Origin of the sequence: Ornithinimicrobium sp., from assembly GCF_035267225.1 — a bacterium.
GTDB lineage: Bacteria > Actinomycetota > Actinomycetes > Actinomycetales > Dermatophilaceae > Ornithinicoccus.
Genome location: NZ_DATFMA010000045.1, coordinates 1 through 42,721, shown reverse-complemented (window position 1 = coordinate 42,721; position 42,721 = coordinate 1). Strand labels below are relative to the sequence as shown.

Annotated in this window: 39 protein-coding genes and 4 tRNA genes; 35 read left to right on the top strand and 8 right to left on the bottom strand. The window is 70.0% G+C overall.

The genetic code is table 11. The annotated features are described in order from the left end of the window. The 5 genes from VJ976_RS03000 to VJ976_RS02980 form a co-directional block, all read left to right on the top strand. A partial coding sequence (locus tag VJ976_RS03000; RefSeq protein WP_324098623.1) for an FGGY-family carbohydrate kinase occupies window positions 1-1,175 on the top strand: 1,175 nt, incomplete at its 5' end. Continuing rightward, window positions 1,153-1,992 (top strand): class II fructose-bisphosphate aldolase, encoded by an 840-nt coding sequence (locus tag VJ976_RS02995; RefSeq protein ID WP_324098622.1) that lies wholly within the window; start codon window positions 1,153-1,155, stop codon window positions 1,990-1,992. The genes VJ976_RS03000 and VJ976_RS02995, both read left to right, overlap by 23 nt. Continuing rightward, window positions 1,989-2,957, top strand: coding sequence for a 1-phosphofructokinase family hexose kinase (locus VJ976_RS02990; RefSeq protein ID WP_324098621.1), 969 nt, complete (start codon window positions 1,989-1,991; stop codon window positions 2,955-2,957). Before VJ976_RS02995 ends, VJ976_RS02990 begins: the two co-directional genes overlap by 4 nt. Next, window positions 2,954-3,976, top strand: a complete 1,023-nt coding sequence (locus VJ976_RS02985) for a zinc-dependent alcohol dehydrogenase (protein WP_324098620.1) — start codon at window positions 2,954-2,956, stop codon at window positions 3,974-3,976. Before VJ976_RS02990 ends, VJ976_RS02985 begins: the two co-directional genes overlap by 4 nt. Next, complete coding sequence (locus VJ976_RS02980; RefSeq protein WP_324098619.1) at window positions 3,973-4,770, top strand: DeoR/GlpR family DNA-binding transcription regulator; 798 nt, start codon at window positions 3,973-3,975, stop codon at window positions 4,768-4,770. Before VJ976_RS02985 ends, VJ976_RS02980 begins: the two co-directional genes overlap by 4 nt. Here VJ976_RS02980 and VJ976_RS02975 read toward each other — a convergent pair. Together VJ976_RS02975 and VJ976_RS02970 are read right to left on the bottom strand one after the other, a co-directional pair. Further along, a complete protein-coding gene (locus VJ976_RS02975; RefSeq protein ID WP_324098618.1) occupies window positions 4,762-5,346 on the bottom strand; it encodes an NAD(P)H-dependent oxidoreductase in 585 nt (194 codons plus the stop codon). The genes VJ976_RS02980 and VJ976_RS02975 overlap by 9 nt on opposite strands. Window positions 5,347-5,378: 32 nt before the next feature. After that, window positions 5,379-5,876: a YajQ family cyclic di-GMP-binding protein gene (locus VJ976_RS02970; RefSeq protein WP_324098617.1), complete on the bottom strand. Its 498-nt coding sequence runs from the start codon at window positions 5,874-5,876 to the stop codon at window positions 5,379-5,381. Between the two features lie 81 nt (window positions 5,877-5,957). On the opposite strand from VJ976_RS02970, the gene VJ976_RS02965 reads away from it, so the two are divergent. Then, window positions 5,958-6,040: transfer RNA gene (locus VJ976_RS02965), tRNA-Tyr, on the top strand. Between the two features lie 23 nt (window positions 6,041-6,063). On the opposite strand, the gene VJ976_RS02960 is transcribed toward VJ976_RS02965, so the two are convergent. Continuing rightward, complete coding sequence (locus tag VJ976_RS02960; RefSeq protein WP_324098616.1) at window positions 6,064-7,917, bottom strand: ABC transporter ATP-binding protein; 1,854 nt, start codon at window positions 7,915-7,917, stop codon at window positions 6,064-6,066. Between the two features lie 152 nt (window positions 7,918-8,069). Here VJ976_RS02960 and rocD point away from each other — a divergent pair, with 152 nt between their 5' ends. Both rocD and VJ976_RS02950 read left to right on the top strand, forming a co-directional pair. Next, window positions 8,070-9,317 carry an ornithine--oxo-acid transaminase gene (rocD, locus tag VJ976_RS02955; protein WP_414693560.1) on the top strand — a complete coding sequence of 416 codons (1,248 nt, stop codon included), beginning with the start codon at window positions 8,070-8,072 and terminating at the stop codon, window positions 9,315-9,317. 4 nt (window positions 9,318-9,321) lie between these two features. Next, the gene (locus VJ976_RS02950; protein ID WP_324098614.1) at window positions 9,322-10,563 is read left to right on the top strand and encodes an AGE family epimerase/isomerase; all 1,242 of its coding nucleotides are present in this window, start codon (window positions 9,322-9,324) and stop codon (window positions 10,561-10,563) included. 18 nt (window positions 10,564-10,581) lie between these two features. Here VJ976_RS02950 and VJ976_RS02945 read toward each other — a convergent pair whose 3' ends face one another. The 3 genes from VJ976_RS02945 to VJ976_RS02935 are packed head-to-tail and all read right to left on the bottom strand — an operon-like array spanning window position 10,582 to window position 13,746. Next, a complete protein-coding gene (locus tag VJ976_RS02945) occupies window positions 10,582-11,022 on the bottom strand; it encodes a hypothetical protein (protein ID WP_324098613.1) in 441 nt (146 codons plus the stop codon). 25 nt (window positions 11,023-11,047) lie between these two features. Beyond that, complete coding sequence (locus VJ976_RS02940; RefSeq protein ID WP_324098612.1) at window positions 11,048-13,027, bottom strand: acyl-CoA dehydrogenase; 1,980 nt, start codon at window positions 13,025-13,027, stop codon at window positions 11,048-11,050. Next, window positions 13,024-13,746: a TetR/AcrR family transcriptional regulator gene (locus tag VJ976_RS02935; protein ID WP_324098611.1), complete on the bottom strand. Its 723-nt coding sequence runs from the start codon at window positions 13,744-13,746 to the stop codon at window positions 13,024-13,026. The genes VJ976_RS02940 and VJ976_RS02935 overlap by 4 nt, the downstream gene beginning before the upstream one ends. 82 nt (window positions 13,747-13,828) lie before the next feature. Between VJ976_RS02935 and VJ976_RS02930 the strand changes: the two genes are divergently transcribed. From VJ976_RS02930 to VJ976_RS02885, 10 genes are all read left to right on the top strand, one after another. Next, window positions 13,829-15,145, top strand: coding sequence for an acetyl-CoA C-acetyltransferase (locus VJ976_RS02930; protein ID WP_324098610.1), 1,317 nt, complete (start codon window positions 13,829-13,831; stop codon window positions 15,143-15,145). Further along, complete coding sequence (locus VJ976_RS02925; protein ID WP_324098609.1) at window positions 15,145-16,548, top strand: 3-oxoacyl-ACP reductase; 1,404 nt, start codon at window positions 15,145-15,147, stop codon at window positions 16,546-16,548. Before VJ976_RS02930 ends, VJ976_RS02925 begins: the two co-directional genes overlap by 1 nt. Beyond that, window positions 16,541-17,521, top strand: coding sequence for a MaoC/PaaZ C-terminal domain-containing protein (locus VJ976_RS02920; protein WP_324098608.1), 981 nt, complete (start codon window positions 16,541-16,543; stop codon window positions 17,519-17,521). Before VJ976_RS02925 ends, VJ976_RS02920 begins: the two co-directional genes overlap by 8 nt. Window positions 17,522-17,621: 100 nt before the next feature. Next, window positions 17,622-17,694: transfer RNA gene (locus VJ976_RS02915), tRNA-Thr, on the top strand. Between the two features lie 40 nt (window positions 17,695-17,734). Next, window positions 17,735-17,808 (top strand) — tRNA-Met (locus VJ976_RS02910). A 73-nt stretch (window positions 17,809-17,881) separates the two neighbouring features. After that, a complete protein-coding gene (rpmG, locus tag VJ976_RS02905) occupies window positions 17,882-18,052 on the top strand; it encodes a 50S ribosomal protein L33 (protein WP_324098607.1) in 171 nt (56 codons plus the stop codon). A 90-nt stretch (window positions 18,053-18,142) separates the two neighbouring features. After that, window positions 18,143-18,592, top strand: coding sequence for an FAS1-like dehydratase domain-containing protein (locus tag VJ976_RS02900; RefSeq protein ID WP_324098606.1), 450 nt, complete (start codon window positions 18,143-18,145; stop codon window positions 18,590-18,592). After that, window positions 18,589-19,032 (top strand): MaoC/PaaZ C-terminal domain-containing protein, encoded by a 444-nt coding sequence (locus VJ976_RS02895; protein ID WP_324098605.1) that lies wholly within the window; start codon window positions 18,589-18,591, stop codon window positions 19,030-19,032. Before VJ976_RS02900 ends, VJ976_RS02895 begins: the two co-directional genes overlap by 4 nt. Further along, entirely contained in the window at window positions 19,029-20,177 is a 1,149-nt protein-coding gene (locus VJ976_RS02890; protein ID WP_324098604.1) for a UDP-N-acetylmuramate dehydrogenase, read from the top strand. The genes VJ976_RS02895 and VJ976_RS02890 overlap by 4 nt, the downstream gene beginning before the upstream one ends. A gap of 44 nt (window positions 20,178-20,221) precedes the next feature. Then, the gene (locus VJ976_RS02885) at window positions 20,222-21,232 is read left to right on the top strand and encodes a hypothetical protein (protein WP_324098603.1); all 1,011 of its coding nucleotides are present in this window, start codon (window positions 20,222-20,224) and stop codon (window positions 21,230-21,232) included. A 15-nt stretch (window positions 21,233-21,247) separates the two neighbouring features. Here VJ976_RS02885 and VJ976_RS02880 read toward each other — a convergent pair whose 3' ends face one another. After that, window positions 21,248-22,288 carry an adenosine deaminase gene (locus VJ976_RS02880; protein WP_324098602.1) on the bottom strand — a complete coding sequence of 347 codons (1,041 nt, stop codon included), beginning with the start codon at window positions 22,286-22,288 and terminating at the stop codon, window positions 21,248-21,250. Between the two features lie 38 nt (window positions 22,289-22,326). On the opposite strand from VJ976_RS02880, the gene VJ976_RS02875 reads away from it, so the two are divergent. The 4 genes from VJ976_RS02875 to VJ976_RS02860 are packed head-to-tail and all read left to right on the top strand — an operon-like array spanning window position 22,327 to window position 25,790. Further along, window positions 22,327-23,259, top strand: coding sequence for an ABC transporter ATP-binding protein (locus tag VJ976_RS02875; RefSeq protein WP_324098601.1), 933 nt, complete (start codon window positions 22,327-22,329; stop codon window positions 23,257-23,259). Then, a complete protein-coding gene (locus VJ976_RS02870; RefSeq protein WP_324098600.1) occupies window positions 23,252-24,157 on the top strand; it encodes a hypothetical protein in 906 nt (301 codons plus the stop codon). Before VJ976_RS02875 ends, VJ976_RS02870 begins: the two co-directional genes overlap by 8 nt. Next, window positions 24,154-25,077 carry an ABC transporter ATP-binding protein gene (locus tag VJ976_RS02865; protein WP_324098599.1) on the top strand — a complete coding sequence of 308 codons (924 nt, stop codon included), beginning with the start codon at window positions 24,154-24,156 and terminating at the stop codon, window positions 25,075-25,077. The genes VJ976_RS02870 and VJ976_RS02865 overlap by 4 nt, the downstream gene beginning before the upstream one ends. Then, window positions 25,074-25,790 (top strand): ABC transporter permease subunit, encoded by a 717-nt coding sequence (locus tag VJ976_RS02860; RefSeq protein ID WP_324098598.1) that lies wholly within the window; start codon window positions 25,074-25,076, stop codon window positions 25,788-25,790. Before VJ976_RS02865 ends, VJ976_RS02860 begins: the two co-directional genes overlap by 4 nt. 7 nt (window positions 25,791-25,797) lie before the next feature. On the opposite strand, the gene VJ976_RS02855 is transcribed toward VJ976_RS02860, so the two are convergent. Further along, window positions 25,798-27,027 (bottom strand): pyridoxal phosphate-dependent aminotransferase, encoded by a 1,230-nt coding sequence (locus VJ976_RS02855; RefSeq protein ID WP_324098597.1) that lies wholly within the window; start codon window positions 27,025-27,027, stop codon window positions 25,798-25,800. A 151-nt stretch (window positions 27,028-27,178) separates the two neighbouring features. Here VJ976_RS02855 and VJ976_RS02850 point away from each other — a divergent pair. The 13 genes from VJ976_RS02850 to VJ976_RS02790 form a co-directional block, all read left to right on the top strand. Then, a tRNA-Trp gene (locus VJ976_RS02850) sits at window positions 27,179-27,251 on the top strand. A gap of 98 nt (window positions 27,252-27,349) precedes the next feature. Continuing rightward, a complete protein-coding gene (gene secE, locus VJ976_RS02845; protein WP_324098596.1) occupies window positions 27,350-27,592 on the top strand; it encodes a preprotein translocase subunit SecE in 243 nt (80 codons plus the stop codon). A 98-nt stretch (window positions 27,593-27,690) separates the two neighbouring features. Next, window positions 27,691-28,383 carry a transcription termination/antitermination protein NusG gene (gene nusG / locus VJ976_RS02840; protein ID WP_324098595.1) on the top strand — a complete coding sequence of 231 codons (693 nt, stop codon included), beginning with the start codon at window positions 27,691-27,693 and terminating at the stop codon, window positions 28,381-28,383. Window positions 28,384-28,471: 88 nt separating this feature from the next. Continuing rightward, a complete protein-coding gene (gene rplK, locus VJ976_RS02835) occupies window positions 28,472-28,906 on the top strand; it encodes a 50S ribosomal protein L11 (protein ID WP_324098594.1) in 435 nt (144 codons plus the stop codon). Window positions 28,907-29,033: 127 nt separating this feature from the next. Continuing rightward, complete coding sequence (gene rplA, locus VJ976_RS02830; RefSeq protein WP_324098593.1) at window positions 29,034-29,741, top strand: 50S ribosomal protein L1; 708 nt, start codon at window positions 29,034-29,036, stop codon at window positions 29,739-29,741. Window positions 29,742-30,090: 349 nt separating this feature from the next. Next, window positions 30,091-30,699 carry a 50S ribosomal protein L10 gene (rplJ, locus tag VJ976_RS02825; RefSeq protein WP_324098592.1) on the top strand — a complete coding sequence of 203 codons (609 nt, stop codon included), beginning with the start codon at window positions 30,091-30,093 and terminating at the stop codon, window positions 30,697-30,699. Window positions 30,700-30,772: 73 nt separating this feature from the next. Beyond that, the gene (gene rplL / locus VJ976_RS02820) at window positions 30,773-31,162 is read left to right on the top strand and encodes a 50S ribosomal protein L7/L12 (RefSeq protein WP_324098591.1); all 390 of its coding nucleotides are present in this window, start codon (window positions 30,773-30,775) and stop codon (window positions 31,160-31,162) included. 435 nt (window positions 31,163-31,597) lie between these two features. Then, entirely contained in the window at window positions 31,598-35,083 is a 3,486-nt protein-coding gene (gene rpoB, locus VJ976_RS02815; RefSeq protein WP_324098590.1) for a DNA-directed RNA polymerase subunit beta, read from the top strand. Window positions 35,084-35,184: 101 nt separating this feature from the next. After that, window positions 35,185-39,096, top strand: coding sequence for a DNA-directed RNA polymerase subunit beta' (locus tag VJ976_RS02810; RefSeq protein ID WP_324098589.1), 3,912 nt, complete (start codon window positions 35,185-35,187; stop codon window positions 39,094-39,096). Between the two features lie 353 nt (window positions 39,097-39,449). Then, window positions 39,450-39,824 (top strand): 30S ribosomal protein S12, encoded by a 375-nt coding sequence (gene rpsL, locus VJ976_RS02805; RefSeq protein ID WP_324098588.1) that lies wholly within the window; start codon window positions 39,450-39,452, stop codon window positions 39,822-39,824. Next, on the top strand, window positions 39,824-40,294 hold the full coding sequence (gene rpsG, locus VJ976_RS02800; protein ID WP_324098587.1) for a 30S ribosomal protein S7: 471 nt from the start codon (window positions 39,824-39,826) through the stop codon (window positions 40,292-40,294). Before rpsL ends, rpsG begins: the two co-directional genes overlap by 1 nt. A gap of 111 nt (window positions 40,295-40,405) precedes the next feature. Then, window positions 40,406-42,508 (top strand): elongation factor G, encoded by a 2,103-nt coding sequence (fusA, locus tag VJ976_RS02795; protein ID WP_324098586.1) that lies wholly within the window; start codon window positions 40,406-40,408, stop codon window positions 42,506-42,508. A 117-nt stretch (window positions 42,509-42,625) separates the two neighbouring features. Continuing rightward, window positions 42,626-42,721: GTP-binding protein (locus VJ976_RS02790; protein ID WP_324098624.1), on the top strand; the 96-nt coding region annotated here is incomplete at its 3' end.

Below are 42,721 nucleotides of genomic sequence, written 5' to 3'. Positions count from 1 at the left end.
CCATCGGAGTGGCCAGCATGGCGGAGTCGGGCGTCCTGACCGACGAGGCTGACACCCCGCTGGCCCCGGTCATCGCGTGGCACGACCGCCGCGACGAGGCCGAGCTCGAGTCGCTGACCGACCAGCTCGGGACCGAGTTCTGTTCTCGCACCGGCCTGCCTCTGTGGACCCAGTGGTCGTTGACCAAGCACCGGTGGCTGCGCAGCCACCACGAGCCCGCGACCCGCGCGACTCGGCGGTACCACGTCGCCGAATGGGTCGTGCGGGGGTGGGGTGGAGGGCGTGCGACCGAGCTCTCCCTGGCCTCGCGTACCGGCTGGCTGGACCTGCACACCCAGAGCCCGTGGACCGCGACGCTGGACTGGGCGGGCGCCGGCCCCTGGGCTCTCGCCGAGCTGACCCCGGCGGGTGCGCCGTGGGGCCGCGCGGAGACCTCGGGCGCGCTCGCGGGCGCCGACGGAGCGGTCCTGACCGTCGCCGGTCACGACCATCAGGTCGCCGCGGTCGGGCTGGGCTGCCACCGCCCCGGGGACGAGTTCGACTCCTGTGGCACCGCAGAGGCCATCCTGCGCACCGCCGAGCCGGGCCTGTCCGCCGAGGTCGTGCATGCTCTGGCCCGGGACGGCATCACGGTGGGGGCACACGCGGCCGCCGGGCGGTGGTGCCTGCTCGGAGCGACCCAGGGCGGCCGTGTCCTCGGCACTGTGATGGATCGGCTCGGGCTGGGCCGCGAGCAGATGGGGCAGCTCGACGAGCTGGCCGCGCAGGCGCCGGACCGCCCGGGCGCGGTGGTCTGCGGGCACGACGGATCGGAGGTGCACATCGACCCCGGCGCGAGCCCGGGCGAGGTGTGGCGAGCAGCGGTCCGGACCGTGACCGGCCAGGCCAAGGAGCTCAGCGACCGGATCAGCCAGGTCACGCAGCAGCCGCGCTCGCTCGTCCTGGCCGGTGGGTGGACCCACAGCGAGGCCCTCCTGCGCGCGAAGCGGGAGCAGGGTCCGCAGCTGAAGGTGCCGCAGGTCGGCGAAGCAGGCTGCCGTGGAGCAGCCGTCTTCGCCGGCGTCGCTGCCGGTGTCTACGACGACCTCGATGACGCACCCCCGCTGATGTCGACTGACCTGGCCCTGCCCCGTACATCTGGAGGAGACGCGCATGCCGCTCGCCATCACCGCTGACCTCGTGCAGCGAGCCCGAGAAGCCCACCGAGGTGTGGCGGCGTTCAACGTCATCACCCTGGAGCACGCCGAGGCGATCGTTCTCGGCGCCGAGCGGGCGAGTGCCGATGTCGTCCTGCAGATCAGCCAGAACGCCGTGCGGTTCCACGGCGGGCGACTGGAGCCCGTCGCGGCGGCGAGCCTGGCGGTGGCGGCCGGTGCCCAGGTGGACGTGTCGGTCCACCTGGACCACGTCGACGACGTCGAGCTGTTGCACCGCACTGCCGACTGCGGTCTCAGCTCGGTGATGTTCGACGCCTCGCATCTGGACTACCGCGACAACGTCGAGGCCACCCGCGCCGCCGCAGAGTGGGCGCACGCCCGGGGGCTGTTCATCGAGGCCGAGCTCGGCAAGGTGGGCGGCAAGGACGGGGCCCATGCCTCCGGCGTGCGCACCGACCCCGACGAGGCGGACGAGTTCGTCTCGCGCACGGGCGTCGACGCGCTGGCGGTCGCGGTGGGCAGCTCGCACGCGATGACCGACCGGAGCGCCGCGTTGGACATCGACCTCATCGCCACTCTCGCGGACCGGCTCGACGTGCCTCTGGTGCTGCACGGCTCCTCCGGCGTGCCGGACGCCGTTCTCGCCGAGGCCGTACGCGCAGGCATGGTGAAGATCAACATCGGCACCATCCTGAACACCGCCTTCACCGGAGCGGTGCGCGAGGTCCTCGGTGCCGACGAGGCGGTGGTCGACCCGCGCACGTACATCAAGCCGGGGCGCGAGCAGATGGCCCAGGTCGTGCAGCGCCTGGCGAGGATCGTGGGTGCCGTGTGATCATCACGGTGACGCTCAACCCGAGCCTGGACCTGACCTACGCCCTACGGGAGTCGGCCGTGGGGGAGGTCGACGTCCACCGGGCGCGCACGGCCACCCTCGAGGCCAGCGGAAAGGGGGTGAACGTCTCCCTCACCCTCCGACGGGCCGGGACGCCGACCGTCGCCGTGCTGCCGCTGGCCGGCCCGACGGGTCGGCATGTGAGTGACCTGCTCACGAAGGAGGAGGTCGAGCACGTCGTCGTCCCCCTCGAGGGCCAGACGCGTATCAACACCTCGGTGGTGGTGCCCGGGGGCCAGACCACCAAGGTGAACGGGCCGGGCCCGATGGTCGGCGCGGAGGAGCTGACGCTGCTGACCCGTCGCCTGCGGGAGGTCGTCGACGCGGTGGACCACGAGGGCGAGCACTGGGTCGCCCTGTGCGGCTCCTTCCCTCCGGGGGTCGAGGAGGGTCTGGTCACCGAGGTGGTCCGCACGGCGCGCGAGCGAGGACTGCGCTGTGCGGTCGACGTGGCAGGCCCACCGCTGGCGCAGGCCCTCACCGACGGTGCGGACCTGCTGGCCCCCAACGCCGAGGAGCTCGGTGCACTGGTGCCCGACGGGCTCGACCACCGCGACCCCGGCGCCGTGGTCTCCGCCGCGCACCACCTGGCCCGCGCCTCCGGCACCAGCTTCCTGGTCAGTCTCGGCGCCGAGGGCGCCTTGTACGCAGACGGCGCGGTCACGCTGCACGGCACCGGTCCGGCGTTGACACCGGTGAACACCGCGGGCGCCGGCGACGCCCTCCTGGCCGGCTGGCTGACGCAGCCGGGTGAGCCGACCGCTCGGCTGAGGCGTGCGCTGGCCTACGGTCGCTCGGCCTGCCTGTCACCCCTGACCGTCGACCGGACTCCCGGCCGGAACGCCGCGGACGGCCTCACGGTCGCGACCCTGAGCGCCTCCCCGAGACAGAGGAAGAACCGATGACCGACATCCGCCGAGTTCGCATCACCGGGCTGGAGACGATTGAGATCAGCAGCGAGGCTCCGGTCTCGGTGCAGGCGCACGAGGTGAGGGTGCGCACCGTCAATGTCGGGCTCTGCGGCTCCGACACGCACGCCCTCCACGGGCGCCACCCGCTCATCCCCATTCCCTACTACCCCGGCCACGAGGCCACTGGTGTGGTCATCGAGGTGGGCTCGCAGGTGAGCTCGGTCGCCGAGGGCGAGCGGGTCGTGGTGGAGCCCACGCTGCCGTGTGACGCCTGCAAGCAGTGCCGGCGGGGAACACCGAACCTGTGCGAGAACCTCGAGTTCTTCGGCTGTGGCTACCGCCAGGGCGGGATGGCCGACGAGTTCGTGGTCCGCGCCGACCGGTTGCACCGGATTCCGGACGACATGGACGACCTGAGCAGCGCCCTGGTGGAGCCGCTGGCCACCCCCGTGCACGCGGGTCGGATCGCCGGGCCCCTGCGCGACCGGGCGGTGGTCGTCCTGGGGGCGGGGACCATCGGTCTGCTCATGCTGGCCGTGGCCCGGTACCAGGGGGCCCGCCGGGTGGTGGTGACCGACCCCCTGGCGCTCAAGCGCGAGGCGGCACTGGCCCACGGAGCGGATGCGGCATTCGATGCCACGGCCGAGGATGTGGCCGAGCAGGTGCTGGGAGCCCTCGGCGAGAGTGCCGACGTGGTGTTCGACTGCGTCGCGGTGGAGCCGACCGTACGGCTGGCCATCCGTCTGGCCAGCAAGGGCGGCACTGTGGCGATCGTGGGCGTCCCCTCAGCCGACGTCTCGGTCCCGACGATCACCGTCCAAGACACCCAGGTTCGGCTCCAGGGGTCGGCCACCTACACTGCCGAGGACTACGACACCGCCTTCGAGATGCTCCGCGCGGGTGCGGTGAGAGCAGACGAGGTCGTGACCGCCCAGTTCCCGCTGGCCCAGGTCGAGGAGGCGTTCGCGGCGTTGGACTCCGGAGAGCACCTGAAGGTGGTGATGCGACCGTGAGCCAGCCATCCGGGCCGGAGGGTGAGCCTGAGCTGGCCCCGCTGCGGCACCGGTCGATCCTGGACTCCCTCGTTCAGCACGGTCAGGTCAACACCCAGCAGCTGGCGACCCGTTTCGGGGTGACCCACGAGACCGTGCGCAAGGATCTGATCTACCTGCAGGAGCGCGGTCTGCTGCGGCGCGTGCACGCGGGCGCGGTCGGCCCCGAGTCGGTGGCCCACGAGCCGTGGGTCAATGACCGCACCGACAACCTGCCGCAGAAGCGCCGGATCGCGGCGGCCGCGGCCGAGCTGGTACCCGCCTCGGGTGCCGTCCTGCTCGACTCGGGGTCGACCACCGCGGCCTTGGCGCACCAGATGCAGTCGTCCGGCTCGTTGCAGGTGATCACGAACTCCTTGCCGGTGGCGCTCACCTTGCTGCCGAAGGTCGGCTCGGTGACCACGTTGGGCGGCCGGGTGCGACCGGAGACCCAGGCCACGGCCGACGAGTGGGCACTGGCTCACCTGTCCGACATGCGGGTGGACGTGGCCTTCCTGGGGGCCAACGCTGCCTGTCTCGACCAAGGTCTGGCCACCCCCGACCGTGCCGAGGCGGCGGTGAAGGCCGCCTTCATCCGCACGGCGAGGCGCCGGGTCCTGCTCGCCGACCACAGCAAGTTCGAGCGCGAGTCGGTCTACTCGTTCGCCACGCTGACCGACATCGACGTCCTGGTCACCGACGCCCAGCTGAGTGCTCGCACGGCCGCGGCCATCGAGAGGACCCACCTGGTGGAGGTCATCCGCGCCTCAGCGTGACTCGTGCTGCTGTGACCGCAGCGGTCGCAGGGCGCGGGCCCAGCGCTCGGTCTGATCCAGCAGGGTCTTCACGTTGCGGGCCTGGAAGTCGCGCGGGTCCATCTGAGAGAAGTCCTGCATGTCGTCGAAGATCGACAGCGACACCTGGGCGCGCACGGTGGCGATCTGCAGCTCGCCCAGGACCGACTTGAGCTGCTCCACGGCACGCAGGCCGCCGGAGCTGCCGTAGGCCACGATGCCGGCTGCCTTGTCGTTCCACTCGGAGTACAGGAAGTCCAGGGCGTTCTTGAGCTGGCCGGGAATACCGCGGTTGTACTCCGGGGTCACGAAGACGAACCCGTCGAAGCCGTCGATGAGCTTCGACCAGGCGCGGGTGTGCTCCTGGCTGTACTGTCCGGCGGCTGCCGGCTGTGGCTCGTCGTAGTTGGGCAGGTTCTGCTCCGCGAGGTCGACCACCTCGTAGGACGCGTGCTCGCGCTCCGCCGTGAACTGGGACACCCAGTCGGCGACGGTCGGGCCGACGCGCTGGGGACGGCTCGAGGCGATGATGAGGGCCATCTTCAGCTCTGCGGTCATCCGGGGCTCCTTCGCTCGATGGGTGGTGTCCGCTAGCGACGGTTGGTGAACTGGACGGCGAAGTCGAGGTCGGCCTCGCGGACGAGATGCTGCACGGTCTGGAGATCATCGCGCGACTTGGAGGTGACGCGCACCTCGTCGCCCTGGATCTGGGTCTTCACCGACTTCGGCGCCTGGTCCCGGATGAGCTTGGTGACCTTCTTGGCCTGCTCGGTGCTGATCCCGTCCTTGACCGTGGCGTCGAGCCGGTGCTCCTTGCCCGACTGGTGTGGCTCGCCGTCGTGGGAGAGGTCCAGCGCCTTCAGGGACACGCCCCGCTTGACCAGCTTGGTCTGCAGCACGTCGAGCACGGCCAGGCACCGCTCCGGGGTGCTGGCCCTCATGTGCACCACCTCACCGGCCAGCTCGACGCCGGCGCCGACGTTGCGGAAGTCGTACCGCTGGCCGACCTCTCGGGCGGCCTGGTTCACGGCGTTGGCAAGCTCCTGCTTGTCCACCTTGCTGACGATGTCGAAGGATGAGTCGGCCATGTCTGTCCTTGGGGGTGTGGGGGTTCGCCGAGCGCACTTTGTGCCGGTTGTCGGCTGTTATCCTTTCATCCGTCCATCCGCGGCAGGTTGTCCGAGTGGCCAATGGAAGCGGACTGTAAATCCGCCGGCGTATGCCTACGCAGGTTCGAATCCTGCACCTGCCACCGTGAGATGCACCCGCTGGGGGTCATCGCTGCATCCCGGTCACACCCGTCCGTTCGGTCTCCGGCGTCGCCGTCCCGACCAGTCCCTGTCGAAAGGCCATCTCGCGGTAGACGCCCTCGTCGGCGATGAGCTCGGCGTGGGTGCCCTCGGCGACCAGCCGACCGTGCTCCAGCACCAGGATGCGGTCGAAGTCGCGCACCGTGGACAGTCGATGTGCGACGACGAGGACGGTGCGCCGCTGGGCCAGCTCGGCCAGAGTGGCCTGCAGCTGATGCTCGGTGCGGGAGTCCACCGAGGAGGTCGGTTCGTCCATCAGCAGGACCTCCCGCCCGGCCAGCATCGTGCGGGCCCAGGCCAGACGTTGACGCTGGCCCCCGGAGAGCTTGGTTCCGTGCTCACCCAGGTCCAGCGCCAGCCCGCCGGACTCGCGGTCGACGAGCTCGGCGAGACCGACCGAGGTCAGGGCGCGCACCAGCTCCGCCTCGCTCGCCTCCGGCGCGGCAAGCCGCAGGTTGTCGGCCAGGGTGCCGCTCAGCACCGGCGCGTCCTGCTCGATCAGGCCCAGACGGGCGCGCAGCTCACTGCGCGGCACAGTGTCCAACGGCGTGCCGGCCACCGTGATCTGTCCTGACGTCGGCTCGTAGAACCGCTCGACCAAGGCCAGGGTGGTCGACTTGCCCGATCCCGACGGGCCGACCAAGGCGATCCGGGCCCCTCGGGGCACCGCGAACGACACGTCGTCCAGCACCGTCGGGCCCGATCCGGGCTGGTCACCCTCACCATGGGGGTCGGACCGGGGGTAGTGGAAGCTCACCCCCTTGAACTCGATGACAGGCGTGCGATCGGCCGGCATCGGCGCGGCATCGAGGGCGGACTCGTCCGCCGTCTCGGCCTCCCATCGCACGACCTCCTGGATCCGGTCGAGCGCCGCCAGGCCCGTCTGGATCTGCACGAAGGCCCCGACGGCGGAGCCGATCGGCATGATCAGCAGGAACAGGTACAGGATGAACGCCATCAGGTCGCCGAGCTGCATCGAGCCGTTCGCCACCCGCACGCCGCCGACGGCGAGAACGACGAGGAAGGCGGCCTGGAGGCTGATGGTCACCACCGGCTGGATGACGGCCGACAGCATCGCCAGCCTCAGCCCCGCCCGGTAGGCGGCCGTCGCGTCGGCGTCGATGAGCGCGGCCTCCCGCTCCTCCGCCACCGCGGCCTTGATGGTCCGGATCCCCGAGAGTGCCCGTTCCACCGAGGAGGACATGGCGCCCACCGCGGTCTGAGCCTCCTTGCTCGCGACCCGCACCCGACGCGCAAGCAGGAACACCGCGAGCACCCCGGTGAGGACCGTGGCCAAGGTGACCGCGAAGAGCAACGGGTCGATCAGGACCATCAGCACGACCGCTGCGATGAACATCAGGGTCGAGGAGACGACCTCGAACAGTCCCGAGGTCACCACGGAGCGCAACAGGGTGGTGTCGGAGCCGACCCTCGAGAGCAGATCGCCCACACGCCGGGTGTCGAAGACCTTGACCGGCAGGGACAGCAGGCTGCCGACCAGCCGGCGACGGACCCCCAGCACCACCCTCTCGGCGGTCGACTCCAGGTAGTAGGTCTGCAGCCCGCTGAACAGCGCCTGGGCCAGGGTCACCCCGATGAGCAAGGCGAGGAAGCCGCCGACCGCTTCGCCTGCGCCGACCGAGTTCACCAGCCGCTGCAGCATGAGGGGCTGGACGACCGCGAAGAAGGTGGCGCATATCGACAGGACGGCCACCACGGCAAGCGCGACCCGATGCTCACGCAGGTAGGGCCACATCTCGCGGAGCTGTGCGCGGGGCAGGCCGAGCGGCGGGGTCTGGTCTCGCCCCTGCTCGCCCATCGTCCCCCAAGGTAACCTGCGCCCCTCCGCTGCGGCGCGGCATGCTGCGTTCGCATAGTTTTGCGCTATGTTGCATATATTCGCAACCGATCGTCGAAGGACCAAGCATGACCACCACCCAGACGGACCACGACGTCCTCTACTCTGACCAGATGACTGCTACCGCCACCTCTGCGGCCCCGACCCCCAGCAACCAGACCTTCATCGACCTGGAGCACGAGGTCGCGGCCCACAACTACAGCCCGCTGCCGGTCGTCGTGGGCGAGGCCGAGGGGATCTGGGTCACCGACGTCGAGGGGAACCGCTACCTGGACGCTCTGTCCGGCTACTCGGCGCTGAACTTCGGACACCGCCACCCCGACCTGGTCGCGGCCGCCAAGGCGCAGCTCGACCGCTCCACGCTCACCAGCCGCGCCTTCCACAACGACCAGCTGGGTCCGTTCTGCCGCGACCTGGCCGACCTGGTCGGCAAGGAGACGATCCTGCCGATGAACACCGGGGCGGAGGCGGTGGAGACCGCCCTGAAGATCGCGCGCAAGTGGGGGTACATGGTCAAGGGCGTGGCCGCCGGTCAGGCCAAGATCATCGTCATGGCGGGCAACTTCCACGGCCGCACCACGACCATCGTGAGCTTCTCGGACGACGACGAGGCCCGGGAGCACTACGGCCCGTACACCCCCGGCTTCCAGACGGTGCCCTACGGCGACCTGGCGGCCGTCGAAGCGGCCGTCGACGACGACACCGTCGCGGTGCTGGTCGAGCCCATCCAGGGGGAGCAGGGGGTGCAGATCCCCAAGGAGGGGTTCCTGCCCGGTCTGCGAGAGCTGTGCACGCAGCGGAACGTGCTGATGATCGCCGACGAGATCCAGTCCGGTCTGGGGCGCACGGGCACCACCCTGGCGTGCGCCTACGAGGAGGTCGAGGCCGATCTCTACACCCTGGGCAAGGCCTTGGGCGGGGGCATCGTCCCGGTCTCGGCCGTTGCGGCGGACCGTGCGGTGATGGACGTCATCACCCCGGGCACCCACGGCTCGACGTTCGGCGGCAACCCGCTCGCGGCCGCCGTCGGGCACGCCGTGGTCAAGATGCTCGCCACAGGGGAGTACCAGGCCCACGCCACCGAGCTCGAGGCGGTCTTCCGGGAGCAGCTGGAGGCGCTCATCGGGCACGGCGTCGAGGCGGTCCGCGTCCGTGGCCTGTGGGCCGGTGTCGACATCGACCCCGAGCTGATGACGGGCAAGGCCGTCTGCAAGGCGTTGGCCAAGAAGGGGGTGCTGGCCAAGGACACCCACGGCTCGACGATCCGGCTCGCGCCACCGCTGGTGATCACCGCCGAGGAGCTGGCCATCATCACCGACACCCTGGCCGAGGTCATCGCCGACGCGCGAGACGAGAGCTGAGCGCGTGGCGAAGGACGGCTTGCCACAGGTGCGCTGGCTGGATCTGCCCGACCACCGGGCGTGGCTGGCCCAGCAGCTGCGCCGCCAGCTGAGCTTCGGGCAGCACTTCCCGCACCCGGACGGTGGAGCGGCCTACCTGGACTCCCGCGGACGACCGGATCCCGACCAGCCGGTGTTCACGTTCGTCACCGCACGGATGGCGCATGTGTACAGCCTCGGACACCTGGCCGGGGTGCCCGGCTGCCTGCCCCTGGCCACCCGGGCGATCGACGGTCTCCGGGGGCGGCTGCACGACGCGGAGCACGGCGGATGGTTCGCCTCGGCCGGCCCGGGAGACGCCGTCGACGACACCAAGCTCGGCTACGCGCACGCGTTCGTCGTCTTCGCCTCCGCCAGCGCGAGGGTGGCCGGGGTGCCCGGTGCCGACGACCTGCTGGCCGAGGCGCTGGCCACGCTGGACGAGCGGTTCTGGGAGGACGGCCCCGGCATGCACGCCGACTCCAGCAACCGCGACTTCTCCGAGCTCGCGGAATATCGGGGCGTCAACGCCAACATGCACTCCGTCGAGGCGCTGCTCTCGGCGGCGGACGTCACGGGCGAGGTGCGGTGGCGTGAGCGGGCGGCGCGCATCACCGGCAACGTGCTCGGGTGGGCCGAGGAGCAGGACTGGCGCATCCCGGAGCACTTCGACACCGACTGGCAGCCGATGCTGGAGCACCACCGGGACCAGCCCGACCATCCGTTCGAGCCCTACGGCGCCACCGTCGGGCATGCGCTGGAGTGGGCTCGCCTGGCCCTGCACGTGCACGCCTGCCTGGGGGAGCGGGCCGACGATGCCCTCGTCAGCGGGGCCCGGGCGCTCTTCGACCGAGCCACCGCCGACGGGTGGGGCGCGGACGGGGCGGACGGGTTCGTCTACACCACGGACTGGTCCGGCGAGCCCGTGGTGCAGCAACGGATGCACTGGGTGGCGGCGGAGGCGATCTCAGCGGCGGCGGCACTCGGCGCTGCGACCGGCGACGCGATGTACGAGCAGTGGTACCGGTGCTGGTGGGACTACGCGCAGGAGCACCTCATCGGTGAGGACGGCTCCTGGCAGCACGAGCTGGATGCCGGCAATGAGCCGGCGGCGACGGTCTGGCCGGGCCGGCCCGACCTGTACCACAGTGGGCACGCCGTCTTGCTCGGTCGTCTTCCGCTGTCCCCCACGGCGCCGACGGCGCTGGCACGGGGCCTGCTGCGCTGAGAGCGCTCGAGGGCGCTCTCACGCGGCCTCAGCCGCGGTGAGCGTGCGCGCGTCATGGGCCAGCAGGGCCGCCACACCGGCCACGGTGAGCACGACCGGGGTCACGATGAGGCTGACGAAGGTCCAGAGCGAGGCCAGGCCGAGAGCGAACAGGATGTTCAGCGGTGCCTGCACGCCGAGAGCCAGCGCCATGGTGCGCCGGGGGCGGTGGGCGGTGCCGACCAGCCACCACGCCAGCAGACCGAAGACCACGCCGTAGAACAGCCCGACCTGCACTCCGCCCCGCGCGGTGACCAGCATGAAGTCGGTCACCCCGTCGAAGGCGGCGTCCTGCCGCGCCATCCTGGGGCCGAACATCAGCGCCGTGACGACGCCGTTCAGCGCGCCACCGAGGAGGCCGTAGACGGAGCCACGGACCAGCCACCTCGACTTCGGCAGGGGGGGCGCCGGCGTGCTCACCGGCTCATCGTAGGGGCGCTGCCGCTCACGGGGTCCAGTGTGGCTCGACGAGCATCGAGGAGTTCAGCCACTCCTGTGGCACGCCCATGCCTTCGACCAGGGCCAGAGCGTCGGGTCGCAGCGAGCGGCACAGCTCGTTGATCGCTGCCGTCACGGCCTTGGAACGGGTGGCGGAGAGCCGGTTGTGCTGCTGGAACCAGGCCGAGTCGGCTTCGATGCTGCTCAGTGCGTAGAGGTCGGCCAACCTGGTCAGTCGGTCCTGAGCGACCGGGTCGACGCAGTCCTCGATGCCCTGCACGAACGCCTCCAGCACGACCCGGTCCATGTGCACCCGGGCGGCCAACAGCACGTGGTCCTGCGCGTAGTTGAACGCCTCGAACGAGTCGTCGGAGGACTTCGCTGACCGGCGCAGCCTGGTGGCGAGGGTCTCGAGCACGTGGCGCTCGCGGTCCTCGAACATCTCGACGTGCCAGCCGCGGTCGTGCAGGGGGTCCCCGCCGGAGCCGAGCCGGGTGGCCTCGACCAGCCGGTCGATCACCGGACGGGCGGCCGTCCGTTCGATGACGGCACCGCCGAAGGATCGGGCGGCGAACTGGAGCATCCCGAACATGTCGAGGTCGCCGAACATCTCCTTGTAGTGGGACAGCAGGCCCTTGGCCACGAGCTGCAGCAACACCGTGTTGTCGCCCTCGAACGTGGCGAACACGTCGGCGTCACGGCGGACGAGGGTCAACCCGTTCTCCGCCAGGTACCCCGCACCCCCGCAGGCCTCGCGGCATAGCTGAGCCGTGTCGTTGCCGAAGCGGGTACTGACCGCCTTCAGCCCAGCGGCGCGGGTCTCCAGCTCGCGCTGCGCCTCCTGGTCCGCGTTGTCCGCCGCGTGCAGCTCCTGCAGCCGGTCGACGATCTCGTTCTGGGCGAACATCAGCGCGTACGCCTCTGCGATCCGCGGCAGCAGCTTGCGCTGGTGCGCCAGGTAGTCGATGAGCAGTACCTGACCCTCGTGCCCCGGTGCGCTGAACTGGCGACGCTGGAGCGCATACCGTGTGGCGATCGACAGGGCCCTGCGACCGGCCACACCCCCTGCCCCGGCGATGCAGACCCGGCCCCGCACCAGAGTCCCCAGCATCGTGAAGAACCGCCGGTTCGGGTTCTCGATCTCGCTGACGTACTCACCGTCGCTGGTCACGCCGCCGTAGCGGTCCAGCAGCATGCGTCGTGGCACACGGACGTGGTCGAACATCAGGGTGCCGTTGTCCACCCCCGCCAGGCCACCCTTGGCCCCGTGGTCGCCCAGCATGACGCCCGGCAGCGTCCGTCCGGTCTCGTCCCGGAGGGGCACCAAGGTCGCGTGCACGCCGTGGTGCTGCTCGCCGACGACCAGCTGGCCGTAGACCACCCCCATGCGGGCATCGACGGCGGCTCCGCCGATGTAGGCCTTCATCGACGACGCCGTTGGGGAGTGCACCACGATCTCGTCGCCTGCCGGGTCGTAGGTCAGGGTGGTCTCCAGCGAGGAGACATCGCTGCCGTGTCCGATCTCGGTCATGGCGTAGCAGCCGGGCAGCTGCAGGGTCACGATGTCGCGCAGGTAGGTCTCGTGGTGCCACTGCGTGCCCAGACTGGCGACCGCGCCGCCGAAGAGGCCGAACTGCACGCCCGACTTGATGGTCACGGACAGGTCGCCGTGGGCACACATCTCGAAGTCGACCGCGGAGCGGCCCACGTCGTCGTGGCCGCCGTACGCCTGTGGGAAGCCGCTCGTCGTGAAGCCCCGCTCGGTGAGGGTGGCGAGGGTGGCGCGGGTCCAGTCGCGTGCCTGCGGCATCGTCAGCGCCGGGTCGCGCTGCATCAGCTCGACCGGCAGGGTCTGGCGGGCCCGCTCCCGGATATGACCCCACCGTCCGGCGGTGGCCTCCCGGAGCGCGTGGCCGAGGGGGCTGATCGATGTCGCAGCCGGGTTCGGCGGCTCCTGGGCTCGGGCGGGGTGCTCGACGGTGGTCATGACTTCTCCTTCGCGGCCGCGTCGTTCAGGCGCGCGGCGTCTGGCTGGGGGGACTGGAGGGCGGGACGCAGCATCTGGATGACCTCTGCGGTCACGGTGTCGGCGCTGGTGCCCGGCGGGCGGTGGGAGACCCACTGGTCGGTCGCAGCCCGCACGAACCCCGCGATGCCGTGCCCCCAGGTCACGGCCGGCGCCGGGTCGCGCCCGCAGCGGCGCAGGTGAGCGGCGAGGATCTCGGCCAGGCGGTCGCCGATGCGTCCGGTCAGGGTCCCGGCGGCGTCCACGCCAGGCGCTCCGGGATGGGTGGCTTGCAGGAGCGGGCGCGTCACCACGAAACGGTAGATGTCGGGGTCGCGCTGCACGAGCTCCAAATAGGCGCTGACCATGGCCCTGATCAGCTCGGTCACGTCGGCCGGCGCGCCGTCCGGGGCGTGCCCGGAGCGGTCCGCCACGGCGGAGAGCTCGGCGAGCACGCGAGCGTCGACCGCCTCCACGACGCCGAGGTAGACCCCGTTGCGGTCGCCGAAGTGCCGGTAGAGCACCGGTTTGCTGGTGCCGGCCTGGGCCGCGATCTCGTCCATTCCCACGCCGGGGCCGTGGATCCGGATGGCCCGGAGCGTGTGCTCGACGAGGTCGCGCCGGCGGGTGGCGCGATGCTCGGCCCAGCGGGCGTGGCGACCGTCGCGGGCGGGCGCTGCGGTGTCGGCCTGGGTCGTCATCTCTCGATAGTACCTAGTACTTCACGTACCTGCTACGGTCGGTATCGCATACGCCCCCGCCTCCCGAGATCAGGAGCTGTCCATGCCGCCTCCCAGCCACGACGACCACGCAGACCGTGCGGCTCCCCGGGTGCCGGTCATCGTGGGCGGCAACCGGATCCCCTTCGGCAAGGCGGGGGGTGCCTACGCCGCCGTGTCCAACCAGGACATGCTCACCTCGACACTGGACGGGCTGGTGGCCCGTTTCGGGCTGTCCTCGGAGCGTCTGGGCGAGGTAGCCGCCGGCGCGGTGCTCAAGCACGCGAAGGACTTCAACCTCACCCGGGAGGCGGTGCTGGGCTCGACCCTGCATCCCACGACACCGGCCTACGACCTGCAGCAGGCCTGCGGCACGGGGTTGGAGGCCGTCGTCCAGGTGGCGAACAAGATCGCGCTGGGGCAGATCGAGACCGGGGTCGCCGGCGGGGTGGACAGCGCCAGCGACGCCCCGATCGCGGTGAGCGACGGGTTGCGCGCCGCCCTGTTGACGGCCTCACGGGCCAAGACGCTCGGTCAGCGGGCCAAGGCCCTGGCCGCCGTGCGCCCCCGCGACCTGGCGCCGCAGACGCCCCGCAACGCCGAGCCCCGCACGGGTCTGTCGATGGGCGAGCACCAGGCCTTGACGACCCGTTCCTGGGCAGTCAGCCGCCAGGCCCAGGACGAGCTCGCTGCGGCCAGCCACCACCACCTGGCGCAGGCCTGGGAGTCCGGCTTCTTCGACGACCTGGCCACGCCCTACCTGCGCCTCACCCGAGACGAAGGGGTGAGGCCGGGTACCTCGGTGGACAAGCTCGGTGCGCTGAAACCGGTCTTCGGCCGCGGCGAGGGCGCGACGATGACCGCCGGCAACTCCACCCCGCTGTCCGACGGAGCGGCCCTGGTGCTGCTCGCCGAGGAACACTGGGCTCGTGAGCGGGGGCTGCCCGTGCTCGCCCGGTTCGTGGACGCAGAGGTGGCCGCCGTCGACTACGTCTCCGCAGACGAGGGCCTGCTCATGGCCCCGGCGTACGCGCTCTCGCGGTTGCTGGAGCGACACGGCCTCGCCCTGCAGGACTTCGCGGAGTACGAGATACACGAGGCCTTCGCCTCGACCGTGCTGGCCACGCTGGCCGCCTGGGAGAGCGAGGAGTTCTGCCGCGATCGGCTGGGCCGCTCCGCCGCCCTGGGGCCGATCGACCGAGACCGCCTCAACGTGCACGGGTCCTCCCTTGCCGCCGGGCATCCGTTCGCCGCTACCGGGGGGCGGATCGTGGCTACGCTGGCCAAGAGCCTGGCGCAGCGCGGACCCGGGTCCCGTGGGCTGGTGTCGGTGTGCGCGGCCGGTGGTCAGGGAGTCGTGGCGATCCTGGAGGCAGTGTGATGGCCGACCTGTACAGCCGGGTCACCGGTCATCCCGCGGGTGCTGCGCTGACCAAGCGCCTGGGCCTGCCGCAGCCGGCGACGTTGCGCCGGGGAAGGCGCTGGCCGGGTGAGGCGATCGCCCTGGGTGCCGTCGGCGGTGGGGACATCGCCGCCCGCACTCTGCACCTGCTCGGTCTGCCGGTGGTTCCGGCGGTGCACGATGCCGGGACCGAGGGCCCGAAGGACGGGGCCGGGTCGGCAGACAGCGTTCCCGCGTACGCCGAGCGGCTGGGGGCCCTGGTGCTGGATGCCACCATGGCTCGCACCATCGCCGACCTGGAGCAGGTGCGAGCGATGCTGCGGCCGGCGCTGAAGGCGCTCGGCCCCAGCGGCCGCGTCATCGTGGTCGGGGTGGCCCCGCACAAGTTCAGCGACGTCCAGGCCAGCGCCGTCGGCCAGGCCCTGGAGGGGATCACTCGCAGTGTCGGCAAGGAGATGCGCCACGGTGGGACGGCGAACCTGGTCCAGGTGGCCGACTCCACCGCGGAGGGAACGGCGTCGACGCTGGCCTTCCTGCTACAGGGCCGCTCGGCATACGTGAGTGGGCAGCCACTGCGGGTGGGCAACGACCGCCACGCCGAGCACCCGGCGCCTCGGCCCTTCGAGGGCCGCGTCGTCGTGGTGACCGGCGCCGCCCGGGGCATCGGCGCGGCCATCGCCGAGGTCTTCGCGCGGGACGGTGCCGAGGTGGTGACCGTGGACGTGCCTTCCGCCGGCGATGCGCTGGCGGGGGTGGCGAACCGGGTCAGCGGCATGGCGCTGCAGCTGGACATCACCAATCCGGACGCCGGGCAGGTGATCGCCCGCCACGTCGCCGAGCGCTTCGGGGACCGGAGCGAGGGCCAGGGGAGGATCCACGCGATCGTGCACAACGCGGGCATCACCCGCGACAAGCTGTTGGCGAACACGGACGCGACTCGCTGGGCCGGCGTGCTCGAGGTCAACCTCCAGGCGGCCCTGCGCATCAACGAGGCCCTGCTCGACCCGTGGTCGCCTGGCGGTCTGTCCGACGGCGGCCGGATCGTCAACGTGGCCTCGACGAGCGGCATCGCCGGCAACCGTGGTCAGGCGAACTACGCCGCCAGCAAGGCCGGGGTCATCGGCGCGACGCGCGCCCTCGCTCCGCACCTGCGCGACCGGCGCATCACCGTCAACGCGGTCGCTCCCGGTTTCATCGAGACCGAGATGACCGGCAAGATACCGGTCGCCACGAGGGAGTTCGCGCGCCGGTTCAACTCGATGCACCAGGCGGGAAAGCCGGTGGACGTCGCCGAGGCGATCGCCTACTTCGCCGACCCCGCCAGCTCGGCCGTCAACGGTCAGGTGCTGCGGGTCTGCGGCCAGTCCCAGATCGGTGCCTGACGTGGCGTCTTCCGGGCTGCCAGCACCGGTAGCCGACCCGCCCCCGGTCACCGAGCGACTCATCGAGCCCCCCGCGGTGGGTCCGCTGCTGGGGCGCGCCGTCGGGCGCGGGCTCACCGGTCTGACCCGTGGACGGTCCGCGACCCCGCTCTCGTCGCAGCGGGTGCTCCCGTCCCGGCGAGTGGAGGTGAGCGAGCAGACGGTCGACATCGAGCAGTGGGCGCAGTATGCCCGGGTGTGCGGGATGAGCGTCGGCACGGTCCTGCCCGGCACCTTCCTGCACGTGATGTCGTTCGGCGCCCAGATGTCGGTGATGGGGGCCCCCGACTTCCCCTTCCCCATGGTGGGCATGGTGCACATCCACAACGAGATGCAGATGCTGGCTCCGGTCGGCCCCCAGGACCGCCTCACCGTGAGCGCGTGGGCGGACTCGGTCCGCCCCCACCGCCACGGAGCCACCGTCGACCTGCACGCGTGCGCGCAGACCGGCTCGGACGTGGCGTGGTGGGGCCGCAGCACCTACCTGGTGCGCGGAGTCGCCCTCCGTGAGGGTGCCGTCGGGTCGGCGGAGGAGCCTGCCTCACCCGCGCGCCGGCTCGACGCCGAGGAGGAGGTGGATGTGGCGACCCTCGCGCCGTGGGCGCAGTGGTCGCTCCCCGCCGACGTCGGCCGCCGCTACGCCTCCGCCTCGGGCGACGTCAACCCGATCCACCTGCACCCGCTGGCCGCCAGAGCGCTCGGCTTCCCCCGGACCATCGTGCACGGGATGTGGACGCACGCCCGCGTGCTGGCGGCGCTGCAGGGCCGGCTCCCCGTGCGGCACGCGGTGGCGGTCAGCTTTCGCAAGCCGGTGCTGCTGCCCTCGACCGTGGCCTTCCGAGCACGCCGCACTGCTGAGGGGTACCGTTTCGCGGTCACCGGTCGTGACGGCGAGCGCAACCATCTCGTGGGGTCGGTGGCCGCGCTCGCCTGAGGTGCTCGTGCTCCCGCGGCGATTTCGTCGCCTCCGCGCCCGGCGTGTAATCTTGCACAGCGCTACGAGCCAGCGGGCATGAGCCCGAGCACGTGCACCCGCCCCCATAGCTCAGTCGGCAGAGCGTCTCCATGGTAAGGAGAAGGTCAACGGTTCGATTCCGTTTGGGGGCTCGCGGGACCCGGTGACGACGGCACTGCGGTCGCGCCCCGAGGCGGGGTAGCTCAGATGGTTAGAGCGCACGACTCATAATCGTGAGGTCGCGGGATCGATACCCGCCCCCGCTACAGCCAGCGGCCGGCAGTCACCGGGTCGCTGACGCACCACGCACCACCAGACAATCCGAGAGCAGGTTCATCCGTGGCTACCAAGAGCGGCGACGTTCGCCCCAAGATCACCCTTGCCTGCACGGAGTGCAAGGAGCGCAACTACATCACCAAGAAGAACCGCCGCAACAACCCCGACCGGTTGGAGATGGCGAAGTTCTGCTGGCGCTGCCGCACGCACACCGCGCACCGAGAGACCCGCTGAGGCCGACCCGTGCCTCCACCACGAAGGCCCCGACCGCAACGGTCGGGGCCTTCGGCGTGAGCGGACCCGGTTCCCCTAGGGTGAGGGCCTATGGCTGTGAACCCCGACTTCGCTGGACGCGAGTACCCGCCGACGGGGCCGTACTCGGTCTCCGCCACGAGTATCGCCGCCTTCGCCCAGGCGGTCGGCGCCGAGAACGTGCTCCACACCGATACCGATGCGGCCCACGACCAGGGCTACGCGGGCGTGGTGGCGCCGCCGACCTACGCCGTCGTCATCGCCCAGCAGTGCGAGGCCCAGTACGTCGCCGACCCCGAGGCGGGCATCGACTTCTCCCGGGTCGTCCACGGTGAGCAGCGGTTCGACCACCACAGTCCCATCGTGGCCGGTGACGAGCTGGTCGGCACGCTGCACGTCGATGCGTTGCGCCAGGTCGGAGGCAACAGCATGGTGACGACGCGCACCGAGCTGGCTCGCACCGGTGGTGAGCCGGTCAGCACCGTGACCTCGATGCTCGTCGTGCGGGGGGAGGAAGGGTGAGCCCCCGACTGGAGGACCTGAACGTCGGCCAGATCGTCGCCACCCGCACGGTGAGCGTGGACCGGGACCGCCTGCGCGAGTACGCCGAGGCCAGTGGCGACCGCAACCCGATCCACCTGGATGAGCAGGCGGCCCGCGCCGTGGGGCTACCCGGGGTGATCGCACACGGGATGTGGACCATGGGTGCGGCGGCGGACGTCGTCTCCACCTGGGCCGGCGACCCGAGCGCGGTGGTGGGCTACAGCACCCGGTTCACGGGCCCCGTGGTGGTGAGCGCCGAGTCCGGGGCGCAGGTGCAGATCCGGGCGACGGTGTCCTCGGTGGACGTGCCCGCAGGGAGGGTCACGCTCGACATCGCGGTCAGCAGCGCCGGAGTGGACGTCCTCCGTCGCGCACGGGCAGTCGTCCAGCTCCGACCGGCGACCCCGGACGGAGCATGACCAGGAACGCGACTCCTCGGCCGCCCGCGTCGTCGTCCGGACCGAGCTCGACCCCGACCGGACCGGCGCGCCCGCTGGCCGAGCTGACCACCATGGGCGTGGGTGGTGCGCCCCACGAGATGCACCAGGCCACCACGGAGCAGGAGGTCATCGAGGCCGTCGCCGATATCGACGCCCGCGGCGTGCCGCTGCTGGTCCTCGGTGGTGGGTCCAACCTGGTGGTGGCGGACGAAGGCTTCGACGGTGCCGTCGTGCAGGTGCTCTCCCGCGGTCTGCGGGTCGCCTCCGACGACTGTGGTGGGGTCATCGTGGAGGTCGCTGCGGGAGAGCCGTGGGACGACCTCGTCGCCCGCGCCGTCGCCGAGGAGTGGTCCGGAATCGAGGCCCTCTCCGGCATCCCGGGCAGCACGGGGGCAACGCCGGTGCAGAACGTGGGTGCTTACGGGCAGGAGGTCTCCCAGACCATCTGGAGCGTCCGCGTGTACGACCGACGCGACCGCGTGGTCCGCACGTTGGCCAACGCCGAGTGCGCCTTCGCCTACCGGCACAGCCTGCTCAAGGCGTCCCTGGCCGAGACGGCCGACCCGAGCCCGCGGTACGTCGTGCTCGGCGTGTCCTTCCAGCTGCGCGCTGCGCCGCTGTCCGCACCCATCCGGTACGCCGACCTCGCCCGAGGTCTCGGGGTCTCGGCGGGTGAGCGGGTGCCGTTGGCCCAGGCCCGCGCGGGCGTCCTGGCCCAGCGGGCCAGACGGGGGATGGTGCTCGACGCCGAGGACCACGACACGTGGTCCTGCGGTTCCTTCTTCACCAACCCGGTGCTCGATGAGAGCCAGATGGCCCGGCTACGGGAGCGAGCGGCAGCGGCCCTGGGCCCGGGGGGCCCCACTCCGCCGGAGTTCCCGGGTCACGACGGCATGACCAAGACCTCGGCGGCCTGGCTGATCGACCACGCCGGATTCCGCAAGGGCTTCGGCCTGCCGGGTCCGGCGGCCCTGTCGACCAAGCACACTCTGGCCCTGACCAACCGCGGCTCGGCCCGAGCCAGCGACATCGCCGCTTTGGCCCGTGCGGTCCGCGACGGAGTGCAGGACACCTTCTCGGTCGCGCTGGTCAACGAGCCCGTACTGGTAGGGCTGAACCTATGAGCCGGGTCGGGAACACCCCTGGGGCCTGCTTCGTCCTACCTACCATGAGAAGCCGCGCACGCCTCACCCCGTTGGCGCTGCTCGCGGCGACTGCGCTGGGGTTGGTGGGGTGCGGATCCGACTCCTCGAAGGCGACCCGGGATGTCGGGAAAGCCACCGCGGTCGCCGTGACGCCAGAGCCGGTCGGCGGAGTGGAAGAGCGCGCCGCCGACAGCAGCACCGAGACCATCCCCCGCGCCGGTCACGTCTGGACCACCGACGCGGACGGCCCCACCGAGACCGAGATCGCCCTGCGGCCTCGCACGCCACTGACCGCGGAGGGTGTGATCCGTCAGCTGGACGACGACCCTCCCGTGATCTGCTTCGGGCCCGTGGCCGAGGCATACCCACCGGAGTGCGACGGGCCACTCATCCTGGGCGTGGACTGGGAGGAGATGCCGAACGAGCACCAGGCCCAGAACGTGCGCTGGGGCGAGGCGCGGGTCGTCGGGACCTACGACGGCCAGGCCTTCACGCTCAACCGGCCGCCGATGCCACCCACGTTCCCGGTGGAGCCGGACGGAGGCATCGGTCTCGACCCGTACGCGCAGCTGTGCGCCGACCCCTACGTCGACGGTGGGGTGGCCTGGGACGGCGCGTCCGAGGAGGCGCAGGCGGCCCATCGCGAGGCGGCGCGCCTGCTCGAGGCCGAGTCCGGCTACGTCAGCTCCTACGTGAGCCAGGGCGAGTCGGTGCTGAACGTCCTGGTGGTGCCCGGGACTGACCTCGTCGCCCTACGGTCGGAACTGCGTGGGGTCTGGTCGGGCGGGCTGTGCCTCCAGAGCCGCTCGGCACCCCCGCGGGACGCCGTGTACAGCGCGATGGATGCGCTCGGCCGCGCCAGCCTGCCCGAGATCTTCTCCTGGTCGGCGGCGCCGGAGGGCGGGCTGAACGTCAACGTGCTGCTGGCCGACGACGACACGGTGAACGCCGTGCACCAGGTGGTCTCGGCGTACGTGGACCCAGGAGGAGTGCACATCAACGGCGCCCTGGTGCCCTTCGACGTCCGGGACTAGGACCCGCGTCCCAGGTCAGGAGGCGTCGCCCGCCGGGGTGCCCAGCCAGTCGTCGACGCCGGCCTCGAGCTCGGCGCGGACCGGCGCCGGCGCGCGCGAGGCGGCGATCGAGGCCTTCGCCAGCCGCGCCAGCTGCGCGTCGTCCAGCCCGTGGTCCTGGCGAGCCGACTCGTACTGGTCGGCCAGGCGGGAGCCGAAGAGGAGCGGGTCGTCGGCGCCCAGGGCCACCGAAGCCCCGCTGTCCAGGAGCGCGCGCAGCGGCACGGTGGCCAGGTCGGCGTAGACCCCCATCGCCACGTTGCTCGCCGGGCACACCTCGAGCGTGACCCCCCGGTCCACCAGCTGCCGCAGCAGCTCCGGATCCTCCACCGAGCGCACGCCGTGACCGAGCCGGTCGGGCGCCAGCGAGCGCAGTGCCTGGGCGACGTGGTCGGCCCCCCTGAGCTCCCCGGCGTGCGGCACCGAAGCCAGCCCGGCGCGCCGGGCGATGGTGAAGGCGGCGGCGAACTCCTCGGTCATGCCGCGGTGCTCGTCGTTGGACAGCCCGAACCCGACCACACTGCCGGGGCCGTCGCCGGCGTGGCGAGCCGCGAGGCGGGCCAGGGCGCGTGCATCGAGCGGATGCTTCATCCGGCTGGCCGCTACCACCACCGCCACACTGGTGCCCTCCTCGCGGCTCGCGTGTGTTGCTTCGTCCAGCACGATCTCCAGCGCCGGGGTGATGCCTCCGACCAACGGGGCGTAGGAGGTGGGGTCGATCTGGATCTCCAGCCAGCCCGAGCCTTCCCGCGCGTCGTCCTGGGCGGCCTCCCGCACGATGCGGCGCATGTCGGCCTCACCGCGCACACAGGCACGGGCGGCGTCGTACAGACGCTGGAAGCGGAACCAGCCCCGCTCGTCCTGACCGCTCAGCTGCGGCGGCCACTGTCGCCTCAGGGCCGCAGGCAGGGGCAGGTCGTGGCGACGCGCCAGGTCGCGCAGGGTGCCGATGCGCATCGAGCCGGTGAAGTGCAGGTGCAGGTGAGCCTTGGGCAGGTCGCGCACCATCCGGGTCATGACCCCAGGTTGGCATGCGCCGCCGCTAGGGTGCAGGAATGGCGGTGATCGAGACCGAGGCGCTGACCAAGCGCTACGGGGATCTCGAGGCGCTGGTCGACCTCACGGTGCAGGTGTCGACCGGCGTGACCGGCCTGGTGGGCGCCAACGGGGCAGGCAAGTCCACGCTGTTGAAGATCCTGCTCGGCCTGCTGCAGCCCACCTCCGGGTCGGCTGCGGTGCTGGGCCACGACATCCGGCGCGACGGGTCGAGCATCCGCGCGGTCGTCGGCTACATGCCCGAGCACGACTGCCTCCCGCCGGACGTGCGGGCCATCGACTTCATCGTCCACATGGGCCGGGTGTCCGGGCTGCCGCCGGCTGCGGCTCGCGAGCGCGCGGCCGACGTGCTGCGGCACGTCGGCCTGGCCGAGGAGCGCTACCGGCTCATGGGCGCCTACTCCACCGGGATGAAGCAGCGAGCCAAGCTGGCCCAGGCGCTCGTGCACGACCCGAGGCTGGTGCTGCTCGACGAGCCGACCAACGGTCTGGACCCCGAGGCCCGTGAGGACATGATCGCCCTGGTCGCCCGGATCGGCCGCGACTTCGGCATCCCGGTGCTGGTGACCTCACACCTGCTGGGCGAGCTCGAGCGGGTCAGCGACCACGTGATCGTGCTCGACGGGGGTCGCCTGCTCCGCTCCCAGAGGACGACCGAGCTCACCCAGGACACCGGGGTGCTGTTGGTCGAGGTGCTGGGCTCGGCGCTGGAGCAGCGTCGCGTGGGGGAGGCCCTGGCGGCCGCCGGTCTGCCCTGCCGCCCGCGTCAGCAGCTGATCGAGATCGACCTGAGGTCGACGGCCCGGGGCGCCGCCCCGCACGACGTGATCAGGGACACCGCCTGCGACCTCGGCGTGGGTCTGGTGCGACTGCAGCCCGAGCACGGGCGCATCCAGGACGTGTTCCAGCCCGAGGGTCGCAGCGGTGGCTGAGCCCGGTGCGAGCCGGGAGGGGCCCGGCTCGAGTGTCATCCACGACATCGGCTACCGCACCTACGACGGGCCTCGACGGGACGACCGCTCGATCGGCTGGTCGCTGTACCTGACCGGTCTGGCCCACGCCTACGGCTTCGGGCGCTCCGCGAAGGCCAAGGCCCTGCCGTTGAGCATGCTGGCGCTCTCGCTGGTGCCGGCCGTGATCATCGTGGCCATCATGGTGGTCGCCGGGTTCGGCGGGAACTTCGTGGACTACAGCACCTACTCCGGCAGCACGTTCGTGCTCATCGTCGTGTTCACCGCCGGCCAGTCGCCGGTGCTGTTCACCCGGGACCTGCGCTCGGGTGCCATCGTGCTCTACCTCGCCCGCCCCCTCTCGCCCACCTGGTTCGCCGTGGTGCGGTGGGCCTCGTTGGTCTCGGCGATCTTCATCTTCACCGTGATCCCGGTCCTTGCGCTGTACGCCGGGGCACTGGCCGCGGAGGCCGACGTGAGCGAGCAGAGCGCCGACCTGCTCCAGGCCGTGGCAGGGCTGGTGGTGCTGGCCGCGGTGCTGGCAACCGTCTCGGGGCTGGTCAGCGCCTTCACGCTGCGGCGTGGGCTGGCGGTCGGCGCCGTCATCGTCGCCCTCCTGGTCTCCAACGGCTTCGTCTCCGCGGTGAAGACGCTCGCCGCCGCACAAGGGAACGACCTGCTGGGCCAGTGGGTCGGGCTGTTCAGCCCGTTCACCCTCGTGGACGGGCTGAACGCGGGCCTGCTCGACGGCACCCCGTTCTACCCCCTGAGCCCCGACACGCCTTGGATGACGGCCGTGTATGCGGCCACGGTGACGGTGGTGCTGGTGGCCGGACTGTGGCTGCTGGTCCGCCGCTACCACCAGCAGGGGACCCGATGAGCGCGTCGAGCGGCATCGACCTGCGCCAGGTGTCGCGGTGGTACGGCAACGTCGTGGCCGTCAACGACGTGACGATGCAGATCGGGCCCGGCGTGACCGGCCTCCTGGGGCCCAACGGCGCCGGCAAGACCACCCTGATCGCCATGATGGCCGGCTTCCTTGCCCCCTCGGCCGGATCGGTCACCCTCGACGGCGCACCGGTGTGGCGCAACGTGTCGGCGTACCGGGACATCGGGCTGGTGCCGGAGCGGGAAGCGAGCTTCGGCTACCTCACCGGCACTCAGTTCGTCCGAGCGTGTGCCGAGCTGCACGGTCTGCCCGACGCCGGGCAGGCGGCGCAGCAGGCGCTGCGGACCGTCGAGCTGCTCGAGGCGGCATCCCGCCGGATCGGGACCTACTCCAAGGGCATGCGCCAGCGCGTCAAGCTGGCCGCCGCCCTGGTCCACGAGCCGAGCGTGCTGCTCTTGGACGAGCCGTTCAACGGCGTCGACCCCCGGCAGCGGATCCACCTCATGGGTCTGCTCACCAGGATGGGTGAGCAGGGGCGATGTGTGCTGTTCAGCTCCCACATCCTGGAGGAGGTCGAGCAGATCGCACGCCACGTCGAGGTCGTCGTCGCCGGACGCCATGCGGCCTCGGGTGACTTCGGAGCCATCCGCAGGCTGATGACCGACCGCCCGACCCGGTACCGTCTCGCCAGCAGTGACGACCGGGCGCTCGCCGTGGCGGTGATGGAGCTGGACTGTGTGCGCGGTGTTCAGCTGGTCAGCGCCGGAGGCCTGGAGGCCGAGGTCACCGACCTCGGGGCGTTCGCCCTCGCGCTGCCACCCCTGGCCCGAGCGGCCTCGATCAGCCTGCACGAGGTCTCGCCGACGGACGAGTCGCTGGAGTCGGTCTTCACCTACCTGGTCTCGGCATGAACACCACGATTGTGAGGCTGTCGGTGCAGGCTCTCTTCGGGCTGAAGCGAGGCGTCCTGCTGGGCGTTCTGCCGTTGCTGCTCCTGGTGCTGTCGGTGGTGACGGCGTCGCTGGTCGAGGGCTCGGAGGCGGTCGAACCGGTCACCCTGGTCTTCGGGCTGGCCCTGGTGCTGCCTCTGGTCGCGCTGCTGGCGACCAACGGCGTGCTCGGTCCGGAGATCGAGGACGGCTCGCTGGTCTACCTGCTGTCCACGCCCGTCTCGCGCTACGTGGTGGCGGTGAGCAAGTACGTCGTGGCGGCCGGGACGAGCGTGCTGCTGGGGGCGGGTTCGGTCGTGGTGTCCGCCCTGGTCCTGGAGCTCTCGGACCCCGTCCAGGCGCTGGCCCTCGGCCTGGGCGGGGTTGCCGCGTCGCTGGCCTACTGCGGACTGTTCCTCGCCCTGGCCACGGTGACCCGACACGGCACCATCGCCGGGCTCATCTACATTCTGGGCTTCGAGGTGCTGCTGGCCCCCTGGCTGCCCGGGCTGCGCTACGTCTCCGTGGTGGAGCTCGCGCGAAGGGTCGTCGCCGTCGTCGACGAGAGTCTGACGCTGGTCGGGGGTGAGGTGAGTGCGGGTTACGCAGTCGGAGCCCTGCTCGTGCTGGTCGCCGGAGGGGTGCTGCTGGCGGGACACCGGCTCCGCTCGTTCCAGCTCACGGGCGAGGAGTAGGGCGCGCCTAGGCCAGGAGCTTCTGCAGCCGCTCGATGCCCTCGGTGAGGTCGTTGTCACCCAAGGCGTACGACAGCCGCAGGTATCCCTGGGAGCCGAACGCCTCACCGGGCACGAGGGCGACCTGGGCCTCGTCCAGGATCACCTCGGCCAGCTCCACCGACGTGGTCGGCGTGCGGCCGGCGACCTCCCGGCCCAGCAGCCCCTCCACGTTCGGGTACGCGTAGAAGGCGCCCTGGGGCGTGGGGCACTGGACCCCGTCGATCTCGTTCAGCATCGAGGTGATCGTGGCGCGCCGCCGGTCGAACGCGGCGCGCATCTCGGCGACGGCCTCCAGGGAGCCCTGGAGCGCGGCGACGGCCGCCCGCTGCGAGACGTTGGCCACGTTCGAGGTCGCGTGCGACTGCAGGTTGGTGGCGGCCTTGACGATGTCCGTGGGTCCCACCATCCAGCCCACGCGCCATCCCGTCATCGCATACGTCTTGGCCACCCCGTTGAGCACGACGCAGGTCTCGGCCAGCTCCGGCACCAGCACCGGCATCGACGGGGCCTGTACGTCGTCGTACAGCAGGTGCTCGTAGATCTCGTCGGTGACCACCCAGATGCCGTGCTCCAGCGCCCACCGGCCGATGTCCTCGACGGCCTGCGGCGGGTAGACGGCACCGGTCGGGTTCGACGGGCTGCAGAAGACCAGCACCTTGGTGTGCGGGGTACGAGCCTGCTCCAGCTGGTCGACGCTGACCTGGTAGCCCTGCTCGATCCCGGCGAACACCTCGACCGGCGTGCCCCCGGCCAGGCGGATGGACTCGGGGTAGGTGGTCCAGTACGGGGTGGGGAGCAGGACCTCGTCGCCCGGGTCGAGCAACGCGGCGAAGGTGTTGTAGACCGCTTGCTTGCCGCCGTTGGTGACCAGCACCTGGCCCGGCGTGACGGCGTAGCCGGAGTCACGGGCTGTCTTGTCCACGATCGCGGCCTTGAGCTCGGGCAGTCCTCCGGCGGGGGAGTAGCGGTGGTTGACCGGGTCACCCGCGGCGGCGGCCGCGGCCGCCACCACGTAGTCCGGCGTCGGGAAGTCCGGCTCGCCGGCTCCGAAGCCGATGACAGGGGCGCCCTCTGCCTTGAGAGCCTTGGCCTTGGAGTCCACCGCCAACGTGGCGGACTCGGCGATGGCCCCGATCCTGCGGGACACACGGGAGGGCTGGCGTTCGGTTTCCTGCGGCTCGCTCACGTCTCCCATCCTCGCACCCGGTGCTCGGTGCGTGACACTGCGCAGCGGTTCGCCTTGCCCTGCCTTCTCCCGTAACATGGAGGGTCGGGTGCGCCACCACCTGCCGCCTTGTTGCGCCTGGGACCAGCCGCGATCGGGCCTCGGCGGGTGAGGGTGACGAAGGGCAATAGCTCAATTGGTAGAGCACTGGTCTCCAAAACCAGCGGTTGTGGGTTCGAGTCCCTCTTGCCCTGCTCGTGGCTGGGCCGTAGCAGGTCGAGGACGATGGAAGACAGAGAACACAGCACCGCGACACCACAGGTCGCGGTCAGAGCGGGAGTCGAGGGACCAGGTGAGCAATCCCAGCGCGTCGGACACCGGCGTCGACCGGTCGCGCTCCGGGTCCGGACTGCCCGCCCGCCCGGGGTCGTTCGTCGCGCAGGTGATGAACGAGCTGCGCAAGGTGGTACGGCCGACTCAGCGCGAGTTGGTGACCTACACCATCGTCGTGCTGGTCTTCGTGTGCGTGATCATGGCTTATGTCTTCGGACTGGACCAGGTCTTCCAGCAGCTGGTCGGGCTCGTCTTCGGCTGAGCGTGGGTCGGCGAGCGCGCACGCTCACCATCGGTCCTCGGGCTGGGTGTCCCGGCCGTTCGCGGCTGACCAAGCAGACAAGGTAAGGAAAGGAAGTCATGTCGCAGGAGTCGACCTCGCAGGCTGACCAGGCCGGAGCGGAGGTGCCCCCGTCCTCCGACCCACCGGTCGAGGACGTCGTCGTCGACCCGGCGGAGGAGTTCCGCGCGACGCTGCGCTCGCAGTACGGCGAGTGGTACGTCATCCACTCCTACGCCGGATACGAGAACCGGGTCAAGCACAACCTCGAGACCCGCATCACCAGCCTCAACATGGAGGACTACATCTTCGCCGTCGAGGTGCCGATGGAAGAGGTCACCGAGATCAAGTCCGGCGTGCGCAAGCAGATCAAGCGCGTGCGCATGCCCGGCTACGTCCTGGTGCGGATGGAGCTCACAGACGAGTCGTGGGGCGCAGTGCGGCATACTCCCGGCGTCACCGGCTTCGTCGGCAACGCGCACCAGCCGGTGCCGCTGTCCATCGAGGAGGTCATCACCATGCTGGCCCCCGTGTTCGAGCAGCCGGAACAGACCAAGGCCACCGCCTCCACGGGTGCCGCGCGCTCGCAGCCCCAGCCCGAGATCGACTTCGAGGTCGGGGAGTCGGTGACCGTCATGGAGGGCCCGTTCGAGACCCTCCCGGCCACCATCTCCGAGATCATCCCGGAGTCGCAGAAGCTCAAGGTCCTCGTCTCGATCTTCGGCCGGGAGACCCCGGTCGAGCTGGCCTTCAACCAGGTGAGCAAGATCTGAGCCGACTCCTCCGCGCGGTCCCGCGCGGAGAATGCAACCGGGTCATCGCCCGCGGCGTCGGCCCACCACCACCACAGGAAGTCATCACATGCCCCCCAAGTCCAAGAAGCAGTCCGGCTTCATCAAGCTGCAGATCCAGGCCGGCCAGGCGACCCCCGCGCCGCCGGTGGGTCCCGCCCTCGGCCAGCACGGCGTCAACATCATGGAGTTCGTCAAGGCCTACAACGCCGCGACCGAGAGCCAGCGTGGCAACGTCGTCCCGGTCGAGATCACGGTCTTCGAGGACCGTTCTTTCACCTTCGTCACCAAGACCCCGCCCGCGGCCGAGCTGATCAAGAAGGCGGCCGGAGTGAGCAAGGGCTCGAGCGAACCGCACAAGAGCAAGGTCGCCACCTTGACCCAGGAGCAGGTGCGCGAGATCGCCGAGACCAAGATGGCCGACCTCAACGCCCTGAGCGTCGAGCAGGCCGCCAAGATCATCGAGGGCACTGCCCGGTCGATGGGCGTCAAGGTCCAGGCCTGACGCCGACACCGTCGCGGGGCCAGCACGCCTCGCGGCCGGCCGTGCTTCCCGAGAGTCGGGGCACGGCGTGGCAGGGCCAGCGCTGGCCCGGACGACCACATCTCCACTTCAGAACCGAGGAGCAGACATGAAGCGCAGCAAGGCATACCGTACGGCCGCCGAGAAGGTCGACGCCGACAGCCTCTACGCCCCCACCGACGCCATCGCCCTGGCCAAGGAGACCACCACGACGAAGTATGACGCGACCGTCGAGGTCTCGCTGCGTCTGGGGGTCGACCCGCGCAAGGCGGACCAGCTGGTCCGCGGGACCGTCAACCTGCCGCACGGCACGGGTAAGACCGCCCGGGTGCTCGTCTTCGCCAACGGCGAGCGTGCCGAGGCCGCTCGCGCCGCCGGAGCGGACTACGTCGGCAGCGACGAGTACATCGAGCGGGTTGCCGGGGGGTGGCTCGACTTCGACGCCGTCGTGGCCACGCCGGACCTGATGGGCAAGGTCGGCCGCCTGGGCAAGGTGCTCGGCCCGCGCGGCCTGATGCCCAACCCGAAGACCGGCACGGTGACCATGGACACGGCCAAGGCGGTGGGCGACATCAAGGGCGGCAAGATCGAGTTCCGCGTCGACAAGCACGCCAACCTGCACTTCATCATCGGCAAGGTCTCGTTCAGCGACCGCGCCCTGGCCGAGAACTACACGGCCGCCGTCGACGAGGTGCTGCGGCTGAAGCCGTCGGCGGCCAAGGGCAGATACATCACCAAGGCCACGATGGCGACCTCGATGGGGCCGGGCATCCCGCTCGACTCCTCGCGTGCCGCCGTCCTCGCCGACGCCCAGTAGCCGGCGGGAGGGCCCGCCCGGCCAGTCTCCCCGGAGGCCGGCACGACACGACCGCGGGCCGTCCTGACGTCGCACCCGGGCGCCGCGCCGTCGGTGCCCGGGTGCACGTGCATCCGGCGGAGGCGATTTGGGCGCAGGCCGGCGGATGCGTACCCTGAGAGGTATCCCAAGACCGCCGGTTCTCACCGGGCATCGCTGATGCGCCAGTGAGCCAAGGCTCCGCACGATGCGGGCGACCTGCGCAGGTGTGCGAGTTTGATGCGCTGCACGTTGCCTCAAGCCCCAGCCCTGCGCTGGGGCTTTCGTCGTTTCGGGGCCCTGCCGGCACCACCGATCGACAGGAGGCCTCATGGCGACACCCGAGAAGGCTGCGGCCATCGCCGAGCTCACGGAGGCGTTCCGTACCTCGGAGGCAGCCGTGCTGACCGAGTACCGCGGGCTGACCGTGGCCCAGATCTCACGGCTGCGTGCCTCCATGCGTGGGCACGCGTCCTACGTCGTGGTGAAGAACACGCTCACCAAGCGGGCCGCTGCCGAGGCCGGCATCACCGGCCTCGACGAGCACCTGCAGGGGCCTTCGGCCATCGCCTTCGTGACCGGAGACACGGTGGAGGCGGCCAAGGGCCTGCGTGACTTCGCCAAGACCCACCCCGCCCTGGTGATCAAGGCCGGTCTGCTCGAGGGCAAGGCCCTGACCCCCCAGGACATCAGCAAGCTCGCGGACCTGGAGTCTCGAGAGGTGCTGCTGGCCAAGCTGGCGGGCGCGATGAACGCCTCGCTCAGCCAGGCCGCATCGCTGTTCGCGGCGCCGCTGTCGCAGACCGCCCGGGTGGTCGAGGCCCTGCGGGCCAAGGTCGAGCAGGAGGGGCCGGATGCAGGCCCCACTGCGTCCTCCACCGAAGACGTCGCCGAGGGTGGCGACAGCACCACCGGCTCGGAGTCCTCCGAGCAAGCCTGAGCCCGGGCACACCACCGGGACGCATTCGTCTCCACACGCCACTCACGCGGCACGACAAGGAAGGAACGCCACCATGGCGAAACTGAGCACCGAAGAGCTTCTTGAGACCTTCAAGGAGATGACCCTGATCGAGCTGTCCGAGTTCGTCAGCCAGTTCGAAGAGACGTTCAACGTCACCGCTGCGGCCCCCGTGGCCGTGGCCGGCGCCGCCGCCCCCGCGGACGGTGGCGACGCCCCGGTCGAGGAGGAGCAGGACGAGTTCGACGTCGTCCTCGAGGCTACCGGCGACAAGAAGATCCAGGTCATCAAGGAGGTCCGCACGCTGACCTCGCTGGGTCTGAAGGAGGCGAAGGACCTCGTCGACGGGGCCCCGAAGCCGATCCTGGAGAAGGCCGACAAGGAGGCCGCCGAGAAGGCGAAGGCGGCTCTGGAGGGCGCGGGGGCGACCGTCACCCTCAAGTAGTGCCCGCTCCGGTACGCCCGGACGCACGATCCACTCATCGCGGGTGCCCTGCATAGCCAGGGCACCCGCGATGTGTCTTCTCGCGGGGCCTCGCCGTGGCGTCGGCCGGGCCTAGTGGCGCCGCGGGCATCCCGAACACTTGACGGGACCGGCTCGTCGGGGGACCATCGAAGCCGAACGACGCCGGGGCGGGTGGGGCTACCGGTAGGCAGTGGCCTGCGGGGGAGCAGGACGCTGGGGTCGGTGTGGACGTCCTGTGCCCACACGTGTATGATCGATCCTTGCGCTGTCCTCAGCGTGCCCTCTGCCGTCTCCGCCGCCGCATGTTGCTGTATGTCGTCCGCCTGCGCGGACCGAGTGGTGAGCCTCCCGGCATGAAGGCCCTGGGGCCGACGCTGACCTAGCCGCTCGTACAGGCCCGTGGAAGGACCATCCTTGGCTGCCTCGCGCACTGCGAAGAAGACTGTAACCACTGCTCGCACGGCTTCCGGCCGACTGAGCTTCGCCAAGATCCGGGAGCCTTTGGAGGTGCCGGATCTCCTCGCCCTCCAGACGGACAGCTTCGACTGGCTGCTGGGCAACGAGGACTGGCAGGCCCGCGTGGCTGCCGCCACCGCCGCGGGCCGTACCGACGTGCCGGACCGCTCCGGACTGGAGGAGATCTTCGAGGAGATCTCCCCGATCGAGGACTTCTCCGGCTCCATGTCCCTGTCCTTCCGCGACCACCGCTTCGAGGAGCAGAAGTACTCCATCGACGAGTGCAAGGAGCGGGACATGACCTACTCCGCTCCGCTGTTCGTCACGGCGGAGTTCATCAACAACTCCACGGGTGAGATCAAGAGCCAGACCGTGTTCATGGGTGAGTTCCCGCTCATGACCGACCGGGGAACGTTCATCGTCAACGGCACCGAGCGGGTCGTGGTCTCCCAGCTGGTGCGCAGCCCGGGGGTGTACTTCGAGCGCGCCCTGGACAAGACCTCCGACAAGGACGTCTACAGCGCGAAGGTGATCCCCAGCCGCGGCGCCTGGCTGGAGTTCGAGGTTGACAAGCGCGACCTGGTGGGCGTGCGGGTGGACCGCAAGCGCAAGCAGAGTGTCACCGTGCTGCTCAAGGCGCTCGGCTGGACCGAGGCCCAGATCCTGGAGGAGTTCGGCGACTACGAGTCCATCCGCCTCACGCTGGAGAAGGACAACACCACCGACCAGGACGAAGCGCTGCTCGACATCTACCGCAAGCTGCGTCCGGGCGAGCCCCCCACGCGCGAAGCAGCGCAGAACCTGCTCGAGAACCTGTACTTCAACCCCAAGCGCTACGACCTGGCCAAGGTCGGCCGGTACAAGATCAACAAGAAGCTGGGCCTGGAGGCTCCGCTGAGTGAGTCGGTGCTCGGCGTCGACGACATCGTGGCCACCATCCGCTACATCGTCGCCCTGCACGCCGGCGAGGAGAGCCTCGAGGTCACTCGCGGGGGGGAGCGCGAGGAGCTGCTCACCGAGGTCGACGACATCGACCACTTCGGCAACCGTCGGCTGCGCAGCGTGGGCGAGCTGATCCAGAACCAGGTCCGCACCGGCCTGTCCCGGATGGAGCGGGTGGTGCGCGAGCGGATGACCACCCAGGACGTGGAGGCGATCACCCCGCAGACGCTGATCAACATCCGGCCGGTCGTCGCCTCCATCAAGGAGTTCTTCGGCACCAGCCAGCTCTCGCAGTTCATGGACCAGAACAACCCGCTGGCGGGCCTGACGCACAAGCGCCGGCTCTCGGCGCTGGGCCCGGGCGGGCTCTCCCGCGACCGGGCGGGTATGGAGGTCCGCGACGTCCACCCCTCGCACTACGGGCGCATGTGCCCGATCGAGACGCCGGAGGGACCGAACATCGGCCTCATCGGGTCGCTGGCCTCCTACGGACGGATCAACCCTTTCGGGTTCGTCGAGACGCCGTACCGCCGGGTCAAGGACGGCCAGGTCAGTGACGACGTGGACTACCTGTCCGCCGACGAGGAGGACCGCTTCGTCATCGCCCAGGCCAACGCGATGCTCTCCCCCGACGGACGCTTCCTCGACGAGCGTGTGCTGGTGCGGGCCAAGGAGGGCGAGGCCGTCGACGTCTCCGCCTCCGAGGTGGACTACATGGACGTCTCCGCGCGCCAGATGGTCTCCGCCGCGACGGCGATGATCCCCTTCCTGGAGCACGACGACGCCAACCGCGCACTGATGGGCGCCAACATGCAGCGGCAGGCCGTGCCGCTGGTGCGTGCCGAGTCGCCGCTGGTCGGCACCGGCATGGAGTGGCGCGCCGCGCTCGACTCCGGCGACGTCGTGCGCGCCGACAAGGCCGGCGTGGTCAGCGCCGTCTCTGCTGATCTCGTCTCCGTGAGCAACGACGACGGGACGTACACGAGCTACCGGGTGGACAAGTTCACCCGGTCGAACCAGGGCAACTGCTACAACCAGCAGGTCCGGATCGACGAAGGCGACCGCGTGGAGGTCGGCCAGCTGCTGGCGGACGGGCCCGCCACAGATGCCGGCGAGATGGCGCTCGGGCGCAACCTGCTCGTGGCGTTCATGCCGTGGGAGGGTCACAACTACGAGGACGCGATCATCCTGTCCCAGCGTCTGGTGCAGGACGACGTGCTCTCCTCCATCCACATCGAGGAGCACGAGATCGACGCCCGCGACACCAAGCTGGGCCCGGAGGAGATCACGCGCGACATCCCGAACATCTCCGACGAGGTGCTCGCCGACCTGGACGAGCGCGGCATCATCCGGATCGGCGCCGAGGTGCGCGACGGTGACCTGCTCGTCGGCAAGGTCACGCCCAAGGGCGAGACGGAGCTCACCCCGGAGGAGCGCCTGCTGCGCGCCATCTTCGGCGAGAAGGCCCGCGAGGTGCGCGACACCTCGATGAAGGTCCCGCACGGCGAGACCGGCACGGTCATCGGCGTCAAGGTCTTCGACCACGAGGAGGGTGACGAGCTCCCGCCCGGGGTCAACCAGCTGGTGCGGGTCTACGTGGCCAACAAGCGCAAGATCACCGACGGCGACAAGCTGGCCGGGCGGCACGGCAACAAGGGCGTGATCTCCAAGATCCTGCCGGTGGAGGACATGCCGTTCCTCGAGGACGGAACCCCCGTCGACATCGTGCTCAACCCGCTGGGTGTGCCGGGGCGGATGAACGTCGGGCAGATCCTCGAGCTGCACCTCGGCTGGGCTGCCGCGCAGGGCTGGGAGATCGCGGGCGAGCCCGAGTGGGCGGCCCAGGTGCCCTCCGACGCGCGAACGGCGGAGCCCCGCACCCGGGTGGCCTCGCCGGTCTTCGACGGTGCGCGCGAACAGGAGATCACCGGGCTGCTGGAGTCGACCCTTCCCGCGCGGGACGGGCAGCGTCTCATCGGCGAGTCCGGCAAGGCCCGGCTGTTCGACGGCCGCTCCGGCGAGCCGTTCCCCGAGGCGGTGGCCGTGGGCTACATGTACATCCTCAAGCTGCACCACCTGGTGGACGACAAGATCCACGCCCGCAGCACCGGCCCGTACTCGATGATCACCCAGCAGCCGCTGGGCGGGAAGGCGCAGTTCGGCGGTCAGCGCTTCGGTGAGATGGAGGTCTGGGCGCTGGAGGCGTACGGCGCGGCCTACGCGCTGCAGGAGCTGCTCACGATCAAGTCCGACGACGTCACCGGGCGCGTGAAGGTCTACGAGTCGATCGTCAAGGGCGAGAACGTGCCCGAGCCCGGCATCCCCGAGTCGTTCAAGGTGCTCATCAAGGAGATGCAGTCCTTGTGCCTGAACGTCGAGGTGCTCTCCAGCGACGGCACACAGATCGACCTGCGCGACTCCGACACCGAGGTGTTCCGGGCCGCGGAGGAGCTGGGTATCGACCTGTCGCGCCGGGAGCCGGCCAGCGTCGAGGAAGTCTGAGGGTCAGGTGCACCGTCACCGACGGTGCACCCGCCCCTCGCCAACAACTGCAGTTTCGAACTACCTGAGAACTCACGAGATCTCACGAAAGAAGGACCCACGTGCTCGACGTCAACTTCTTCGACGAGTTGCGCATGGGCCTGGCCACGGTGGACGACGTCCGCCGCTGGAGCCACGGTGAGGTGAAGAAGCCCGAGACCATCAACTACCGCACCCTGAAGCCGGAGAAGGACGGGCTCTTCTGCGAGAAGATCTTCGGCCCGACCCGGGACTGGGAGTGCTACTGCGGCAAGTACAAGCGGGTGCGCTTCAAGGGCATCATCTGCGAGCGGTGCGGCGTCGAGGTGACTCGCGCGGCCGTGCGGCGGGAGCGCATGGGCCACATCGAGCTCGCCGCCCCCGTCACCCACATCTGGTACTTCAAGGGCGTCCCGTCCCGGCTGGGCTACCTCCTCGACCTGGCGCCGAAGGACCTCGAGAAGGTCATCTACTTCGCCGCCTACATGATCACCTGGGTCGACGAGGACTCCCGCCACCAGGACATGCCCTCGATGGAGGCGCAGATCGACACCGAGCGCAAGGAGCTGGAGAACCGTCGCGACGCCGACGTGGAGGCCCGGGCCAAGAAGCTCGAGAGCGACATCGCCGAGCTGGAGGCCGAAGGGGCCAAGGCCGACGCACGCCGCAAGGTCCGCGACTCCGCCGAGCGTGAGATGAACCAGATCCGCCGGCGCGCCGACGCGCAGGTGGAGCGGCTCACGCAGGTCTGGGAGCGGTTCAAGAACCTCAAGGTCCAGGACCTCGAGGGCGACGAGATCCTGTACCGGGAGATGCGTGACCGCTTCGGCATGTACTTCGAAGGCGGTATGGGTGCGGCGGCGCTGCAGAAGCGCCTCGAGACCTTCGACCTGGAGGCCGAGGCGGCCTCGCTGCGCGAGGTCATCGCCGGCGGCAAGGGGCAGAAGAAGACCCGTGCCATCAAGCGGCTCAAGGTCGTGACCTCGTTCCTGCAGACCAAGAACGAGCCGGTCGGGATGGTGCTCGACTGCGTCCCGGTCATCCCGCCGGACCTGCGCCCGATGGTGCAGCTGGACGGTGGCCGCTTCGCGACCTCCGACCTCAACGACCTCTACCGCCGGGTCATCAACCGCAACAACCGGCTCAAGCGTCTGCTCGACCTCGGGGCTCCCGAGATCATCGTGAACAACGAGAAGCGGATGCTGCAGGAAGCCGTCGACTCGCTGTTCGACAACGGGCGCCGTGGCCGTGCGGTGACCGGACCGGGCAACCGCCCGTTGAAGTCGCTGTCCGACATGCTCAAGGGCAAGCAGGGCCGCTTCCGCCAGAACCTGCTCGGCAAGCGCGTGGACTACTCGGGCCGTTCGGTCATCGTCGTGGGTCCGCAGCTGAAGCTGCACCAGTGCGGCCTGCCCAAGCAGATGGCCTTGGAGCTGTTCAAGCCGTTCGTGATGAAGCGGCTGGTCGACCTGGACCACGCGCAGAACATCAAGTCCGCCAAGCGCATGGTCGAGCGCGGTCGCTCGGTCGTGTGGGACGTGCTGGAGGAGGTCATCACCGACCACCCGGTGCTGCTCAACCGGGCACCCACGCTGCACCGCCTCGGCATCCAGGCCTTCGAGCCGCAGCTGGTCGAGGGCAAGGCCATCCAGATCCACCCGCTGGTCTGCACGGCGTTCAACGCCGACTTCGACGGCGACCAGATGGCGGTGCACCTGCCGCTGTCGGCCGAGGCCCAGGCCGAGGCCCGGATCCTCATGCTGTCCAGCAACAACATCCTCAAGCCGGCCGACGGCCGGCCGGTGACCATGCCCACCCAGGACATGATCATCGGCCTGTTCCACCTCACCAGTGAGGGGAAGCCGGCGCCGCTGACCGACGAGGACGGGGGAGAGCACCTGCGCTCCTTCAGCTCGGTCTCCGAGGCTCAGATGGCCTTCGACGCCGGTCAGATCGAGGTCGGCACCCCGGTGCGGATCAAGGTGGCCGAGACCGCGCCGCCGCTGGGTCTGACCCTGCCGGAGGGCTCCTCGCTGGACGACGAGGGCATCGTGGACTCGGTGTCCTTCGAGACCACCTTGGGCCGCGCGTTGTTCAACGACGCCCTGCCGCCGAACTACCCGTTCGTCAACGAGGTGGTGGACAAGAAGCGCCTGTCGGGGATCGTCAACGACCTCGCCGAGCGCTACACCAAGGTGCAGGTCGCCGCGTCGCTGGACTCGCTGAAGGACACCGGCTTCCACTGGGCCACGCGGTCCGGCACGACGGTGGCGATCTCGGACGTGCTGCCGCCGGCACGCAAGCCGGAGATCCTGGCGGGGTACGAGACCAAGGCCGCCAAGGTGCAGACGCAGTACGAGCGTGGGCTGATCACCGACGACGAGCGCCGCCAGGAGCTCATCGAGATCTGGACCCAGGCCGGCAACGAGGTCGCCAAGGAGCTGGAGACCACGATGCCCAAGGAGAACACCATCTACCGGATGGTGACCTCGGGTGCACGCGGTAACTGGTTCCAGCTGCGGCAGATCGCCGGTATGCGCGGACTGATGGCCAACCCGAAGGGCGAGATCATCCCTCGGCCGATCAAGTCCAACTTCCGCGAGGGCCTGTCGGTGCTGGAGTTCTTCATCTCCACGCACGGAGCCCGCAAGGGCCTGGCCGACACGGCGTTGCGTACGGCGGACTCGGGCTACCTGACCCGTCGACTGGTCGACGTCAGCCAGGACGTCATCATCCGCGAGGACGACTGCGGCACCGAGCGTGGGTTCGTCATGCCGATCGCCGTCCGCAACGAGGACGGGTCGCTGCGTGAGCACGACGACGTGGAGACCGCCGTCTACGCCCGCACGCTGGCCCAGGACGTCGAGCACGAGGGTGAGGTGCTGGCCGAGGCCGGGATCGACCTGGGTGACGTCGTCATCGACGCCCTGGTCGCCACGGGTGTCGAGTCCGTCAAGGTGCGCTCGGTGCTGACCTGCGAGTCGCTGGTCGGCACCTGTGCCAAGTGCTACGGGCGCTCGCTGGCCACCGGGAAGCTGGTGGACATCGGCGAGGCCGTCGGCATCATCGCGGCGCAGTCGATCGGTGAGCCCGGCACCCAGCTGACGATGCGGACCTTCCACACCGGTGGTGTGGCCGGCGACGACATCACCCAGGGTCTGCCGCGTGTGGTGGAGCTGTTCGAGGCCCGCACCCCCAAGGCGGTGGCCCCGATCGCGGAGGCCACCGGGCGGGTGCAGGTCGAGGACACCGACAAGGCCCGGCGCCTGCTGCTGGTGCCGGACGACGGGTCGGACGAGCACGCCTACCCGGTCAGCAAGCGGGCTCGCCTGCTGGTGACCGACGGGCAGCACGTCGACGTGGGTACCCAGCTCGTGGTCGGCGCGATCGACCCCAAGCAGGTGCTACGCATCCTCGGTCCGCGTCAGGCGCAGCAGCACCTCGTCGACGAGGTGCAGCACGTCTACCGTCAGCAAGGTGTCTCGATCCACGACAAGCACATCGAGGTCATCGTGCGGCAGATGCTGCGCCGAATCACCATCATCGAGGCCGGCAACACCGAGCTGCTGCCCGGTGAGCTGGTCGAGCGTGGGCGGTTCGAGACCGAGAACCGGCGGGTCGTGGCCGAGAGCGGGAAGCCGGCTTCCGGTCGGCCCGAGCTCATGGGCATCACGAAGGCGTCGCTGGCCACGGACTCGTGGTTGTCCGCGGCGTCCTTCCAGGAGACGACCCGCGTGCTGACCGAAGCGGCCATGCAGGCCAAGAGCGACCCGCTGCTGGGCCTGAAGGAGAACGTCATCCTCGGCAAGCTGATCCCCGCGGGGACCGGTCTGCCGCGCTACCGCAACCTGACGGTGGAGCCGACCGAGGAGGCCAAGGCGGCCGCCTACGCGGTGCCGGTCTACGACGCCTACGACGAGTACGCGAGCTTCGGCCCGGGCTCCGGTGAGGCCGTGCGGCTGGACGACTTCGCGGTGGACGAACGCCGCTACTGAGCCGCGTCCGTCACGTCAGGGCGGGGACCTCGAGATGCTTCCGTCTCGGGATCCCCGCCCTGCGTGCGTCGGGGGTGGGATGGGATTTTGCCTTGGTTGCCCCCGTCGGTATCCTGGGAGGCTGTGTGTGGGTTCACCCTGCGCATGATCGGACCGTGAGATGTCCGAATCCCTCTCGCCGGGCAGTCCGGCCGTCTCGACCTTCGCCCGTGGCGATGGCATGTGGTGGCTCGGAAAGTGCAGGGGAGAGGCCCGACCGGCGCGCAGCCCCTGGCGCCGCGAGGGCGACACCAAGGAGTGTCCTCACCCGCCAGCCGGGTCGACACAGACAACGACGACTGAGAAGAGCATCGGTGCCCACGATCAACCAGCTGGTCCGCAAGGGCCGCCAGGACAAGGTCAAGAAGACCAACAGTCCTGCGCTCAAGGCCAACCCGCAGCGCCGCGGCGTCTGCACGCGTGTCTACACCACGACCCCCAAGAAGCCGAACTCTGCCCTGCGCAAGGTGGCGCGCGTGCGCCTGACCAGCGGCATCGAGGTCACGGCCTACATCCCGGGTCAGGGGCACAACCTGCAGGAGCACTCGATCGTGCTCGTACGCGGCGGCCGGGTGAAAGACCTGCCCGGCGTGCGCTACAAGATCATCCGTGGCTCGCTCGACACCCAGGGCGTCAAGGGACGCAACCAGTCCCGCTCTCGGTACGGCACGAAGAAGGAGAAGAAGTAATGCCTCGCAAGGGCCCTGCCCCGAAGCGTCCTCTCGTGGCCGACCCGGTCTACGGCTCGCCGCTGGTGACCCAGCTGATCAACAAGATCCTCGTCGACGGCAAGAAGTCGGTCGCCGAGACCATCGTGTACGGCGCCCTGGAGGGTTGCCGGGCCAAGACCGGCACCGACCCGGTGGCCACGCTGAAGCGCGGCCTGGACAACGTCAAGCCTGCCCTGGAGGTCAAGAGTCGCCGTGTCGGCGGGGCGACCTACCAGGTGCCGATCGAGGTCAAGCCGAACCGGTCGACGACGCTGGCCCTGCGGTGGCTGGTGGGCTACTCGCGGCAACGCCGGGAGAAGACGATGACCGAGCGGCTGATGAACGAGATCCTGGACGCCAGCAACGGTCTGGGTGCCGCGGTCAAGCGCCGCGAGGACACCCACAAGATGGCCGACGCCAACAAGGCCTTCGCGCACTACCGCTGGTGAGCCGCGGGCCCGCGCCGCACCCCGAAAGGGTGCGCCGCGTGCCGCTCCCAGCACCCACGCATACGAGTTTGGTCAGCACGCCCCGCAGACGGGCAGAGATGAGAGACAGTAGTGGCACTCGACGTCCTCACGGACCTCACCAAGGTCCGCAACATCGGCATCATGGCGCACATCGATGCCGGCAAGACGACGACCACCGAGCGGATCCTGTACTACACGGGGATCAACTACAAGATCGGTGAGACCCACGACGGGGCCTCCACGATGGACTGGATGGCCCAGGAGCAGGAGCGCGGCATCACGATCACGTCGGCCGCGACGACGTGCTTCTGGAAAGACACCCAGATCAACATCATCGACACCCCCGGTCACGTGGACTTCACCGTGGAGGTGGAGCGCTCGCTGCGCGTCCTGGACGGCGCCGTCGCCGTGTTCGACGGCAAGGAGGGCGTCGAGCCCCAGTCGGAGACCGTGTGGCGCCAGGCCGACAAGTACGACGTCCCGCGCGTGTGCTTCGTCAACAAGATGGACAAGCTCGGTGCGGACTTCTACTTCACGGTGCAGACGATCAAGGACCGCCTGGGCGCGACACCCCTGGTGCTGCAGCTGCCGATCGGCGCCGAGAGCGACTTCATCGGTGTCGTCGACCTGGTCAAGATGAGGGCGCTCACCTGGCGCGGTGAGGTCGCGATCGGGGAGGACTACACCGTCGAGGAGATCCCGGCCGACCTGCAGGCCCGTGCCGAGGAGTACCGGGAGACCTTGATCGAGCAGGTCGCCGAGACCGATGACGCGCTGATGGAGAAGTACCTGGGCGGTGAGGAGGTCACCGAGGCCGAGCTCGTCGCGGGTATCCGCCGGATGACGGTGACCTCCGAGGCCTACCCGGTGCTGTGCGGCTCGGCCTTCAAGAACAAGGGCGTGCAGCCGATGCTGGACGCCGTGCTGGCCTACCTGCCCTCGCCGCTGGACGTGCCGCCGATGGTGGGCCACGACCCCAAGGACGAGTCGGTCGAGCTGACCCGTGCGCCGTCGACGACCGAGCCCTTCTCCGGGCTGGCCTTCAAGGTGGCCTCTCACCCGTTCTTCGGCACCCTGACCTACGTCCGCGTCTACTCGGGCTCGATCGACGCGGGCCAGCCGGTCTTCAACACCACGAAGGGCCGCAAGGAGCGGATCGGCAAGCTCTTCCAGATGCACTCCAACAAGGAGAACCCCGTCGGCTCGGCGTCAGCCGGACACATCTACGCCATGATCGGGCTGAAGGACACCACGACCGGCGACACTCTCTCCGACCTGCAGCAGCACATCGTGCTCGAGTCGATGAGCTTCCCGGAGCCGGTCATCCACGTGGCGATCGAGCCCAAGACCAAGGGTGACCAGGAGAAGCTGTCCACCGCGATCCAGAAGCTGGTCCAGGAGGACCCGACGTTCACGGTTCGTCAGGACGAGGAGACCGGCCAGACCGTGATCGGCGGGATGGGCGAGCTGCATCTGGACGTCTTCGTGGACCGCATGAAGCGAGAGTTCAAGGTCGAGGCCAACGTCGGTGCCCCCCAGGTGGCCTACCGCGAGACGATTCGCCGCTCGGTGGAGAAGTACGACTTCACCCACAAGAAGCAGACCGGCGGCTCGGGCCAGTTCGCCAAGGTTCAGATGACCTTCGAGCCGATGGACACCTCCGAGGGCGAGCTCTACGAGTTCTCCAACGTGGTCACCGGTGGTCGGGTCCCCAAGGAGTACATCCCCAGCGTGGACGCGGGCATCCAGGACGCGATGCAGCTGGGCATCTTGGCCGGCTACCCGATGGTGGGTGTCAAGGCCACGTTGCTCGACGGCGCCTACCACGACGTCGACTCCTCGGAGATGGCGTTCAAGATCGCCGGGTCGATGGTGTTCAAGGAGGCCGCCCGCAAGGCCGACCCGGCTCTGCTGGAGCCCGTCATGGCCGTCGAGGTCCGCACCCCGGAGGAGTACATGGGCGACGTGATCGGCGACGTCAACGCCCGCCGTGGGCAGATCCAGTCGATGGAGGACGTCAGCGGGGCTAAGGTGGTGCGGGCCATCGTGCCGCTGTCGGAGATGTTCGGTTACGTTGGAGACCTGCGGTCACGCACCCAGGGCCGCGCCAACTACACGATGCAGTTCGACTCCTACGCCGAGGTTCCGCGGAACGTGGCCGAGGAGATCATCAAGAAGATCCGAGGCGAGTGAGCTTTCGCCGAGGCGGGAGTCGAACGTCACACACACCTAGCAGAAGCAACCCATCCACGTCGCCCGCTGCAGCAGAGTCAGCGGCGAGAAGCAACAAGTCCAACAGGAGGACCCCCAGTGGCGAAGGCTAAGTTCGAGCGGAGCAAGCCGCACGTCAACATCGGCACGATCGGTCACATCGACCACGGCAAGACGACGTTGACCGCTGCGATC

What these genes read in the sequence shown, in the direction of transcription:
- VJ976_RS02940 (WP_324098612.1), bottom strand. Translation starts at nt 13,027, where the DNA reads ATGACCACCGTCGAGCACCCCGCCCGAGCCCAGGAGCCGCCGAACCCG.
- VJ976_RS02875 (WP_324098601.1), top strand. Translation starts at nt 22,327, where the DNA reads ATGGCGGTGATCGAGACCGAGGCGCTGACCAAGCGCTACGGGGATCTC.
- rplK (WP_324098594.1), top strand. Translation starts at nt 28,472, where the DNA reads ATGCCCCCCAAGTCCAAGAAGCAGTCCGGCTTCATCAAGCTGCAGATC.
- VJ976_RS02880 (WP_324098602.1), bottom strand. Translation starts at nt 22,288, where the DNA reads ATGACCCGGATGGTGCGCGACCTGCCCAAGGCTCACCTGCACCTGCAC.
- VJ976_RS02935 (WP_324098611.1), bottom strand. Translation starts at nt 13,746, where the DNA reads ATGACGACCCAGGCCGACACCGCAGCGCCCGCCCGCGACGGTCGCCAC.
- rplL (WP_324098591.1), top strand. Translation starts at nt 30,773, where the DNA reads ATGGCGAAACTGAGCACCGAAGAGCTTCTTGAGACCTTCAAGGAGATG.
- nusG (WP_324098595.1), top strand. Translation starts at nt 27,691, where the DNA reads ATGTCGCAGGAGTCGACCTCGCAGGCTGACCAGGCCGGAGCGGAGGTG.
- rocD (WP_414693560.1), top strand. Translation starts at nt 8,070, where the DNA reads ATGACTGCTACCGCCACCTCTGCGGCCCCGACCCCCAGCAACCAGACC.
- VJ976_RS02885 (WP_324098603.1), top strand. Translation starts at nt 20,222, where the DNA reads ATGAGAAGCCGCGCACGCCTCACCCCGTTGGCGCTGCTCGCGGCGACT.
- VJ976_RS02900 (WP_324098606.1), top strand. Translation starts at nt 18,143, where the DNA reads ATGGCTGTGAACCCCGACTTCGCTGGACGCGAGTACCCGCCGACGGGG.
- VJ976_RS02995 (WP_324098622.1), top strand. Translation starts at nt 1,153, where the DNA reads ATGCCGCTCGCCATCACCGCTGACCTCGTGCAGCGAGCCCGAGAAGCC.
- VJ976_RS02860 (WP_324098598.1), top strand. Translation starts at nt 25,074, where the DNA reads ATGAACACCACGATTGTGAGGCTGTCGGTGCAGGCTCTCTTCGGGCTG.
- VJ976_RS02890 (WP_324098604.1), top strand. Translation starts at nt 19,029, where the DNA reads ATGACCAGGAACGCGACTCCTCGGCCGCCCGCGTCGTCGTCCGGACCG.
- VJ976_RS02925 (WP_324098609.1), top strand. Translation starts at nt 15,145, where the DNA reads ATGGCCGACCTGTACAGCCGGGTCACCGGTCATCCCGCGGGTGCTGCG.
- rpsG (WP_324098587.1), top strand. Translation starts at nt 39,824, where the DNA reads ATGCCTCGCAAGGGCCCTGCCCCGAAGCGTCCTCTCGTGGCCGACCCG.
- VJ976_RS02970 (WP_324098617.1), bottom strand. Translation starts at nt 5,876, where the DNA reads ATGGCCGACTCATCCTTCGACATCGTCAGCAAGGTGGACAAGCAGGAG.
- rplJ (WP_324098592.1), top strand. Translation starts at nt 30,091, where the DNA reads ATGGCGACACCCGAGAAGGCTGCGGCCATCGCCGAGCTCACGGAGGCG.
- VJ976_RS02865 (WP_324098599.1), top strand. Translation starts at nt 24,154, where the DNA reads ATGAGCGCGTCGAGCGGCATCGACCTGCGCCAGGTGTCGCGGTGGTAC.
- VJ976_RS02930 (WP_324098610.1), top strand. Translation starts at nt 13,829, where the DNA reads ATGCCGCCTCCCAGCCACGACGACCACGCAGACCGTGCGGCTCCCCGG.
- VJ976_RS02960 (WP_324098616.1), bottom strand. Translation starts at nt 7,917, where the DNA reads ATGGGCGAGCAGGGGCGAGACCAGACCCCGCCGCTCGGCCTGCCCCGC.
- rplA (WP_324098593.1), top strand. Translation starts at nt 29,034, where the DNA reads ATGAAGCGCAGCAAGGCATACCGTACGGCCGCCGAGAAGGTCGACGCC.
- VJ976_RS02985 (WP_324098620.1), top strand. Translation starts at nt 2,954, where the DNA reads ATGACCGACATCCGCCGAGTTCGCATCACCGGGCTGGAGACGATTGAG.
- VJ976_RS02975 (WP_324098618.1), bottom strand. Translation starts at nt 5,346, where the DNA reads ATGACCGCAGAGCTGAAGATGGCCCTCATCATCGCCTCGAGCCGTCCC.
- VJ976_RS02855 (WP_324098597.1), bottom strand. Translation starts at nt 27,027, where the DNA reads ATGGGAGACGTGAGCGAGCCGCAGGAAACCGAACGCCAGCCCTCCCGT.